This is a genomic window from Streptococcus sp. oral taxon 431, assembly GCF_001553685.1.
Taxonomy (GTDB): domain Bacteria; phylum Bacillota; class Bacilli; order Lactobacillales; family Streptococcaceae; genus Streptococcus.
This window is the reverse complement of the sequence record NZ_CP014264.1, coordinates 992,743-1,050,413: the sequence shown is the minus strand read 5'-3', so window position 1 is coordinate 1,050,413 and position 57,671 is coordinate 992,743. Positions and strand designations below refer to the sequence as shown.

Here is a 57,671-nt window from a genome sequence, read left to right as displayed (position 1 = left end):
AGATGAAGTAAAAGCTGACTGTAATTTATGTCTTCTTTTAACTCTTTTGACCAAAACTTCAGTTTCGATATCTTTAAAGACACAGGGATATCGGACTAGAAAATCAGACTTAGTTTACTGATTTCTGTCCCACCATCTATTTCCGTATCAAAACTGAGCAATTTTAGCATTTTTATGGCATACTAGTTTTATCAAAAAAAGCGAGGTATTCTCATGGAACAATTTTTAGAAAACATCAAAGATCTTGAAGTGACAACAGTTGCGCGTGCTCAAGAAGCGCTCGACAATCAAGAAACAGCAACTTTCTTTATCGGACGTAAAACTTGTCCTTACTGCCGTAAATTTGCTGGCACATTGGCTGGTGTAGTGGCTGAAACCAAAGCACACATCTACTTCATTAATAGTGAAGAGCCAAGCCAACTTGAAGCTTTACAAGACTTCCGCTCACGCTACGAAATCCCAACTGTACCAGGATTCGTTCATGTTAAAAATGGACAAATCAATGTCCGTTGCGATTCTTCAATGTCAGCTCAAGAAATCAAAGAATTTGCTGGGTTGTAAGATAGTCTATAAAAAAGAAGGCATAGGCCTTCTTTTTTTATATCTCAGTCAATGGTGTTGCGGTGTCTGGTGAAGTATCGTAAACTTGAAAGTCTACTCCTACTCCCAGATCTGCCTGAGCTAACTGATTGACCATGGTCATGTGGGCTAGCTCCTTGATATTATTTTCCTTAGACAAATGGCCTAGGTAAATCTTCTTGGTGCGATTACCTAGTGTGCGAATCATGGCGTCTGCGCCATCTTCATTTGAGAGATGTCCAAGATCAGACAGGATGCGTTGTTTGAGTCGCCATGCGTAGGATCCTGCTCGCAGGATTTCAACATCATGATTTGACTCGATCAGGTAGCCATCTGCATTCTCGACAATGCCAGCCATACGGTCACTAACATAGCCTGTATCCGTCAGCATGACAAAGCTCTTATCGTCCTTCATAAAACGATAAAACTGGGGAGCGACTGCATCATGACTCACACCGAAGCTCTCGATATCGATGTCGCCAAAGGATTTGGTTTTACCCATCTCGAAAATATGCTTTTGCGACGAGTCAACTTTACCGAGATACTTACTATTTTCCATAGCCTGCCAAGTTTTCTCATTGGCATAAAGATCCATGCCGTACTTACGAGCAAGGACGCCCACACCGTGGATATGATCTGAATGCTCATGGGTTATTAAGATAGCATCCAAATCCTCTGGTTTACGATTGATTTCACTCAAGAGGCTTGTAATTTTTTTGCCTGAGAGTCCCGCATCTACTAAAATTTTCTTTTTTGGTGTTTCCAAGTAAAAAGAATTTCCACTGGAACCCGATGCTAAAATACTGTATTTAAAACCGATATCACTCATTCTAGTCTTCTAGTTCATCCTCCCAAATCTCTTCTTTCACGGCATCTTTATCGTATGGAAGTACGATGGTAAAAGTAGAGCCCTTGCCATATTCACTCTTTGCCCAAATAAAGCCCTTATGTTGCTTGATGATTTCCTTAGCAATAGCCAATCCTAGTCCTGTTCCACCTTGGGCACGACTTCTTGCTCTGTCTACTCGATAGAAACGGTCAAAAATCTTCGGCAAATCTTGCTTTGGAATCCCTAGACCTTGGTCGGAGATAGACAAAATCATCTGATCATCTGTAGTTTTCATGCTTACAGTGATTTTTCCACCATCTGGTGAATATTTGATGGCGTTATTTAGAATATTATCAATCACCTGGATCATCTTATCCGTATCAATTTCAATCCAAACAGAGTTAATCGGATAATCTCTCACCAACTCGTACTTCTTCTCCTCATCCTGACTTCTCATCTTATCAAAACGATTGAGAATAAAAGTGATAAAGGCAGTAAAGTTAATCAACTCAACATCCAAGTGACTGGTCTCATTGTCAATCCGTGAGAGGTGCAAGAGGTCCGTCACCATCCGCATCATACGGTTGGTTTCGTCCAGAGAAACCTTGATAAAATCAGGGGCAACTGGTTCTGTTAGAGCTCCTTCGTCCAAGGCCTCAAGATAAGATTTAACACTTGTCAAAGGTGTACGCAACTCATGACTAACGTTCGAAACGAAAAGCCTTCTCTCACGTTCTTCCTTCTCTTGTTCAGTCGTATCATGTAGGACTGCTACTAAACCAGAGATAAAACCAGACTCTCTACGAATCAAGGCAAAACGCACGCGCAAGCTGATATACTCGCCATTCACATTTTGGGAATAAATCATCAATTCAGGACTTTGCGTAATGAGATCTCTCAGCTCATACTCTTCTTCAATTTTGAGTAACTCTAAGATATTTTGATTAAGAGCATCATCCCTTTCAACTCCAAGTTGTCTCTTAGCCATGTCATTAATCATGATAATCTGACCACGACGATTGGTCGCAAGTACTCCGTCTGTCATGTAGGACAAGATACTATGCAACCTTTTACTCTCTTGTTCCAGATTTTCCTGAGTCAAACGGATTACTTCTGACAAATCATTAAGATTGTTAGTGATATTAGTTATCTCTGAGCTACCTTGCATATCCAAAACCTGAGAATAATCACCAGCAATCAAATCCTTAACCTTCTGGTTTAATTGTCTAAGGCGAATATTATCACGACGGCTCTCAAGCAGAAGAAAAGTCACTAGCATAATAAAGCCAATTAGGATGAGGATAAAGATAAAGTCACTCGTCAAAATTGTTTGTTTAATTACTTCAATCATTATTTCTCATATAATATCCCACTCCACGACGAGTTAGGATGTATTCAGGTCTACTTGGTGTATCTTCAATCTTCTCGCGCAAGCGTCTAATGGTTACGTCTACTGTACGGACATCCCCAAAGTAGTCATAACCCCAAACAGTCTCAAGGAGGTGCTCACGGGTGATCACTTGACCAATATGAGAAGCTAAATGATGTAAGAGTTCGAATTCGCGGTGGGTTAGGTCTAACTCTTCACCATATTTCTTAGCGACATAAGCATCTGGGAGGATCTCCAAGTCACCGATTTGCAGACTTTGTAGTTTCGTTTCAGGCTCTTGGTTATCAGCAGAAGCTAGCTCTGTACGGCGAAGTAAGGCCTTAACACGGGCCTGTAGTTCACGATTTGAAAAGGGCTTAGTTACATAGTCATCCGCCCCAAGTTCAAGACCGATAACCTTATCAAACTCGCTGTCTTTAGCTGAAAGCATGATAATTGGAACACTACTTGTCTTACGAATAGTTTTTGCGACCTCAAGTCCATCAATCTCTGGAAGCATCAAATCCAAGATAATAATATCTGGTTGCTCAGCTTCAAATTGTTCAAGAGCTTCACGACCATTGAAAGCAGTTACAACTTCATAACCTTCCTTGGTCATATTAAATTTTATAATATCTGAGATGGGTTTTTCATCATCTACAATTAGTATTTTTTTCATTTAGTCACCTTTTTCCTTATCTCATTATACCAAAAAAATGTAAAGAAGACACGAAAGACCGATACTAGCAGCTTCTTTTCAAGTAGGCTTGCCAGATCTTTTGCTGAGGTTTGGCTAGGGGATAATTATTAAATTCTTCTGGACTTAACCAAAGGACTTCTCTATCAGCGTATTCCTGCGACTCAGCAACTCGCCCTGCAATTATCTGAATATGCCATTTTCGATGGCTAAAAATGTGCTTAACCTCTTCAAAACGTAGATCTTGCCAATCAACTTCAAAATCATAGTCCTGTTCAAAACTCTCCTGTGGAGATGGTCCCAGTTCTAGAATTGGCTCCTCTACTTGACTAAAAAGGTCCAGGTCCTGAGTCTGGTCTGAGAATTCATCAACTTCAATCAAGGGAAAATGCCAAAATCCAGCCAAGAGTTTTTCACTCTCATTCTTCTCTAATAGAAACTGCCCCTGACTATTTTGCACTACAAGAGCCTTTAGATAAATAGGGATTGGCTTTTTCTTTGGAGCCTTAATGGGATAGCGATCCATGGTCCCATGTTGGTAAGCAGCACTGAACTCTTTAACAGGACTCTCCTCCGGTCTTGGATTAACAGGAGCCTCAATATCTGAACCTAAATCCATCAAAGCCTGATTGAAATCACCTGGACGATCAGGATCTATTAGAACTTCCATCATCGCTTGAAATATTTTTCGATTGCTAGGATTTCCAATATCATGATTGACTTCAAACAAACGTGCCAAAACACGCATAACATTGCCATCTACTGCAGGCTGTGGAAGGTTAAAGGCAATACTAGAAATTGCACCAGCTGTATAAGGACCAATCCCTTTTAAACTCGAAATACCTGCATAAGTTGACGGAAACTTGCCTTCAAATTCACTCATAATCTGTTGAGCGGCTGTTTGCATATTGCGGACACGAGAATAATAGCCAAGTCCTTCCCAAGCTTTTAATAAGCGTTCCTCAGCTGCATTTGCTAAGCTTTCAACAGTTGGAAACCATTCTAAAAATCGTTCATAATAGGGAATGACGGTATCAACTCGAGTCTGCTGCAACATAATTTCAGATACCCAGATATGATAAGGATTCTTGCTTCGTCTCCAGGGTAAATCACGCTTGTTTTCGTCATACCAGGCTAATAATTTTTGACGGAAAGAGAAAATCTTGTCCTCTTCCCACATGGTCACACCATATTTCTCCAAATCTAACATATTTCTAGTATAGCATAACCTTTTAGGATACTCAAAAAATCAAGATAGGGCTTGTTAAAACACTCTCTTAAACTCTGTTAGATTAATAGCAATTTAACCTTTCCAAACCAGCTGATTCTATCATTTTCCCTTCTTTTTTGATATAATAAATTCAGAATGATTCTTCAAAGGAGGCATCTATGCGTTTTAATCAATTCAGTTACTATCCTGTAAGCCAGCAAGAAGCTTTACAGGAATTATCCAACCTTGGGTTCAAGCTTGATCAATCAAATTCTGATAAAGAACAGTTTGAAGCTTTTGTTAGAACTTATTTTTTCAATTACAAAAATACGGATTATCCCCTTTCAACTTTAGCGGTTGACAAAGAAACTGATCTACTCACTTTCTTCAATTCTGATCGTGAATTAACTTCAGAAATTTTCTATACTGTTGCCTTTCAGTTGCTTGGTTTCAACTACTTAATAGACTTTGAAGATGGTCTAGCTTTTCATAAAGAAACGGCATTCCCTATTGTATACGGAGTTTTGATTGACAATCTCTATCAACTCCTTAACACGCGCACTAAAAAGGGAAATACCTTGATTGATCAGCTAGTTAGTGATGGTCTTATCCCTGAGGACAATGATTACCACTACTTCAATGGAAAGAGTTTGGCTACTTTCTCAACTAACAATGTTATTCGTGAAGTTGTTTATGTAGAAACTCGTATTGATTCTGATAATGATGGTCTACCTGATTTAGTCAAGGTTAGCATCATCCGTCCGACTTACAATGGCAAAATTCCAGCAGTTATGACGGCAAGTCCTTACCATCAAGGAACCAATGATAAAGCAAGCGATAAAGCTCTTTACAAAATGGAAGCTGAGCTAGAAGTCAAGGAACCACATGAAATTTCTCTAGCAAATCCAACATTAGACTTGGTTGAGCCAGTTGGCCAAGCAGACCTCGTTTCAGAAGCTGAAGAAAAACTGACTCATATCAATAGCAGCTACACACTTAACGACTACTTCCTTCCAAGAGGATTTGCAAATATCTACGTATCTGGTCTTGGTACAAAGGATTCTCAAGGTCAGATGACTAATGGTGACTATCGACAAGTTGAAGCCTATAAAAATATCATTGATTGGCTCAATGGCCGTTGTCGCGCCTTTACAGACCATAGTCGTAAACGTCAAGTCAAGGCTGACTGGTCCAATGGTAAAGTCGCCACTACTGGTCTTTCTTATCTAGGAACAATGTCAAATGGTCTTGCTACTACAGGAGTTGATGGTTTAGAGGTCATCATTGCTGAAGCCGGTATTTCTTCTTGGTACAACTATTACCGAGAAAATGGTCTGGTAACAAGCCCTGGTGGCTATCCAGGAGAGGACTTCGATTCATTAGATGAATTAACTTATTCTCGTAATCTCTTAGCTGGTGACTATATTCGTGGAAACGAGGCTCATAAAGATTCTATAGAAGAACTGAAGAAAAATCTAGACCGTAAAACTGGGGATTATAACCAATTTTGGCATGACAGAAACTACCTTCTTAATGCTCACAAAGTTAAGGCTGATGTTGTCTTTACCCACGGTTCGCAAGACTGGAATGTAAAACCACTTCATGTCTATCAAATGTTCAATGCTCTTCCAAGCAATATTAAGAAACATCTCTTTTACCATAACGGCGCCCATGTTTATATGAACAATTGGCAATCTATTGATTTCCGTGAATCCATGAATGCTCTTTTGACGCAGAAATTATTGGACCAAGAAACTGACTACCAACTTCCAAGAGTCGTTTGGCAAGACAATACTGCTCCTCAAACCTGGCTGTCACTTGAAGATTTTGGAAATCAAACTGACCCTAAAACTTTCTCTTTAGGTACTGAAGAAGCTGTCATTGAAAATCATTACCAAGATTCTGACTTCGAACGATTTGGAAAGACTTACCAAACCTTTAACAATGAACTTTATCAAGGTAAGGTGAATCAGATTACCATTGATCTTCCAGTGACTGAAGATCTTCATATCAATGGTCGTGTTAAACTAAACCTTCGTCTCAAGTCAAGTACAAACAAAGGCTTACTTTCTGCTCAACTTCTCGAACTTGGTCAAAAGAAATACCTACAACCATATCCAGGAGTTTTGGCTGCTCGTACGATTGATAATGGTCGTTACCACATGCTGGAAAACCTTTGCGAACTACCATTTAGTCCAAATGCACAGCGTGTTATCACCAAAGGCTATCTCAATCTTCAAAATCGTCATGATTTATTGAAAATTGAAGAAGTTAAACCATATGAATGGTTGGAATTCCAATTTGAACTCCAACCAACTATTTACAAACTAAAAGAAGGAGATACAGTACGTCTCGTTCTTTACACAACAGACTTTGAGATTACTGTACGTGACAATACAGACTATCACTTGACTGTAGACCTTGCACAGTCAAGTCTTGAGATACCTTTTCAAAGGGAGGTAACTGTAGATGAACAAAGCCGAGCAAAGACACCAGCTCATCCGAGCCCTAATCACTAAACAAAAAATTCATACCCAAACTGAATTACAAGAACTACTGATTGAAAACGGAGTACAGGTCACACAAGCAACACTTTCAAGAGACATCAATCTGATGAATCTTTCTAAGATTCGTGAAGGTGAACACTCCTATTATTCAATCAACACTGGCTCTACATCCAAGTGGGAAAAACGGCTAGAAGTGTATATGGAGGAAGCCCTCTACATGATGCAACCTGTCCAACACCAGGTTGTCATCAAAACCTATCCAGGATTAGCACAGTCCTTCGGATCCATCTTGGATGCCCTAAACTTCCCTGAAATTGTAGCTACTATCTGTGGAAATGATGTCTGTTTGGTTATCTGCGAGGATAAGGAACAAGCTCAATCTTGCTTTGAGCGCCTCAAACAGTTTGCACCACCTCTATTTTTTGATCGCTAACAAAATCCCGTGATGACTATCATCACGGGTTTATTTTATGATTTGTTGTTTTCAGCTTGTTTTTTAGTTCTTGCTAGTCTCAAAGCACGATTTGGATTGAGGCGATTAAAGAGTTCTTCTAACTTTTTCTCATTCCAGACGTCTGCTGCAGAAACAAAATTTCCATCAGCATCTCGGAAAGATATCGGTTTATCTCCCATAGCTATCTCCTAGTCTACAAACTCAAACTCAAATTTGCCGATACGAACTAGATCTCCATCCTTGGCACCACGGGCACGGAGAGCTTCATCAACTCCCATACCACGCAACTGACGAGCAAACTTCATGACAGACTCATCACGATCAAAGTTAGTCATGTTAAAGAGTTTAATGAGTTTTTCACCTGAAAGTACCCAAGTTGCATCGTCATCACGACTAATTTCAAATGGTTTTTCTTCTTCGTCAAAGCCATAATAAACTTCTTCTTCCATTTCTGACTCATCATAAAGAAGGAATTCTGGCGTCTTATCAAGAAGCTCTGCTGTTGCATCTAGTAAAGGTGCAAGACCTTGCTTAGTCAAACCAGAGATTGGGAAGATGGCTGGAAGATCCTCGAACTCATCATAGTTAGCTGCCAATTTTTTCTTGAATTCTTCAAGGTTTTCTTGACTCTCTGGCATATCCATCTTATTAGCAACAATAATTTGCGGACGCTCCATCAGACGAAGGTTGTAAGATTCCAACTCTTTGTTAATAGCTAGATAATCTTCGTAAGGATCGCGACCTTCACTGGCTGACATATCAATGATGTGAAGGATAACGCGAGTACGCTCAATATGGCGAAGGAATTGAGTTCCCAAGCCCACACCTTGACTAGCGCCTTCGATCAAACCAGGGAGGTCTGCCACTGCAAAGGACTCACCTGACTGGGTACGGACCATACCAAGATTAGGAACGATTGTTGTAAAGTGGTAGGCACCAATTTTAGGTTTTGCAGAGGTAATCACACTGAGTAGAGTTGATTTACCAACTGAAGGGAAGCCAATCAAACCAACATCCGCAAGGATTTTAAGCTCTAACTGTAACTCACGCTCCTGACCAGGTTCTCCATTTTCAGAAATCTCTGGAGCAGGATTTTTTGGTGTCGCAAAACGGATATTTCCACGACCACCTCGACCACCGTGAGCAACGATAAACTCTTGACCGTGCTCAATCAAGTCAGTAATAACTTTTCCAGTTTCTGCATCACGAACAGTTGTTCCTTGCGGTACTCGAACAATCAAGTCTTCTGCACCGCGTCCGTGCATTCCTTTGGTCATCCCTTTTTCACCCGATTGGGCTTTAAAATGACGATTGTAACGGAAGTCCATCAGGGTACGTAAACCTTCATCTACAACGAAAACAACGTTACCACCACGGCCACCGTCACCACCCCATGGTCCTCCATTAGGGACATATTTTTCTCGGCGAAAAGCAACCATGCCATCGCCACCATTTCCAGCCTTGACCTTAATCTTGGCTGTATCTAAAAACATACTCATATTCTTTTCTCACTTTAAAAAGGGCTGGGAAATCCCAGTCACCAACTATTACTACTTGCTAGAAATTCTAGTTTCCTAGAATCTGCTAAATACACCAATGGCTGTAGCAAAAATACCTGCTAAGGTTACAAACAACATAATCAAGACGACGAATAGTGTCAATTTCTCAAAAAATGTTTTTTTACGTTTTCCATTATCACCAAATGCCATTATTTTCTCCTTTTCTATAATTCCCTATTTTTAATATTCTTCCGAGACTGGAGCAATTGCCCACAAGATCAAGTAAGCAATCAGTCCACTACCATAACAAAAAGCTAGAACTCCCCAGATTACACGTACGATTGTCGGATCAATATCAAAATAATTTGCTAAACCAGCGCATACTCCACCTATTTTTTGATCTCGACTACTTCTCATAAATTTCTTTTTCATTTCTTCATTTCCTTTCTTCGAAGATCTTAGTCATTCCAATAATCTCTCAAGTCATTCAACTGTTTCTTGGATGCTTTTAACATTCGTTTAGAACTTTTTACTGGAACTGAAACTGCCTGCTGTGGCAAGTAAAATACTGTCTTTAAAATCCGTTGTGTCATCGGTTCATCACGAGTTAATTCTTTTTCAAAATTGTTTGAGATGATAGCATCCAAATAAAACTCATGGACTCTCTTAGCAAAATTCTCAGCTGAAATTTCATACAATTTATCAGCCAAAAGTTTTTCATCCATCTTTGGAGTTGCAATTAAAGCTTCTAAAATAGCCCCTGCTAAATCTCTCTCTTCATAATAAAGAGTTCCAAACATCTTATCGCTAATCAAATTATCTAGATAAGGATTTCCATGAGCTATTACCGGAGTCTTACTTGCAAGACTTTCAAGATAGGTCAAGCCTTGCGTCTCACTAGTTGAAGCTGAAATGAAGAAATCAGCCGCCTTATAGTAAAGTGCTGTCTCGCTTGGAGCGATCATACCTGTAAAGATAACAGAATCCTGAATCTGCAAATCTTCTGCTTGCTCCTTGAGGTTTTCCAGATAAGGTCCATCTCCAGCAACGACTAATTTAACATTTTGCTCTTCTTTTAGAACATCTGGAAGTGCTACCAAAACAGCTTGAATGTTCTTTTCGTAAGACACCCGGGAAAGACTAAGAAGCATCTTTTCGTCTTTCTTAATACCTAGTTTATCTCGTAGATCACTGATGTGCTCTGGTCCAATTTCAGGACGTTCAAACTTGGCAAGCTCAATACCTGTAGGAATGACACGCTTTTCAACTTTGACCTTATAATCAGATAATAAATCACGCACAATCTCACTCGGACAAATCACACCATCCACATCATGAAGAAATCCCCTTACAAGATACTTGACCATGCTCGGACGAATCAACAAACCCTTAGCAATATAGTGAACATAATCCTCGTACTGGGTATGATAGGTATGAATGACTGGGATTTTCAATTCACGCGCTATCCAAATCCCTAATAAACCAAGAGAAAACTCAGTCTGCGTATGAATAATATCCAGCTTGTATTGCTTGGCAATCTCAAGAGCTTTTGTAAATCCACGATAGGCGAAACGTCGATCCTTAAAGGCAAAGAAAGGAACACTAGGGATACGGATAATCTGCCAGTCTTCATAACGATTAACATCCTTGTCTGTTGTTGTAAAGATAAAGACGGCATGTCCTTGCTTTTCAAGTTCTGTTTTTAAAGTTCGAATACTGGTCGCAACACCCGAGACCTGCGGGAAATAAGTATCTGTAAATAAACCAATTCGCATATACTACCTCATTTTTTTCCTAAAGCTGCTTGCTCCCGATAGAATTTTAGCCAGATTTCAAGAAGATGCTCTTCTGAATAATCTCTTGAAATGGCCTTAGCCTTTTCTTTCAACTCTTTCAACGCTTCTGGATGCTCTCGATATTCCAAGATAGCTTCTTTCATCTCTTCTACATCACTTGTTGGTCTGTAATTTCCTTCAAGAATGACCTTGTAAAGATCTAGATCACGAAGCATAATGGGTGCTTCACAACTCGCAGCTTCTAGAATAGTCATTGGAAAGAGCTCGTTATAGCTAGGAAGTAAGAACAAATCAGCTAAAGCATAGAGTTCTCTCATCCGTTCTGGATCAACAATCCCTGGGAAAATTAGATTGTCAGGAGGATTATCCATAATCTTTTTATAGCGTTCATAACCATCGGTTATTCCCCCAAAAGAGAAGCCACCAGCCCAAATAAAAGTGATATCCGGTAATTCCTCAGCTAGAGTGATAAAGTCATCTATTCCTTTACGCTTCTGAACCTGACCTGCACCAACGACTACAAACTGATTCTCATCAATTCCCATATCTTTACGAAGTTGTTCAACTTGCTCTATAGGAAGCGGATGCCATTTTTCTTTGTTGACAAAGTTAGGAATATAGGTCACTTTTTCACGTGGAATTCCAGCAGCCACCAAATCCTCAATGAAGGTAGGATTGACCACAACCAGATGCTCCATACGGTCATAAAAAGAAAATACATAGCGTTTGACAATCCCCTTTAAGAAGAATGGAATCTTCAAACTACCTTCCAAGGTATCTGGTAAGAAGTGAACATAGCCAATCTTACGACCAGAACGTTTTTTCTGAAAGGTCGAGAGATAATAAGGAAAATCAATCGTATGAAAATGAGTAACGTCCGCCTCAATCGGTAGATTTTCCGTTACGATCAGTTGGTCTTTCGCATCTCGTTTCAAAAGCTGCACCAGTTCACGGTAAGCACCAGACACACCTTGGCCAGCTACCTTTTCACTTGAACTTAGCATATTGATGCGTAATTTCTTTTTTTCCATAGTAACCATTATACCATTTTCTTCAAATAAAATCAGCAAATAAAAAGAGAGATAGCATAAAAGCTGGGAATTTCCTGGCGTCTACACTATTTCTCTTTTTATCATTTACTTACTTGATACCTAATGCAATGCGAGCATAGCGGCTCATTTTTTCAACCGTCCAAGCTGGATACCAAACTAATTTGACTTCAACATTAGTAACCTCTGGAACGTCCGTCATAGCATCATAGATTTGGTCGGTTAAAAGATCCGCCAAGGGACAACCCATGGTTGTTAAGGTCATATCAATTTCAGTCTCACCTGTATCGCCATCAAAACGAATCTCGTAGATCAAGCCTAGATTGACGATATCAATCCCCAACTCTGGGTCAATCACTTCTTCTAGTGCTGTCAAAATACGTGTTTTGATATTTTCAATCTGTTCTTCTGTGTAAGCCATCTTCACTCTCCCTTAACTTAATCTTCAATGAAATCACGAAGTGGTTTGCTTCGACTTGGCTGGCGAAGTTTTCTCAAAGCTTTGGCCTCAATCTGACGGATACGTTCACGCGTTACGTTAAAGACTTTACCAACATCCTCCAAGGTACGCATTTTCCCATCATCAAGACCAAAACGGAGACGCAAGACATTCTCTTCACGGTCAGTCAATGTGTCTAATACTTCATCCAACTGCTCACGCAAAACAATACGAGTTGTATAGTCCACTGGATTTTCAATCACTTCATCCTCGATAAAATCACCAAGGTGGCTGTCATCCTCTTCACCAATTGGTGTTTCAAGAGAAACCGGCTCTTGGGCAATCTTGAGGATTTCACGAACCTTGTCAGGTGTCATATCCATGCGTTCAGCGATTTGTTCAGGAGTTGGATCTTGTCCCAACTCTTGAAGAAGATTACGTTGTTCACGAACAAGCTTGTTAATTGTTTCCACCATGTGAACTGGGATACGGATGGTACGAGCTTGGTCAGCAATGGCACGAGTAATAGCCTGACGAATCCACCAAGTCGCATAAGTTGAGAATTTGAACCCTTTAGAGTAGTCAAATTTATCAACGGCCTTCATCAAGCCCATGTTTCCTTCTTGGATCAAGTCAAGGAACTGCATTCCACGCCCAACATAACGTTTAGCGATAGAAACAACCAGACGAAGGTTAGCTTCTGCAAGGCGTTGTTTCGCTTCGATATCACCTGCTTCAACAGCAAGGGCCAACTCTTTTTCCTCTTCATTTGTAAGCAGAGGCACAACCCCGATTTCTTTCAAATACATACGGACAGGGTCATTGACCTTAGCAGAGGTTGAACCAATCAAATCTTCATCAGTCAACTCTGGTTCTTCCTCAGTGCTCAAAACACGCGCACTTGGATTTCCTTCGTTGTCCGTAATTGAGATACCAGCATCTTGAATACGTTGCAAAAGATTCTCAATACCTTCCACATCTAAAGTGAAGGGAATTACGAGGGCGTTATTGATTTCATCATCGGTTGCTGTACCAGTTTTTTTATGATTGCGAATAAATTCCGCTACTTGGACGTCAAAGGTTGTTACTTCTTTTTGTTTTGTTGCCATTCTTACTCCATTCTTCTTTTTTGGGCAATTAAGCGTTCTAGCTCTTCTAATGCGGTGTCTGTATCACCGACATGGCTAGCTTCCTGAACTTTCTTTTTAATTTGCAGATTTTCCTGATTCAAAAGAGCTCTTTTTCTAGACTCTTCCACTTCGGCTAACTCGTGAGGGGACATCTCAGGTGGCAAATCTAAGGCTAGGACTTGATACCAAGCACTCTCCACTTCTCTGGTCTGATGAGCCAAATCCTCAGATGAGATACTTCCATTATCAATCAAGAGTCCATACAAGGTTTGAAACTCTGGAGTTTCAAAGATAAAATCCTCTCTTAAGCGATAGTCATTAAGCACCAAGGGATGTTCAATCATTCTGTAGAGAATATGGGCTTCCGCTCTCATCACTGCTGTCAGCTGCTTGGTAACAGACATAGTGACAGGACTCGGACTATAGGTCTCCTTGACCTTCTCCTTTCTCTGTCTGACACGACTTTCATTGACAATATGTTCTACTTGCTGATAGTCAAAAGATGGCAAGTGATCCGTCAAAATGTGAATGTAGGAATTCTGAGCTGTGATAGAGGGTTCCTTGGCGATTAAGGGAGCAATTTTCTCTATAAATTCAATCTGGGCTTGTAGATTTTCACTATTTTCAGGTCTGAAATGATGTATGTAAAACTCAACAGGACTAATGCGTGTATTGGTTAAGAGATAAGCCAAGTCTTGAGGAGAGTTTTTCTGCAAATATTCATCCGGATCCATTGCGTCAGGAATCTGGACGACTTGGACAGGTAAATCTTTAAGCTCATCCAAGGCTTTCGCTGTGGCAGCTTGCCCAGCCTTATCTCCGTCATAAGTGACAATAACCTTTTTAGTAAAACGTTTCAGATGCTCCACATGTTCACTCGTCAGAGCGGTTCCCATAGAAGCAACTGCATTTTCAATACCAGCACGATAAGCCGCAATGACATCCATAAACCCTTCCATCAGGTAGATTTCAGGAGCCTTGCCCGAGCCTTTTTTTACCCTCTCCAAATGATATAATTCGTAACTCTTGTTAAAAATTGCCGTCGCTCGACTATTTTTATACTTTCCAGTTTGAGAATCGGCCTCCTGCCATACACGACCAGAAAAGGCAATCACCTTTCCTTGATCATTTGAGAGTGGGAACATAATGCGATTATGAAAGGTATCAAAAAATTGATTACTCTCAGATAGGTAAAACAAACCTGAATCCAGCAAGTCATTTTCGCTATAATCATCAGCTAAACGTTGATAGAGATAAGAGCGTTCTGCTGGAGCCAAACCAATCATAAAATGCTTGAGAACATCATCTGTTAAGCCACGTTTATAGAGGTAGTTCCTAGCCTCCTCACCCATCTTAGTTGTCATGAGGATGGCATGATAAAACCGAGCAGCCTTGTCATGCATATCGTAGAGATTTTGATGGGGCGACCTAGGCTGTATAGAACTATGAACAGGCGCTGCCATCTGAATCCCAAGTCTCTCAGCTAATATCCTCACCGCATCCGCAAAGGTTACTTGTTGATACTCCTCGATGAACTTAAAGACGTCTCCAGAACGACCACAGCCAAAACAGTGGTAAAATTGCTTATCTTCAACCACGTTAAAGGAAGGGGTCTTTTCACCATGAAAAGGACAGAGCCCTAAAAAGTTCCGTCCAGATTTTTGTAAAGAAATCACTTCTCCTATGATTTCGACAATATTGGTATTGTTTTTGATCTCTTCGATGAGTCTCTTGTCAACCATAGACAATACCTCCATTTTATCACAGTTTACTCTAACTAGTATAGCTTATTTCTGAAAAAAAGTAAACCATTTCATACACTTTACATGAGACTATTTCATAAATTTCCAGCTGTCATGAAAAAGTGAATCTTTTGAGCAAATCATTCTAATATTTGAAAGAAAAATAGAAGAAATAAAATCCTATTTCACTTGATCTTCGAGGTTATTTTTCAATATTCTGCTAATATACTGACTATCTTTTCTACTGATGCAAGCCGTTGCAAAAGTCATTGGTGCTATATAAACTTCTCCTCTATATGATGGATCGGTCAAGACAGGCATAGAATAGTAGGCGTTCTTTTTATTTTTAAGATCAATATACCATTTACCTCCTAGGTGTTTGCGAAAGGTTTCGCCGATATAAACGGTCAAATAATCCAACATCTTGCGGTCTGCTATCAAAGCATGGTGGTCTTCGTAGTGAGCTAAGATCCAAGCCTCCAAATCATCTAAAGACTGCATGCTATAGTCTAAATGAAGGCCTTGTTCCTCAGCAAACTCCCTAGTAAAATAGTCCATCTTAAATCCAATCTGAAAAATCCATTCCTGAAAATCTTCTTGTGTGTATGCCATGTTTTTATCTCCTTACTCCTCTATCAAAGTTTAAGATTCTTAGATTGATTATATTATAAAGTAAAACTGGCAAAAAAGGAAATATAAATAAAGTTTAAATGCCACTAAAAAAACCTAGAAGTAGAAATCTTACTTCTAAGTCTTTAACGATTGATGTTTTAATAATTATCTACTCAAACAACTGATAGTAATCTGAAATCTTCATCTTAGCTTTTTCATCCTTATTCAAATCTTGGATGATTCGTCCTTCTTTCATAACAATGAGGCGATTTCCATACTTGAGAGCATCTTCCATATGGTGGGTAATCATCAGAGCAGTAAGATGGTCCTTACTGACAAAGTCATCTGTCAACTCCATCAAGGCTACACTTGTTTTAGGGTCAAGCGCTGCTGTATGTTCATCCAACAAAAGGAGTTCTGGACGCTTCAAGGTCGCCATCAAGAGACTCAAGGCTTGCCTTTGTCCACCTGATAAGAATTCAATCGGGGTGTCCAAGTGTTTCTCTAATCCATTTCCAACCTTCTCAATAGTTGCTTGAAATTCTTCCTTGTAAGCTGAGAGTCTTCTTGGAAAAAGACCACGTTTTTCTCCACGAAACTTTGCAATCAAGAGGTTTTCTGCAACGGTCATACGAGGGGCAGTTCCCATCTTGGGATCTTGGAAGACACGAGAGAGGTACTTGGCACGCTTTTCAGGGCTAAAATGAGTCACATCCTCCCCCATGATGCGAATACTCCCGCTAGTCAAGGGCAGAGTTCCTGCAATGCTATTAAAGAGGGTTGACTTGCCTGCACCATTTCCACCCAAAATTGTGATGAAGTCATGTTCATAGATATCAAGTGAAACATCGTTTAAAATAATCTTTTCCTCATCGAAGCCATTTGTCACAATTTTTGTGGCATTTCTTAATTCTACAATTGCTGTCATTTGCTTAACTTGACTCCTTTCAAATATTTATCCTTAAGAGTTGGAATGACTAGACATGTTGCTAGGATAAGGGCACTGTATAGACGGAGATAGCTAGTGTTAAAGCCGAGAGCAATGACTCCCCATACCAAGAATTGATAGCTGATGGAACCAACTACAATTGTAACCAAACGTTCTGCTAGGGTAAGACTCTTGAACAGAACTTCACCTATAATCAAACTTGCAAGACCAACAACGATAATACCGATACCACGAGAAACATCCGCGTAACCTTCTTGTTGGGCAATTAAGGCACCAGCAAGTGCGATTACACCATTTGACAAGACCAAGCCCATAAGCTCCATACGGCCTGTATTGATACCAAAACTACGAGCCATATCTGGATTATCCCCTGTAGCGATATAGGCCTGTCCAAGTTTCGTATCTAGGAAGAAAAGCATGAGAAGGATAACCAAAGTCACAAAGATTAAACCTGTCAGTAATTGATTAACCTCTGATGAAAATGGAAGAACATCTTGGATTTGCTTGGTGTTTAAAAGTCCAAGGTTAGCCCGTCCCATAATCATAAGCATGATAGAATGACAGGAAGTCATGACCAGAATTCCAGACAAGAGTGTTGGAATCTTTCCTTTAGTGTAAAGAAGACCAGTCGCTAAACCAGCAAGACAGCCTGCTCCAACAGCTACTAAGGTAGCAAGAAAAGGATTAACGCCTTGAGTAATCAGTGTTACTGCAACTGCTCCTCCTAGTGGGAAGGAGCCCTCAGTTGTCATATCTGGAAAGTTCAGGATTCGAAAGGTCATAAAAATTCCCAAGCCCAGGATAGCCCAGACTAATCCCTGTGAAATAATAGATATTAGCATATTTGTTTCGTTTCCTTTATTCTAAAAATTGGAGGAGATGTCTCCAACTCCTCCTACATTCTTATTCAATTACTTGACCAGCTTCTTTGAGAACTGATTCAGGAATTGTGATTCCAAGTTCTTGAGCGACTTTTTTGTTGATAACTGATTTACCAGTTGAGAAGACATTAACTGGTGTATCTGCAGGTTTTTCACCCTTCAAGACTTTGGCAATCATCTTACCGGTAGCAACACCAAGATCGTGTTGGTCCACAACGACTGATGCCAAACCACCTGCTTCTACCATGGCAGTCGCACTTGGGTAGATTGGTTTTTTAGCTGTTTGATTACTTGATACTACAGTTGAGAACGCAGATGCGATTGTGTTGTCAATTGGAACCCAGATTGCATCTACTTTACCAGTCATAACATTAACTGTTGAAGCAATTTCGTTAGTTGATGGAACTGCAAAAGTTTCGACTTTCAAACCAGCTTTTTCAGCGTAAGCTTTGAACTCTTCAACTTGTGATTTAGAGTTGTCTTCACTACTTGAGTAGAGAGCTCCGATTGTTTTAACATCCGGAGTTAAGGCTTTAATTAATTCAACCTGTTGTTGAGCAGGGTTGTGGTCAGAAACCCCTGTGATGTTTCCACCTGGTTTTTCCAAGTTCTGTACAAGGTTAGCTCCAACTGGATCTGTAATAGCTGCCATGATAACAGGAAGGTCTTTTGTTGCACTTGCTAGACCTTGAGCTGCAGGTGTCGCAATTCCGACAACAACATCATTTCCGTTTGCGACTAATTGCTTACTCATTGTAGCAACCTTACTTTGGTCACCTTCTGAGTTCATAAAATCAATTTTAACTTGGTCACCTTTATAGCCTTCTTCAGCAAGTCCATCTTGGATACCTTGGTATATCAAGTCAAGCGATGGGTGACTGACGAACTGTAGAACACCAACCTTAGCTGTTTTGTTAGCTGTCTCAGTTTTAGTTTCTTGTTTCGTTAAGTTAGAGTAGACCAAGCTTCCTCCAACTACAAGTGCTAATGCTACGATAATACCGAGTAGACGTTTGTTTTTCATAATTTTCTCCTTATTTCTTCTTAACTTATTATTTTTTTACTCAATCACTTATTCAAGCGACGCCATCGTTTGATTTCCATCATTTTTTCCTCCCCATAGAAAAAGTCCTCACACAAAAAACTTGTGTGAGGACGTCGATGCGCGGTGCCACCTCAATTATAGGAACTAGTCCTATCGCTCTTACTCGCTAAAACGAGTTGCACTGTAAGGTGTGCTCACCGAATTCTTATGATTTCAAATTCTTAATAACATTCAGCCCAATTTTCATCACTTCCACCTATCTGTTTTCACCAACCACAGACTCTCTAAAAAATTTCAATGATTACTTTCTGAATGGTTAAATTATATCATTTTACTAAAACTTGTCAAGGGTTTTCATAAAATATTTTTAAAAAAGTGTAAAATTAGAGAGAGAGTAAGTTAATCATATGCCTATGGGGATTGGCTTAACAATGTAACATTACAAAAATCTATATAATTTTGCAAATTATTTCAACCAAATATGAAACATATCTTCATCAACAATTTTTTCAAGAATGATAGTATTTTCATTTATATCATATGCAATTAATTTATTACCAGCTAAAACTAATAAAATATTATCATCGAGAAGCTTAATATCTTTTATGTAGTCTGTTTCAGCTGAAAATCCAAATCGAGATAGATTGACAAAGCTTGATTTATGACTAGTTACATCAAATAGACTGAAAGCAATTTTTCCTGAATCATTACTCTCATGCTCAATTGCTAACAAATTTTCTCCTAATTCAATAATGTTAACTGGACCAATTTCATCTAAATCAAAAAATTCCTTAAGTCCTGATTCCATATCATAGTGAAAAACTTTCCCCCAAAGTACTTTTTCCTTGGTCGAGTTAATTCGATATCCACCGGAAACTGAATAGAGTTGTTTACCCTTCACAATGCTATCGTCAAAAAAATAAGTCAAGTTAGGATCATCATAGAGAATTTCTTTATTTTCAAACTGTAATTTTTTGTTTTTTAGTGAAAAATGATGTAAGTAGGTTGGGTAATTATCATTACTGTTAACATCTACTCCCAAAAAGTAGATATTATCACCATCGTTTGAAAAATCTGTAGCAAAAACAGAATTTTTGAAAATATATTTATCTACTTCCTTTAAATTTGTATCAAAAACTGCAATAAAACTATCATATGTATTTGCTTCAGAAGTAAAATAGTAATCTGGATTTACGCCAGCTGTTGAAAAAGCATAATCGGTGGTCTTATTATAGTGAATTTTTCCAGTTTCAAAATCAACTGATATTATTCTACCTACTACACCTAAGGGTGGACCTTCTTCAGAAAATAGCAAATAACGATTGGAAATTTCTGCACGCTTAACAACTTGATTAATCTGGCCCTTTACTATATCTATTTTTTCATCAGAAACTTTCTCAAATGAATTATCTTTAAAATTATACCCCTCCACACTGTGGTATCCCAATAAATAAAAATCAACATTTGACTGTATAGAAAATTGTTTTGATGACGAAGCAGAATATCTTTGGATGAAAAATAACACTCCCAATAAAATAATAATGGCTACAACAATAACATGACCAACTTTTTGTTTCCTATTCATACTCATTTATTCCTATTCATAACTCTAGTCATCAGCCTAATAGTTATTAAACAACCTATCATAACTATTCTCCTAATCTAATTAGATTCATCTTCATACTTACAATTGTAAGCCTTTTCCTCTATATATAGAATAGCATTATATTTAGGTCTTGTAAACGAATTTAATGCTCTATTTCGTTTTATATATATTTAGTTGACTAAAAGAAAGCCAAAAAAATTTTTCGAACATCAATAATTTAAGCTAGGAGAATGGTCATTAGGAGATAGATAAAGTTCTAGTTATAAGGTGAAATAAAACTGTTTGCCTCTCTTGGCTGATCGAAAGAGTAGACATTAAATCATCCCTATGCCTCTTGGGAAAGGGGAACTAATGATAATCACAACTGGCTGATTCGTATAGGATTCCCTAAAAGAAAAAAGAAAACGACTCCTAAAGAAGTCGCCTTCATTGTTAATCGGATGAATAACTATCCTAAAATACACTTGGGCTACAAGTTACGTTGGAAATTGCTATTTGCTATCCAACTTGAACTTGAGACTTGGCCAATCCCTACGTTTTTGGAAAATCTTGCTTGTATCAACCTGAATTACGTAATCCTGTAGCAATTCCGTTGATAGTTGTATGGATTAATCTTTCTTCATCTGAAGATAACTCACCACGACGTTGACGCTTAATCAATTCTAACTGAATATAGTTAAGAATATTGAAATAAGGCATACGGTAGTTGAGACTGTCTTTCAAATAGGTATTTTCTGCCAAGAGCTCCTCATGGCCTTCAATAGCCAAGATAACATCCTTAGTCAACTGCCATTCATCTAAAATCGTATAGTAAATTGCTTGTACTTCTTCACTTTCACAAAGTTTAGCGTATTCAAAGGCAATGTTCATATTTGATTTTGACAAGACCATATCGACGTTGGATAGGAGTGATTGGAAGAATGGCCAGTTTTGATACATATCACGAAGATATTCAATATTTTTAGGATCTTGGTCGATAAATTCCTTGAAGCTTGAACCAACACCATACCAACCTGGGAACATGACACGACTTTGGGACCATGAGAATACCCAAGGAATAGCGCGCAGACCACCGATTTCAGTGATGGTTTTACGAGCGGCTGGTCGAGAACCAATATTGAAACTTGAGATCGCCTTGATTGGACTAGATTCAAAGAAATAATCATAGAAATGTTCATTTCCGAATACTAGTTCACGGTAAATATCATAGCTACGACCTACAACCTGATCCATAATTGCTTCATAGCGATTTGAGGTATTGGTGTCACTCTTCTTTTGAGTAATCATACGGTTGATTGCTGCTGAAACTAACATTTCAAGGTTATAGTAGGCTGCATCCTTGTTTCCGTATTTATTTCCAATCACTTCCCCTTGCTCGGTCAAACGGATACGATCCTTGATAGACTTAAGTGGCTGTGAGGCAATAGCGTCATAAGTAGGGCCACCACCACGACCGACTGTACCACCACGACCGTGGAAGAAGGTTACCTTAACACCAAACTCATCACCGATGGCTGTCAATTGTTGTTGTGCCTTATAGAGTGTCCAACAAGAGGAAAGATAACCACCATCCTTGTTACTATCAGAGTAGCCAAGCATGATTTCTTGGTAATTGTTTTTAGAAGCAACCCATTTCTTAGCAAGTGGTAAAGAGAAATACTTTCTCATAGTTTCTTCAGAATGATCCAAGTCTTCGATCGTTTCAAAGAGTGGTACAATCTGAACACGCGCTTTTTCAGCATCCACCAGACCGACTTCTTTGAGCATAATTGCCAATTCAAGCATATCTGATACGCTGGTTGCGTGGGAAATAATGGTTTGACGAATAACGTCTTCTCCCAAACGGTCTTTTAATTCACGAGCTGTTTGGAAAATAGCTAACTCTTTTTCGAGTAGTTCAGACTTCTCAGCATGGGTTGCGGACAAGATCCGAGGATCTTCTAATAGCTCATGTAAGAGCAAGTCACATTTTTCATCTTCTGATAGATCACTATAATGATCATTAATTCCGGCAGATGCTAACAATTCTGCAACACAGGCTTCATGGACACTAGAATCTTGACGCATGTCGATAGAAGCCAAGAAGAAACCAAAGACTTCTACAGCTTCTAAGAGCTCGGCGAACTCACCAGTAAGCAAGGCCTCTGCCTTATTTTCAAGCAATGAATCCTTAATAATAGCGAGGTCTTGTTTAAATTCTTCGACTGTTTCATAGTAAGGAGGACGATCCTCAGCCAATTCTTGAATTGCTCCTGAAAGGCGATTACCAATGTAATCTGTAATCACTCCTTGTTGATGCCCTTGAGTACCAAAAAGACGTTCAACAGGATGCCGTTCATCAGCTGACGAGCCAACCACAGACCATTCTTTTAAATTCAAGAGAGTTTGAATCAATTTTGACTGAATCAAGTGAAAGGCACGACGATAAGGTTCTTTTTCACGAAAGACAGATGTATCTCCAGAACGAGCTGCCATTTCTTCAACAGCTTGGCTTGTTTTTGACAAATTAGTCGATAGAGAGAAGGTGCGATAGAGACTTGAAATCTTGCTGATATAGTAGTTCAAGACTACTTCACTTTGAATGGTAGCGGAACGCATAAGCGTCTCAGCTGTCACGAATGGATTCCCATCACGGTCTCCACCAATCCACATTCCCATGGTGATAGGTTTTGCTTGTTTTAGGTCAATTCCCTGCTCTTTTGCAAGACGCTTATACTCTAACATTAGATTTGGTACAGCTTGTAGGAAAGAACTATTGTAATATTCCATCACGTTTGTGATTTCATTCGTTACTTTCAGTTTCTTCTCACGAATCATATCCGTCTGCATGATAATCTCAATGTAGCGACGAAGATCATTGTGCCATTTTTCTTTGTTAATAAGGCCCATTCTCACGTCACGATATTTACGTAAAAGGGTATGGATATGATTGGTCAAGTCCAACATACTCTTACGTTGTACCTGAGTAGGATGGGCTGTCAAAACAGGAACCACGTTCAGGTGCTCGAGAATCTCTCTAGCATTTTCTTTTTCAGCCACCATTTTGATCGTTGTTGACAATTTACCGAGATAATCTTGATCAACATTATTTAGGTGGTTAATCTCATAAGCCAAGTCTACGTCTTCGGAAATGTTAATTAAGAGTGGTAAGATAGAGAAATATCTAGAAATGTAGACCATCTCATCATTTGAAAGACCTGTTACTACTTTATCTAGCCCTTGATAGTCAAGTTTTGAAGAAAGTTCCTTCAAGTGCATGATCTTATCAAAGGTTTCGGCAGGAAGCATATTTTTCGTGATATCTTCCAGCATATCCGTCAAGATTTGAACTTCCTCTTGTACGACCGTTTTGTTACTATAATTTTCTAACTTTTGAAGAGACATTTTTTTCTCCTTGTTATCTATGTCTTAAAGCTGTGCGTCGTATTCGCTATAAAGTCGCGCACGCTTTTCACTGGCATCAATATTTAATACAAATGCTATGGCTACAGAAAGAACCAAGAGACTATTCCCCCCTTGCGAAAGGAAAGGGAAGGTTACTCCTGTTGAAGGAATCAAGCCTGATATACCTCCAATGTTAACAAATACCTGTATCAGGATCATGCCCCCAATACCTATTGCTACCATTGAGTTGAAAGGATCCCTTGCGCGAATTCCTACCAAAATGATTCGTAGAATTAAGAAGAATAGGAGAGCGAGAATAAGACTTGCTCCTACAAATCCAAACTCTTCGATGACAATCGAAAAGACAAAGTCTGTATGGGCTTCTGGTAGATAACCACGTTTTTCAATAGAATTTCCTAATCCCAGACCAAACCATCCTCCATTAACCATGGCATAGTAGGAATTGGCCAACTGGTGTCCAGCTCCAGCCAGGTCATTAAAGGGGTTGAAAAAAGCACTGAACCGCTTGGCAACATAACCAAATACAGGAATTTTAGAGAATTTCTCAACACCGATTATCCGAATGGCTGTTAAGGAAATCATAGAGACACCAGCTAGTAAGCTCAGAATAGTAGTGAACCATCGATAAGCTATTCCACTGATAGTATACATGAGCAAGGATACTAAAATCAAGATAGTAGCATTTCCTAGGTCTGGGAAAATCGCCAAACTACCAATCATAACCAGTAGAACAAAACGCCAATCATTAAATGCTCGAGGAATCCACTGATTAAGGGTTAAAACTTGGAAGTCGTAAACAGCTATCTCATCCTGTTGTTTTGAAAAACGCTGTGCTAGATACCAGACAATGATAATTTTTAAATACTCTGCTGGTTGAATCGTTATTGGACCAACCTTGATCCAGCCATAGGCCCCATTGACAGGAATCCCAATTAAACGAGCTAGAGCTAGCAGTATCAGCTCAACAAACATGACGATGAAGATTAATCGCTCATTTCGCAGAAATCCTAATTTCAATTTATAAATCAAGGCAATTAAAAACAAACTGGCTATCCAGAAAATTCCTTGATTTCGAACCAGTTGCAAGGTGCTTTTGCCCTCTTGGATAAGAGTTGCACTAGTTGTCGAATAAACTACTATCAATCCTAGAACGGATAACAGTAAATAAGGAATCAAAATGGAATAATTCAGCAGGTGCCTTTTACTTATTTTCATATGTCACCTATCTATCGGAAAAATTATCTTATTTTCCCATATTATTTCTAGTTTTATAAGCTATTATACCATTTTTTAGCCTAGAAAAAAACTCTTACAGTATAAACATTCGAATTTTACCCAAGACAGGGTCATGATTAAAAATTCTTGTGAGACATCTTTACTCAATCTACAAATAGTTGAAAGTTACTTGAATTCGTTAAACTTTAATGTTCTTATTTCAGAAAATCAAAAACTACCTCCCAGATAAAGGGGCTCTATAATATTTGTAGTGGGTAAATCCCCTATAGATATTATGGAGCCTATTTTGTGTAGAAAAAAAGTCCCATAAGATCTATAATGAAAAGCGACTAAACAACTCATTAGAAAGAATCATATGGAACAATTACATTTTATCACAAAACTGCTTGATATCAAAGACACAAATATCAAGATTCTAGATATCATCAATATGGATACACACAAGGAAATTGTCGCTAAACTGGACTATGACGCCCCGTCTTGCCCTGAGTGCGGATGTCAAATGAAGAAATATGATTTTCAAAAACCGTCGAAAATTCCTTACCTCGAAACGACTGGTATGCCTACTAGAATCCTCCTTAGAAAACGCCGTTTCAAGTGCTATCATTGCTCGAAAATGATAGTCGCTGAAACCTCTATCGTTAAGAAGAATCATCAAATTCCTCGTATTATCAACCAAAAGATTGCTCAAAAGTTGATTGAAAAGACTTCTATGACTGATATTGCACATCAGCTATCCATTTCAACTTCAACTGTCATTCGTAAACTCAATAACTTTCACTTTAAGCATGATTTTTCTCGTCTTCCAGAGATTATGTCTTGGGACGAGTATTCTTTTACCAAGGGAAAGATGAGTTTTATCGCACAAGATTTTGATCAGCTCAATATCATTACTGTTCTTGAGGGAAGAACACAAGCTATCATCCGCAATCACTTTCTTCGCTACGATAGAGCGATCCGATGTCGAGTGAAAATCATTACTATGGATATGTTTAGTCCGTACTATAACTTGGCTAAACAGCTTTTTCCATGTGCTAAAATCGTTCTAGATCGTTTTCACATTGTTCAACATCTTAGCCGAGCTATAAGTCGGGTTCGTGTCCAAATCATGAATCAATTTGAGCGAAAATCTCATGAATACAAGGCTATCAAGCGCTATTGGAAACTCATCCAACAAGATAGCCGTAAACTGAGTGATAAACGTTTTTATCGCCCTACTTTTCGCATGCACTTAACTAATAAAGAGATTCTAGACAAGCTTTTGAGCTATTCCGAAGAGTTGAAACACCACTATAATCTCTATCAGCTCTTGCTTTTTCACTTTCAGAATAAAGAGCTCGAGAAATTTTTCGGACTTATTGAAGACAATCTAAAAAAGGTTCATCCTCTTTTTCAGACTGTCTTTAAGACATTTCTCAAGGACAAAGAGAAAATTGTCAACGCCCTTCAATTGCCCTATTCCAACGCTAAATTGGAAGCGACTAATAATCTCATTAAACTCATCAAACGAAATGCTTTTGGTTTTAGGAACTTTAACAACTTTAAGAAACGAATTTTCATCGCTCTGAATATAAAAATGGAGAGGACAACGATTGTCCTCTCCAGATGTTAGCTTTTATTCAACCCACTACAGTTGACAAAGAGCCGATAAAGGAAGGTAGTTCATTGCTATCTTAGTTTGAGGCGCTACTACTGCTGTCAGAAGTTGTTTCGCCTTTGATATATTGTGTAAAGATATTTTGGAAGGCTTGATCTTTAACTTTAATATTGGCATCCTGTAATTCTTTACTAATGACACCTTGAACAAAGGTTGCATCATTTTGTTTTTGAGTCAAAATGATTGTTTTAAGTTTTTCTTTGTAGTCATCCAAGTTTGAAGATTTTTCTGACTTCTTAGTTAGTTTCACAATGTAGAAACTACTTGTATAAGCTTGAGTTCCTGGAGCAGTGATAACATCTGAAATTCCGTTAACATCAAGCGCAAAAGCAGCTTTTTTAACCACGTCTGGCAATTCTGTTGATGCAGAATCAAAGGTAATTTCTCCACCATTTTCTTTAGTCTTTTCATCTGTAGAATTGTCTTTTGCAAGTTGTGCAAAGTCAGCTCCAGATTCTTTTGCTTTGGCAAGAACTTCCTTAGCCTTATCTTCACTGTCAAATTTAATAATTTGAGCCGTTACTTCTGGAGTATACTCTTCAAATGCTTTTTTATAGTTTTCATCTGTTAATTCAGCTTCAGCGGCTTTCTTAACAGCATACTCAACTAATTTACTTGTACGAATTTGAGCTTTACGGCTTTCTGCAGTCATACCTGAACGGGCGAGAATCGTTTGATAGCTATCACCGTATTTCTTTTGTTCTTCTGCAACAGCATCCTCTACTTCTTTATCGCTAACTTCTGAACCATATTGTTTTTCAAAAACTTTTTGAATGGTCATATTCAGCAAGACTTGTTGTGCAGTCGCATTGTTTTTAACTTCTTCAAAGAATTGATGCTCAGTAATAACATCGCCCTTCATGCTAATCAAGTCAGTTCCTTCAGAACTGTTTGAACAAGCAGCCAAAGTGGCTACTGACAACAATGTGATGGCTCCTGCCATTAGTTTTTTCTTCATGTTTACTCCTTTTGTTCACTAAATAAAGGTTTACCTTACCTATTTTACCAAATTGTCTTAAAAATATCTGAAATCAATCAATATCAGGCAGTTCTACTTCTGCTTGATTTTTTCTCAGCATGAGAATTCCGTCTCCAAGAGGAACTAAAGTAGCGGTTAATCCTGAATTGTCCAAAGTCGCATCAAAGAGTCGTTGCAAGCCACGATAAATCGTTCTTTGTCCTCGACGGACTTCCATGATATCCCTAGCAATATCTCCTCCTTGGAAAATATCATCTAAGACAACCACTCCACCTACTTCTAGGTGTTTGAGGATTTCTGGTAGAAAGATGATGTATTTGGACTTAGCAGAATCCATAAACACAAAATCATAGGTCTCTGTCAACGTTGACAAGACATCTACCGCATCACCTTCTAAGAGAGTGATTTGTTTGCGTTGATCAAATTTTGCAAAATTTTCCTTGGCAAAACCAATCATCTCAGGATTTCGGTCAATAGTGGTGATTTTTGACTTGGGTGAATGCTCTGCCATCAAAAGTGCTGAAAATCCAATCGCCGTACCAATCTCTAAAATATTTTTTGGTTGAATGGTTTCCATAAGGAAACGAAAGTAGGCGACGGTTTCATGAGGAATGATGGGAATATTTTCCTTGCGAGCAAAGTTTTCTAGTTCTTTTAGGGAACCTGTCACCTGCTTTTGTCTGTGGCGCATGAACTCGACAATCTCATGCTTGACAACAGGACGTCGCATGTTATGATTGGCATTTTTACTATAAGACTTTACCATCTGCCTTATGCCAATCCTAATTTTTCAACAAGGGCTTCAAACTCATCCAAACGGCGTTCAAAGACTGCAAAGGCATCGTTGAGGTAATCTTCTTTTTCCATATCAACACCCGCTTTACGCATGATATTGAGTGGATAGTCTGACTTCCCTGCTTTGAGGTAGTCAATATAGCGATCACGATCCTCTTGGCTACCATGAACAATCTTTTCAGCCAAAGCTGAAGCTGCTGCAAAGCCTGTTGAATATTGATAGACATAGTAGTTATAGTAGAAATGAGGAATTCGAGCCCACTCATACTGGATTTGAGGATCGTCTTCCTTGCTCAAACCATAATATTCTTGGTTCAAGTCAGCATAGAGATTGTTTAGGAACTCACTTGTCAAGACTTCACCATTTTGGTCAGCTTGGTGAATAGCATGTTCAAATTCAGCAAATTGAGTTTGGCGGAAGACTGTTCCACGGAAACCATCTAGGAAGTTGTTGAGAATTGCAAAGCGTGTTGCATCGTCTTGAACTTCTTGCAATAATTTTTCTGTCAGGATGTTTTCATTAGTAGTTGAAGCAATTTCTGCCAAGAAGATTGAGTAATCTCCGTATACATAAGGCTGAGTTTCACGCGTATAGCTAGAATGCATACTATGACCTGTCTCATGTACAAGAGTGAAAAGATTATCCAGGTTATCTTGCCAGTTAAGGAGCATGAAGGCGTTGGTATCATAAGAACCGCCAGAATATGCACCTGAACGCTTGCCTTGATTTTCATACACATCAATCCAGCGTTCGCTGAAGGCACTTTTAACACGGTTCAAGTAATCCTCACCAAGAACTGCCAAAGCATCTTCTGCTTTCTTCAAGGCTTCTTCATAAGTGAAGCTGTATTCCACTGAAGACAATGGTGTATAGACATCGTACATTTTGAGGTCTGGAATACCAAGGATTTTTGAGCGAAGAGCCAGATAACGATGCAATAACGGCAAGTGTTTACGAACAGCAGATACTAAGTTGTCATAGACACTTTCTGGCACAAAGTTTGCCGCAAGAGCAGCTTCACGCGCACTCTTGTAGTTTCGAACCTTAGCACGATAGTTTTGCACTTTAACATTGGTCTGCAAGGTTTTAGCGTAAGTGTGCTGGTATTGCTCATAAGTAGCATAGAGGGCTTCATAAGCTCCACGACGAACCTCACGATTCTTAGACTCTACCAAGCGCATATAAACGCCGTGTGATAATTGAACTTCATTTCCATCTTCATCTTGAACATATGGAAAGACGATATCTGCATTATCTAAAATAGCAAAGGTTTCACTAGCAGCACCGAAGATTTCACCAGCACCTGCAAGCAGCTCTTCTTCACGTTGTGAAAGGACATGGTCCTTATTTTGCAAGAGTTTATCAAAGAAGTGTTTATAAGGCTGGAGTTTTGGTTCTTCTGCTAGAAAGTTTTGATACTGGTCTTCTGTGATTGCCATAAATTCAGGCTCATAGAAAGAGAAGACTTGATCAAGTTGACTATAAAGAGTCATGGCTTTTGCATAGTATTCTTGATATTTAGCAACTCGTGTATCCTGGTCGTTTTTCATATGTGCATAGACATAGAGTTTTTCAAGACGACGACTCAAGTCCAGATAACGCTCTGTAATATCAAGAAGGCTTTCTGCACTGTCCAAGAGATGACCCTCAAGACTAGCTGCTTGTTTTGTATCTTCTGTTAAAAGGGCGAGTTCTTCTTCCCATTTTTGGTCTGTTTCAAAGATCGTTGATAGATCCCATGTATCTTTTTCATTGATTTCATTTCGTTGTAATACCATAAGTTTCCTCCATCCTTTCTATTTTACCATATTTTTCGAGAAATAATGCTGATAAAAGGCAGGTGGATAGAGCTTTTGTTGCTGATTATGTGGATTCAGTTCATAATAAGCCTGAAAGTTGCGGTAATAATCATATAGATTTTGACTTATCTGACAAAAATGACCATGTTCTATCGGCCTTACTTGGGGATACCAGTCCTGAGTCTTCCAATTTAATAGGTTTTCTCCTCTCAAGTAAGCTTGAGCTTGTTGTTTCATCCAATAGGGGTTTTGATAATAGAGCTGTTTTTGAATGTAATGACAAATATCTATGTCTTGCTCAACTGAAAAAGTGATAAGAGTTTGTTTCTGATAAGGACTACGTAAAATTTCTAGGAGATTTCCTTTGCCATAAGAAAATTCCTTGACCTGATAATGGAGTTTCCCTTTCAAATCTTGGTGAAGGAGGTACTTAAGTCTTAAAACTTGTTTTTTATGGTCTAACTCCCAAATATGAAAGCCCATATTATTACTGAAGTAAAGAAAATCTCTCTGAAGTTTAGTTAGACGCTCTCTTAACCAGAGCTTTTTTCCTAGTAGCCAAAGAACTTGAATTCCCAAACTTCGATAACCATTGCTTCTGTTCCTCAAAAGGTCACATGAAATGGGACTGCATTGAATTTCTAGAGCTAGTTGTTTATTGATAAAGATATCTGCAATTTGCTTAAGTTCAGGAATCGGATATTCCATTTCTACTTCAGCATCTTTCTTAGCCCAATTAAAAAGTGCCACCTTATTCTCTAAATGTTCTGGTCCTTCGTTCTCATGATAAAAATCACAACTTTTTAAACTTTCATGAGCGAAATGTGCACGCACGTTTTTTCCTTTCCTCAAGCGAACACTCGTTCCACAAGCCGGACAATAATAAACTTGCTTCTTTACTTCATCCTCTAAAGCGCTGATTAAATCCCCATTTTCATCTCTAGCTAAAAACATATATCCCCCCTTTTCTACTTTATTCGAAAAGGATAAGAAAAAGGCTGAGAAAACCAGCCTTTCCATTATATTTTTAGAATAATCCTTTAATCCAGCTCATATTTTATGCTTTTTGATATGTTTTTGTAACATGGGAATCAGATTTGAAATTTGATCTTGTTTAATCACCAACACACCGTACTCTTGACAGCGATGGTTATATACGGGATTGATTTTTCCAGAGCAAACAATTAATTTCAAACAAGTTTCACCAGCAAAATGATTGGCATATACCTCTAGTTCATTAATAGCTTCTACAGACAAGTCTGTCATTTTACAAGATATAAAAATAATGGATTGACCTTTACGGAGGACAACATCAATTTCATTTTGTACATTATCAATTTCAGGAAAAATACCATTCCAGTCAATTTCTGCCCCTATCATACATTCATCAAAATACTCTGACTCTATCGCTAAAAGATAGAGATATAATTCTAAAATATGACCTTTAGTGCGACAGAGCAATTGTGCCTCAGAGCTAGAAAAAGTGTAACGAATATGTTCGGAACTTTCCTCATCAATATGAATCAAGTTAGCTTCTGTTAGTAGAGGAATCATTGATTCTGGATAAGAGTACCTTTTTCCGTTACTTTCCAAAACTTTTACTGTTTCAGCATGAAATTCAATTGTTTTAGCTAATGCAAAGAATTGAGTAATCTGATACCATTGCTCTGGGTTTAAAATTGCATAGTTGGCTAGTTTTTTGATGGTAATCATTTGTTTCGGACTATATTTAGGTTGTTTCGATTTGATGAGTTTACCACCCCGTAAGGCCATCAACTGTTCAATGGTCAGATCAGGAATTACCAACTCTTCCTTTTCCACCTTCCCCATCTTCCATTTGAATTGTTTTCCTTGCTCAATATCAATTGCAACAATCGGTAATTGCTTTTCCAAACCATACTGATAAAGGAAAATAGCTAATATCGAATCTCCTCCAAAAACATCTAAAGTCACTGAATCATAATTAGTCAAGAAAAGATTCAAATCATCCGTAATCTTATCTAGACTTATTTGCCGAAAATGCACTTGTTTTACATGGGAAACTTGATCCAGCAAAAAATGCTTCAAGGACAACCTTTCTTCTTCTGTAATTTTTTTCAAGGAGAGAAATAGAACCTCGTCACAATCACAAATAAAAGTCTGATAAACATTTTTCTCGATAGTGTGATGATCAAAAAGTTCGACTAAAAGACTTGGCATGTCGCTACCTCCCTATTAAAGACTTATTAGTAGTATGGAAAATTTAAAATTTCTTATTGTAAACTTCATAGAAATATGGGTTAAGAGATTGTCTTTAGCATTTTCTACACATCTAGTATAGCATAATTCAGTTGATTGGTCCTCAAGTCATTATATAAAAAAAACGAATAGAAATTGATAGCTTTTCTATTCGTTTTAAGATTTTATTTTATCTTTTTAGCCAACATTGTTGCAAAGCGTAGTTGGATTCGATTGCCATTTTCATCACGACGGTGCAAATGACCAGGATTTTCATTGTACTTGATCAATTCCCAGTCCTGGTAGTAATTTGCTAATTCCCCCTCTTTAAAGGTAAAGGGAAAATTAACTGAACATGGATAATCTTCCGTATCCATGGCACAAACAATCAAATTGTAGCCACCAATAGAGGTTTGTTCCTGCATGTTTCGGATAATAGCAGGAATACGTTCTGCTTGTAAAAACATGAGCACAACCGATGAAACGATAAAATCGTAAGTTTGGCCTATGCTAGCTGAATTGATATCGTAGAGACCTACAGGCATTTCTAAGTCTTCTTGCTCCACGATGCTTTGTAACATTTCAAGGGACAGCTCATTTTGGTCCACTGCTGTGACATCAAATCCATGTTGAGCGAGAAAGAGTGCATTTCTTCCTTGACCACAACCCAAATCTAGTGCCTTACACGGTTTTACCGTCTGCATAGCTTCTAAGACTTCCGAATGGACTGGATTAGTACTGTATTTCTTAGGGAAATAATCCTCAGGTTTACAATAAAATTCCAAGTACCATTCTACATCATCTGTAGCAGCTTCTACACGGTGCCAGGCTTGAGGCTGAGCCATGGGATTATTGGCACCCGCTTCAAAGAGGTGCTCAGCTATAATTTCTCCCTCTTCAGTTAATTCAATAAATTTAAGGGTTCCTTTTAATACAGTGATTTTGCCCCAGGTTCCAACCTTAGTATTGTGTTTTCTTTGAACAGCTTCTGGCATGGTGTCTTTATTCCAGACAGGCATGCGTTTGTAGGCAACTAGTTTTTCCATATTCTTCACTCTTTCTATCGGTGGTTAACAGCTTTCATAACACGCGCAATATCGCGATCTTGCTCGCGCCGTTTGATAGACTCACGTTTATCGTAATCGTGCTTCCCTTTAGCAAGTCCTAAAAGTAACTTGGCATAGCCATCTTTGATATAAACTTTAAGAGGAACCAAGGTCATCCCTGTCCCTTTGGTTTCTTGCTCTAATTTCTGGATTTGTTTTTTATGAAGGAGAAGTTTACGACGGCGTTCTGGCTCCTGGTTCCAGATATTGCCCTCTTCATAAGGAGCGATATGGACATTGCTCAGCCAAACTTCCCCATTCTTAACCTGGGCAAACCCATCTTTCAGATTGATGCGGGCTGCTCGAACACTCTTGATTTCAGTTCCTGTCAGGACCATTCCTGCTTCTAGCGTATCAACGATTGTATAGTCGTGGTGCGCCTTTTTATTTTGCGCGACGACCTTTCCCTCGCCCTTTGCCATGCTTAGCTCCTTTCTTTGCTACTTCCTTATAAAAAGGTTTCTTGCTCTTTTTCTTTTTATCTTTTGGAGAATGCTTGCGCTTATCACTTGAGCGACTAGCTTTTCTCTTGTCTTCTTTCTTATCTGAACGACGACTTCTATCCTTACGACCAGACTGTTTCAAACCTTTCTCAATGACATCAAATTCGCTTGGAATAAAGGAGAAATCAATCTCACCAGTCATCTTATCTGCTCTTTCGACACGAATACGGATCTGCTGTCCCACTCGGAAAGTAATTCCTGATTTCTCCCCACGAAGGGTTAAATCACGTTCATTGAAATGGTAGAACTCAGGTAGATTGGTAATGTGAATCAAGCCTTCAACTGTATTTGGCAATTCAACAAAAAGACCAAATTTAACAATACTTGAAACAACTGCATCGTACTCTTCACCAACATACTCTTCCATGTATTCAGCTTTTTTCATAGCTTCGACTTCACGCTCTGCCTCGATGGCACAGCGCTCACGGTTTGAAGATTGAGTCGCAATCTCTGGAATGACCTGTTCAAAATGCTCCGCCACTTCCTTAGAACGTCCATAGTCACGAATCATACGGTGAACAAGAAGGTCAGGATAACGGCGAATCGGACTAGTAAAGTGAGTGTAATAGTCCGCGGCTAGGCCATAGTGACCATGATTATGCTCAGAATAACGAGCTTGTTGCATCGAACGGAGAAGCATCATGGACAATACATCTGCATAAGGCTCTCCTTCAACAGCACGCATGATATCTTGGAGAGCTTCCTGGCTTATCTCACTGGCAGTACCATAAATACGTAATCCAAAACTTGAAGCGTAATCAATAAACTTCTGAACTTTTTCAGCTTTAGGTTCCTCATGAATACGATAGATAAAAGGTAAATCAAGCTTGCTAAAGTGTTCCGCAACTGTTTCATTGGCAATCAGCATAAAGGACTCAATCATACGTTCAGCAACACCACGCTGACGAAGAACAATATCAACTGGCTTCCCTTTTTTATCTACTAAAATCTTAGCTTCATTGGTATCAAAATTTAAAGCTCCACGTTTAATCCGCATACCTTCCAAGATTTCATGAAGCTTAGCCATAAGTTCGATGCTTGGGACAATTTTCTTGAACTCTTTCCTCTTCTCCTCATCACCTGCTAGGATGTCATTGACATCACTATAGGTCATACGGAAACTTGTTTTGATAACGGTCTGCGTAATCGTATAATTCACAACACGACCCTGCTTATTAATTTCCATAATCGCAGACTGAGTCAAGCGGTCTACTTGAGGATTAAGGGAACAGATACCATTTGAAAGGCGTTCTGGTAGCATTGGAACTACACGGTCTGTCACATATACAGAGGTCGCACGATTGAGAGCTTCCTTATCAAGGGCAGATCCCTCAGTTACGTAGTAAGAAACATCTGCGATGTGAACACCTAGTTCGATATTTCCATTTTTCAATGGTTTTATATGAACAGCGTCATCCAAATCTTTTGCATCCGCTCCATCAATGGTAAAGGTAATTTCATCTCTTAAGTCCAGACGATCTTCCAGATCCTTCTCTGATGGAGCATCTGGCACATTTTCTGCTTCTTTAAGAACAGCCTCTGGAAACTCAGATACAATGTCCATTGACTCCAAGACCTCGAGGACATCAATCCCTGCATCTGTAGAATGTCCAACAACATCTAGGACACTAGCGACAAAGAAATCGTGTTTCTTACTTGGGTACTTATCAATAAAGACCTTGAGAACTTCTGTACCTTCTAATTGAATAGCTGGCTTTTTAACGTAGATTGGTTGACTAATCTTTTGATTTTTTGAACGGATGTAACCTGCATACTTGGGTTTTTCCTCATCAAGAACGATTTGCCCAACAACTGTCGTTAGACTGTGCTCTAGGATGTCGATAATCTTTGCTTCTGCAGCAGTTCCTTTGTTACGGTCAGCAACTTTCTTAATGACAACTTCAACAGTATCGCCATCAATGGCATAGTTAACATCACTTTTCCCAACAAAAAGATCGTCTTCTTCGCCTTCAAGACTTACAAAACCGAACCCATTTTTATGCGCATGGAAAATTCCTTTCAGGGTAATCTCATGTTTTTTCTTCTGTTCTAGGGTTAAACTACCATCTTCTTCAAAGCGAATCTGGTGCTTACGTTCCATCAAGGAAAGAGTTTTGATTAACTCACGGAAGTCCTTTGAACCATCCTTTCCGAGAGCTTGAGCCAAGTCATTGACTGTGACTCGTCCCTTTTCTTGTATATATTCTTTTATTCTATCTTTCATGTTTTCTTTCTAGATTTTTTAAATTCCTTTTGCTGTAAAACCTTCTCAAACATCATTTAATACTCAATAAAAATCAAAGAGCAAACTAGAAAGCTAGGCGCAGGTTGCTCAAAACACCGTTTTGAGGTTGCAGATGAAAGCTGACGTGGTTTGAAGAGATTTCTGAAGAGTATAAAAATAAAAATAGGCAAAGACCTAGTCCCGCCCATTATTTTCTTATCTACTTGATAATACCGTCAATGCTAAGGCAATGGCTAGCCAGAAAAAGACTAAAATTCCTGTCAAACGTTGCATCACAGCTTCAAAACCGCGCGCTTTGCTACGCTCAAACAAATCACCTGCACTGGCATCAAATACATTGCTAGATTGGTTTTTAGTTGGTTGCATGAAAATTGCAATCACAATCACAACAGATAATACTAATAGAATGGTTAATAATAGGTTATACATATCAAACTCCTTAAAATCCCTATTATTCTACCATAATTTCTACTTAGATTCAAGATGTAGAGTCACTTTTCTTTCTTTTGGGCAATACTTTAAGACCTCAATCTTGTCTGGATGGGTTTTGGAGTTCTTACTGGTTAGATAATTGATGCTGCCACAAGAGGAGCATTTGAGATTGATTTTTACTCGCACTAGATTTCCTTCACTTTTAATAATGTTTTAAATTGGATAAGGTTAAATAAACAACTGATAGCTACACAAAGAGCTGTTGCATAAAATACTGAGTGATAGCCAAATTGTCCCGCTACTGCTGATCCTGCTAAGGGACCTATCACTCCTCCTAGATAAAAAAAGACTTGATTAAAGGCAAATACCCTTGAAATGCCAACTTTAGGGGTCATTTTGCTTAGAAGAGCATTGACACCAGGTATCAGAGCTCCCGTCCCCAGACCAAATAGAAAACGATAGAAGCCTAATTGGAATGGGCTAGTCGCATTTGCACATAATAGATATATGAAAACTGAATATACCTGAGCTACGACAAGTAGTCGATGATTGCCCACTTTATCACCTAATTTACCCATGATGCCTGCGCTCATCATACTTGAAAATCCCATGCTGGATACAATCAAACCAGAGACAAAGAGAAGATTCTCTTTCTGTCCCAAATCTCGTACATAGAGGGCAAGGATGGGACCAATAGATTGGGCAGCAAATTGAATCACAAAGCTAGTTAGAAATAGATTTATCAGGAGAAAAGGGTATTTAACAGAAGTAAAGAGCGCTTTTGTAGGCAGTGCTTTTTCTTTTGGCAATGGTTGAAAGTTTTCTTTGATAAAAAGAATGGTTAAGATAGCTGCCAAGAACAGGAAACTACCAACCAATAAAAAGACATTTCGAATTCCAAAAATTTCAGCAATGAAGCCGCCTACAAACGGACCGGTCAAAGTTCCAGCGACAACACCAGTTGATAAAGTCCCTAGAGCGTATCCCGACCTATCTTTGGGAACTTGACTTGCAATTAAAGCTGTCGCATTAGGTACAAATCCTGTAAAAACTCCATTAAGAAACCGTAAGAACAAGAGCCAGAAAACATTTGGAACAAAGGCCAGACCACCCATAGTGATGGTCATGGCTAGACCTGCTCGTATCATCATAGGTTTTCGACCATACTTGTCTGCCAATATTCCCCAAATTGGTGATACAAAGGCTGCAGAAATGGCTGAGACTGATATAGCTAAACCTGAATAAAAGGCAACTTGATCCCCTTTAACTCCTAACTGTTCCACAAAAATAGGCATGAAAGGAACAACAAGAGAAATGCTGGCTCCCGTTAAAAAGCAACCAAACCAAGCAATACGAAGATTATCCTTCCAACTAATCTCTTGCATGGGCATCGCCTCCTTCAAGTAAGGTCACTACTTGACTCAAAAGCTGCTCTCGACTGCCATTATTGTCTAATATATAAGTAGCAAATTTCTTCTTTTCTTCTAAGAGCCACTGTGAAGCTAAACGAGTTTTAGCTGACTCTTGGGATAACTGATCACGGTTCATTAATCGCTCCAATTGAACATCACGATTTACATAAACTAGCCAAGTTTCATCGAACCATGAAGCATAGTCCTGTTCAAAAAGCAATGGAATATCCATGAAAAATATGTCCTCAGTCTGAGCGAACTTGTCTCTCAAAGAGCCCAATTCTTCACGGATGATTTGTCCTTGAGTCTGTTTAGACCATTCTCTCTCCTCATAGTTAGAAAAGATAAGACTGGCAAGTAATGGACGATTCAGTTCCCCATCTTCTAGAAGGACTTTTTCACCGAAATGCTCTACTAAAATCTGATAAAGGCGACCACCAGGTTTTTGAAGTTGGTGAACAAGAGCATCCGCATCTACCACTTCAAACCCTTTTTGTCTTAGAAAATTTGTGACAGTGGACTTACCTGACGCAATACCACCAGTGATTCCGATTATTTTTCCCATCACTTTCTCCTTTGACATTTTGGACAAAAATGGGTTCCACGACCACCGAGTTGAATTTTTTCGATGATGGATCCACAACGAGAACATGCCTCTCCAGTCTTATCATAGACCTGATGAAAGTCCTGCATGGTCCCATCCTCGCCAAAAGCATTGGTATAGGTACGAATGGTTGAACCGCCTTTTTCAACCGCCTGCCCCAATACTTCAATGGTCTGTTCATGAATAGCTGTCGCTTCAGCTCTTGTCAAACTCTGAGAAGGACTAGCTGGATGAACCTTTGCCCTCCAGAGAACTTCATCCACGTAGATATTCCCCAATCCAGCAACCAAAGTCTGGTCGAGAAGATGCGATTTGATCGGTTTTTTAGATTTCTTCAAGAAACCTCTAAAAATCTCTAAGTCAAAATCCTGTTCAGTAGGTTCTGGTCCAAGCTTTTTAGATACAAAGTAAGCATCTAAGAGTTCAGGAGCAAGTAACTCCATAGTTCCAAACTTACGGACATCCTCATAGACTAAAGTACCACCATCTTCAAAGTGGATAAAAACATGGGCATGCTTGCGTTCAGGGACTTGGTCTGGGTAATAAAAATACTTGCCTTCCATTTGCAGATGCGAAATCAAGACCTTATCTGTTAGATAAAAAAGTAAATATTTCCCACGGCGCCCCATCGATTGAAGCTCTTGACCATGTAATTCTTTCTGAAACTGATCCAAATCTGTCTTAATCATCTTAGGATAACGAATATCAAGACTAGCAATCTTCTTCCCTAAAATCAGTTTTTCAAGACCTCGTCGAACCGTTTCGACTTCAGGTAATTCAGGCATAACTCCTCCTTCTCTAAAAACAAGAAGCAGGCTAGTGCCCACCTCTTCTTAATATTCTTTTTCGTTGTAACCAAAATCAGCAAGATCTAATTTCTTATCGCGCCAATTTTTCTTGACTTTGACCCATGTTTCTAGGAAGACCTTGTCCCCTAGCATGAGTTCGATATCTTTACGAGCCATGGTACCAATTTTCTTGAGCATAGCACCACCTTTACCAATGATAATCCCTTTTTGGCTATCACGCTCAACCATAATAGTTGCTCGGATATGAACTTTATCGGTTTCCTCATCTCGTTTCATAGAATCAACCACTACTGCAACTGAGTGTGGGATTTCTTCACGAGTTAGGTGCAAGACCTTTTCACGAATCATCTCAGAAACCAAGAATCGTTCTGGATGGTCAGTAATTTGATCCGCAGGGAAATATTGGAAACCTTCCTCAAGATTTTCACTTAGAATATCGACTAGACGAGAAACATTATTTCCCTGAAGGGCTGAAATAGGAACAATTTCCTTGAAATCCATCTGATTACGGAAATCATCAATTTGAGCCAAGAGTTGATCTGGGTGAACCTTGTCAATCTTATTGACCACCAAAATTACAGGAACCTTAGCAGCCTTGAGTCGTTCGATAATCATATCGTCGCCCTTCCCACGTGGTTCATCAGCAGGAACCATAAAAAGAACAGTATCTACTTCACGAAGAGTGCTGTAGGCTGATTCCACCATGAAATCTCCGAGTGCTGTCTTAGGCTTGTGAATTCCAGGAGTATCGATAAAGACGATTTGTTCCTTATCAGTGGTGTAAATCCCCATGATTTTATTGCGCGTTGTCTGCGCCTTGTCACTCATGATAGCAATCTTTTGCCCCATGACGTGATTCAAAAAAGTTGACTTCCCAACATTGGGACGTCCTAAAATGGCTACAAAGCCTGATTTAAATGTCATAATTTCCTCTTACTGTTTAAAATAATAAGTCCCAAATCCGCGGGAGAAAGATAAGCGCACCTGTCAAAGCGGCAAAAAGTGAGACTACAAGCACGGCACCAGCTGCCATGTCCTTAGCTTTCTTTGCCAACATAGAAAAGTGATAGTGACTAGCCAAATCTACTACATTTTCAATAGCTGAATTAATAATCTCAAAAGCTACTACCATGAAAATGCTCAAAAGCAGAAATAACCATTCGATTCGTGACACCTGAAAAACAAAACCTGCAAGGACAACTATTAGAGCTGTCACTGCATGCTTTCTCATATTACGTTCTTCCTTAATCGCAGTAAAAATCCCTGTAATGGCAAATTCTAAACTGGATATTAGGTCACGATTTTTCCATTTTCGTTTATTGTCTTGTGAGTCCATAGGCTGTCAAAATTTCTTCTTGTAAACCGAACATCTCCGCTTCTTCCTCGGGAGTGTAGTGATCATAGCCGTTAATGTGTAAAAAGCCGTGCACTGCCAAGAAGCCCATTTCACGCTCAAAACTATGACCGTACTCCTCAGCTTGCTCATGAGCCTTATCAATGGAAATGAAAAGCTCACCGATATAAGCATCAAATTCTGACATCATATCTGCCAAGTCGGGATCATTTTCCAGATCTTCCTCATCAAAGGCAATCTCTAACTCCGGCTTATATTCAAGACTGATGACATCTGTTGGACGATCGGTATCACGAAACTCTAGATTGAGTTCATGGCTTCGTTCGTTGGTCACAAATGTGACCGCCATTTCCTTGTCTTCTTTTCCAATTTTTTTTGCAGCAAATTCTAAAATTTCCTGTGTTTGTTCTAGTATTTCTTTTGAAACTTGTCCAGTTTCATCTACCATTTCAATATACATGTGCTTCTCGATTCTCTTTAATTGGCTTTATTATATCACATTTCTATGATTTTATTCTACCTTTTTGATATAATACTATGGAATACATTCACGAGGAGAGAACCATGTCATTTGATGGATTTTTTTTACACCACATGGTTGAGGAATTGCGATCTGAACTACTAAATGGTCGCATCCAAAAGATTAATCAACCCTTTGAACAAGAACTGGTCTTGCAAATCCGTAGCAATCGTAAAAGTCATCGTTTGCTCCTTTCTGCGCATCCAGTTTTTGGGCGCATCCAGTTAACAGAGTCAACCTTTGAGAATCCTGCTCAGCCATCTACTTTTATTATGGTATTAAGAAAGTACCTTCAAGGAGCAGTTATTGAGTCAATCGAGCAGATCGAAAATGATCGTATCGTGGAAATCACGGTTTCCAATAAAAACGAGATTGGGGACCATATCCAGGCCACACTCATCATCGAGATTATGGGCAAACACAGTAATATTCTACTTGTAGATAAGTCTAGTCACAAAATCCTTGAAGTTATCAAGCATATCGGTTTCTCTCAAAATAGCTACCGTACCTTATTACCTGGCGCTACTTATATTGCTCCTCCAAGTACAGAGGCTCTCAATCCTTTTACCATCAAGGATGAAAAATTGTTTGAAATCCTACAAACTCAAGAATTGACAGCTAAAAACCTTCAAAACCTCTTTCAAGGTTTGGGAAGAGATACAGCAACCGAGTTAGAAAAACAACTGCTTAATGATAAACTAGCCACTTTCCGGAACTTCTTTGGACAAGAAACCAAACCTTGCTTAACAGATAAATCCTTTTCTTGTGTGCCTTTTTCAACTAAAATTGAGGGACATTTTTCAAGCTTATCTCAACTTCTTGATGTCTATTACAAGGATAAAGCCGAACGTGACCGTGTGAAACAACAGGCTAGCGAACTCATTCGACGTGTTGAAAACGAACTACAAAAAAATCGGCAAAAACTAAAGAAACAAGAAAAAGAACTTCTGGCTACCGAAAACGCAGAAGAATTTCGGCAAAAAGGTGAGTTACTAACCACTTTCCTTCATCAAGTTCCCAATGACCAAGATCAGGTCATTTTGGAAAACTACTACACCAACCAGCCTATCACGATTGCACTTGATAAGGCACTAACGCCAAACCAAAATGCTCAACGCTACTTCAAACGCTATCAGAAATTAAAAGAGGCTGTTAAATACTTGACTGACCTGATTGAAGAAACTAAGGCAACCATTCTCTATCTGGAAAGTGTAGAGACAGTTCTCAATCAAGCCGGACTCGATGAAATTGCTGAAATTCGTGAAGAATTGATCCAAACAGGATTTATCCGCAGAAGACAAAGGGAAAAAATCCAGAAACGACAGAAACCTGAGCAGTATCTAGCTAGTGATGGAAAAACAATCATCTATGTGGGGCGCAATAACTTACAAAACGAGGAATTGACCTTTAAAATGGCCCGTAAAGAAGAACTCTGGTTTCACGCTAAGGATATTCCTGGAAGTCACGTTGTTATTTCAGGCAATCTCAATCCTACTGATGAGGTTAAAACAGACGCTGCAGAACTTGCAGCCTACTTCTCTAAGGGACGTCTCTCCAACCTCGTTCAGGTGGATATGATTGAAGTTAAAAAACTCAACAAACCAACTGGTGGAAAACCTGGTTTTGTCACCTATACTGGGCAAAAGACCCTCCGTGTTACACCCGACCCTGAAAAAATTCAGTCCATGAAAATCAAATAAGTCTTGTATACTGGTGGACTGTTACTGCTATAGACTCAATTAAAAATGGGAGGTGCGTTCAATGCTACGGCATATTAAATCTATTTTAACCATTATATTCGGAGCTGCCATTTATGCCTTCGGACTCACGTATTTTGTTGTGCCCCACCACTTATTCGAGGGTGGAGCAACGGGAATCACCTTGATTACCTATTATCTCTTTAACATCCCTATCTCCGTGATGAACCTCATCATCAATATCCCATTATTCATTTTAGCCTGGAAAATATTTGGTGCAAAGACCCTATACAGCAGCCTGCTTGGTACTATTTCCTTATCCATTTGGCTAGCAATCTTTGAAAAGATTCCTCTCAGCTTTAATCTTGAGGGAGATCTAGTTATCGTTGCCTTGGTTGCGGGTGTTCTTTTGGGACTTGGTCTAGGCGTTATCTTCAATGCTGGTGGTACGACTGGTGGAACAGATATCGTGGCTCGAATCCTAAACAAGTACACCAATATCTCCGTTGGAAAATTACTCTTTGCACTAGACTTTCTTATCCTAATGCTTATTTTAATTATCTTCCAAGACCTTCGTCTCGTAACCTATACACTTTTATTTGACTTCATTGTCTCTAGAGTTATTGACTTGATTGGTGAAGGCGGATATGCTGGCAAAGGTTTTATGATTATCACTCAAAAGCCTATGGAAGTGGCAGATAAAATCAATGAAGAGTTAGGTCGAGGTGTCACCTTCATATCAGGGCAAGGTTACTACAGTCAAAAAGATTTAAAAATTATCTACTGTATCGTAGCAAGAAATGAAATGATTAAGATGAAAGAACTGATTCATACGATCGATCCTAGAGCCTTTATTACCATCACTGAAGCTCACGAAATTCTAGGAGAAGGCTTCACCTTTGTAAAAGAAGAAAATTCCTAACACATAGACAACAAAAATAGTAACTTCGAATTTGAAGTTACTATTTTTTGATGATAAAAACGGAAGAAACAAATCTTCCGTTTTACAAATTATTATTTTTCAGCTGTAAGTGCAGCCATTGTGATGTAGTTGTATGGTTTGTTGAAGTGTGGCAAGAAGAATAGGTCTGTCAATGCCAATTTTTCAATTGTAACATGTTCTTGGATAGCCAATGAGAACATGTGAATTCCCATGCTGATTGCTGAATCACGAGATACCATTTGAGCACCAAGGATTTCACGGCTGTCTTTATCAAAGACAATCTTGATTGCTACTTCATAGTTGTCATGTTTCATAAATTCTGGTTTTTGAAGATCGTTGAAGCCTGTTTCAACAGCATTGTAGCCTGCAGCTTTAGCTTTTTCAAGAGTCAAACCAGTTGAAACCATGTGAAGACCGTAGATTGAGATACCATTTGATCCTTGAACACCGATTCCTTCAAGTTCATGTCCACAAGCATTGTAAGCACCTACGATACCAGTACGTACAGCATTTGATGCAAGAGCGATGTAGCTAGTGTCTTTACGAGCGTTGTCATAAACAGTCGCACAGTCACCCACAGCGAATACTCCTGGAAGTGATGTTTCTTGTTTCTTGTCTACAAGGAAGGCACCGTTGCGGAAAAGTTCAATCTTGCCATCAGCAAGAGCTGTGTTAGGACGGAAACCAACTGCAAGAACAACCATGTCAACATCGAATGTTTCTTTGTCAGTGATCAAGCGTTCAACTTTACCGTCACCTTCGATAGCTTTAACAGTTTGTCCAAGTGCCAGGCGGATGTTGTGGTCTTCCAAGTTTTTAGCCATCAATTGAGTGAAGTCTTTGTCGTAGTATCCGTTTAAGACTGTGTCTACGATGTCAACAAGGACAACTTCTTTTCCAAGACGTTCGAATGCTTCAGCAAGCTCAACACCGATGTATCCACCACCGACAACAGCGATACGCTCAAGGTGTTTGCTCTTGTCAGCAAGTTTATTGATAACTTCTTCTGCGTTTTGGTACAATTTAACGAATTGTACATTTTCAAGAGTTGTTTTGAATTCGCGGTTACCTTTAACAATTTCAACACCTTCGATTGGTGGTAAAATTGGAGTTGAACCAGTCGCAAAGATCAATTTTTCGTATGATTCTTTGTGTTCTTTTCCATCAACTTCAGCAGTAACAACTTTATTATCATAGTCAATTGAAAGAACTGGTGAGTTCATATAAACTTTAGCACCTTTTGCTTCCAATTTTTCTTTATCTGAGTAGAAGAGACCTTCTGGACCATCGATTTGCTCACCAATCCAAAGAGCCATTCCACATCCTAGGAACGAAATGTTTGAGTTTTGGTCAAAGACAACGATTTCATTTTCACTTCCAAAATTGTCCAACATAGTGTTGATACAAGCAGTTCCAGCGTGGTTAGCACCCACGACTACAATTTTACTCATAAGATAATTCCTACCTTTAATTTTTTATTTACCTTTCTAGTATATCATTATCTGTGAGCGTTTACAAGTTTTTTGACTAGTTTACTGTTTTTTTGAAATTTTTTTGAAATATATATCAATTTATTTTCAATCTTTTCAAAGTTTTTTGCACATTTTTTATTTATTCAAGCATATTTCTTGACTTTTTGTAAAAAATAATTTGTGAAAACGCTGACTTTATGATATTCTATTTATATGGAAATGAAATATAAATCTTCAGATTGCTTTCATATCTGGATTTACAACTATTTCCAATTGATTTGAAGGGAGTTGATTTTTTGCCTCTCAGTTCATTATCTGAACGGTTAATGGGAACTACGATTACTATTTCCTTGGTACATGAACAAGCGGATAATCTTCTCCGTCAAGCTTTTGATTTGCTCAAGGAACTTGAATTTCGATTTAATGCGAATAGTACCGAATCGGAATTGATGGAAATTAACTATCAGGCGGGAATTGCCCCAGTTAAGGTCCATCCTGATTTGTTTGAACTGATTTCTTTAGGATTAGAACACAGTCTAGCTCCTGGAAGTCATCTCAACATTAGTATTGGTCCCTTGGTACAAACCTGGCGTATCGGTTTTGCCGATGCCAAAGTTGCTAGTCCTGAAGAAATTTCTTCGGTTTTACCATTGATAGATCCCCGTTTTATCAAGCTTGATTCAATTGATTCTACTGTTTTTTTAGAAAAAAAAGGGATGAAAATTGACTTAGGTTGTTTAGCAAAGGGCTATAGCGCAGATAAGGTTGCTACTTTCTTAAAAGAAAATGGTGTCACTTCTGCTCTTATCAATCTTGGAGGAAACATCCTCACAATTGGAAACAACCAATCAAAAGATGATCGACCGTGGCAAATCGGTATTCAAGATCCTAATCACCCACGCGGTAATCACCTGATGACCTTGTCTATTACTGGTAAGTCAGTTGTTACATCTGGAATTTATGAACGGCATCTTAAAATTGATGGAAAGGATTATCATCACATTTTCGATAGTGAAACTGGCTATCCTATTGAAACGGATTTGGCTAGTTTAACGATTATATCTGACCGCTCAGTTGATGGTGAGATATGGACCACACGATTGTTTGGTGAGCGCAGCGCTTCTATCATGTGGCAAATCGAAAATATCGATGGAATCGAAGCCATCCTTATTGATAAAGATGGACATATCGCTTGTTCATCCGGTATCCAAAGATAATTAATAAATAATGCAAAAAGAGAAAGGAAAGCTCATGCTAAAACTTATTGCTATTGTAGGAACTAACTCTAAACGTTCCACAAACCGCCAACTGCTTAAATATATGCAAAAACACTTTGCTGATAAAGCAGAAATCGAATTGGTAGAAATTAAAGACCTACCAGTCTTCAACAAACCTGCAGATAAACTTATTCCTGCAGAAGCCTTAGAAATTGTTGCAAAAATCGAAGCAGCTGATGGTGTAATTATCGGCACTCCTGAATATGATCACTCAATTCCTGCTGTTCTTATGAGCGCTCTTGCTTGGATTTCTTATGGAGTATTTCCACTTCTTAACAAACCAGTGATGATCACAGGTGCTTCATACGGTACACTCGGTTCTTCACGTGCTCAATTGCAACTCCGTCAAATCCTAAATGCGCCTGAAATTAAAGCAAATGTTCTCCCAGATGAGTTCTTGCTCTCTCATTCTCTTCAAGCATTCGATAAGAATGGTGACTTGGTAGATCTTGATGTTATCAAGAAATTGGATGCCATCTTTGATGACTTCCGTATCTTTGTCAAGATTACAGAAAAATTGCGTAATGCACAAGAACTTCTTCGTAAAGATGCAGAAGAATTTGACTGGGAAAATTTGTAAGATAGGAGATCGAAAGAATGAAATTTGTTGGACTTGTTGGATCAAACTACGACCAATCATATAACCGCAAACTCTTGGAATTCATCCGTCGTAATTTCAAACTGAAATTTGAATTAGAAGTTCTTGAAATCGATGAAGTTCCAATGTTTAACCAAGACGAAAAATGGGACGAAAGTTTCCAATTGCGCCTTCTTTACAATAAAATTACTCGTGCTGATGGTGTGATTATTGCTACTCCTGAGCACAACCATACAATTTCTGCTTCACTCAAGTCAGTTCTTGAATGGCTTTCATATGAAGTACATCCATTTGAAAACAAACCAGTGATGATCGTGGGTGCTTCTTACTACGACCAAGGAACTTCTCGTGCGCAAGTTCACCTTCGTAAGATTCTTGATGCTCCAGGTGTAAATGCCTATACTCTTCCAGGTAATGAATTCCTTCTTGGAAAAGCTAAAGAAGCTTTTGATGCTGATGGAAACATCATCAACGAAGGAACTGTTAAATTCCTTGAAACTTGCTTAGATAACTTTGTCAAATACGTAGGAGTCGTTTCTAAATTGAAAAAACCAAAACCAATTGAACCAGAAGACTTGGATTGTGGAAAACCAATCGCTACAACTATTACAGAAGTTGATCCTGACGATCCAAACTGGGTAGAAAAAGTCGCTGAAATTACAGGTGCTGTTTCAGGTGATACATATGTTAAACTTGACCATGGTATCTTGACTGTTAACCAAATTGATATGTTCTTGAAAGCTATGCCTTTTGAATTGACATATGCTGACGATAACAACCAATTCCTCTACTACAACAACGCTCACCAAGATCCTGATACAATGTTTGCAAAACGTGTACCATCTCAATCTGGTAGCCGTATGTCAACCGTTCACGGTTCACTTCCACCAGCACGTATGAAAAATGTTGAGTGGGTTATTGGAACTCTTAGAAACGGTAACCAAGAATACGTACGTACCATTGTTCCAGGTTCACCTGCTGGTGTTATCAATACTCACAACTACCAAGCAATGTACTATCCTGATGGTTCATATGCTGGTATCAATGAAATTGTCTTTAACTTCCAACCATGGCTTGACTGGTACTTGAAAGAAACAGGTCAACGCTTGGTAGGAGGAAGCGGTCCGTTTGCTTCTGCTGGAGGTCACGGAGATGCCGATGCTACTTCTGGTGCTTCTGACTCAGCTGACGGAGGCCATGGAGATGCAGACGCTACTTCTGGTGCAAGTAACTAATACTCAATGAAAATCAAAGAGCAAACTAGGAAGCTAGCCGCAGGCTGTACTTGAGTACGGCAAGGTGAAGCTGACGTGGTTTGAATTTGATTTTCGATGAGTATAAAATTTAATACTAAAGGAACCTCTTTAGGTTCCTTTTTTTAAAACAAATACTCGGTTAGCATACGCTAACCGAGTATTTAATTTATTCAACTTATGAATTTGGATCGTCAAGACTACGGCCATGCAAACCTTTTTCACGTTGTACCTGACGAAGTTTTTCAGGAGTCACATCATTTCCATCTTCATCTACGATTTTGATTCCTTCAATGTGATGACGAACTGAACGACGATAGCCTTCGATATATTCCTCACGAAGTTTAGCTTGTTCTACTTTTTCTTCTGCAGTCAAGCCTTCTGTTTTTTTCTTTTTCGCAAGCTCATTAATACGAGCGATTTTTTCTGGTGTCATATTTGGATCTCCAATCTACTTTTTAATTTCTATTTTGTATTAAGAAGATTAAAAGCAGCGACTGTTTTCGCTTTATTCACAAGTTCAGTTAGAATAGCTAGACGATTATTCTTAACATCAACATCCTCTGCCATAACCATAGTATTGTCAAAGAAAGCATCAATAACAGGACTAAGGGCAAATAGTTGCGTCAATTTATCGTTAGCTGAACCTTTCAATTCAAGACTTTCGACAGCTTGAACTAGTTCTTTTTCTTGTTCATTTTCAAAGAGGCTAGTATCAACTTTGACGGAGCCTTCTGCTTTTTCCGCTAGGTTAAAGGCACGAGATAATGATTCAACTGATGATTTGTAGTTTTCAGTTTTTGCAGCTTCAGTTAAGGCTTCTGCTGCTTCAATCATATCTGCAACAACAAAGTTTGAACTTGCAAGAACAGCTTCCTTAATATCTTTTGCAGTAGAACCCATCATCTTATCAACACGAGCTTTGATGAAGTTAAGCACTTCTTCTTGATTATCGTAAGTTAGGCTATCAAATGATAAGGCATAAAGGCTAGCAATCAATTCGTCCATTGGAATATTCCATCCAAAGTCTTCCAAGATACGGACAATCCCTTGTGTTGCACGACGAAGAGCATAAGGGTCATTTGAACCAGATGGAATCAAGCCAACAGAGAAGAAGGACAAAAGAGTATCCAATTTATCGGCTAGTGCAAGTATTGCTCCAACTTTAGATTCAGGAAGAGCACCGTCTGCTGAATCAGGAAGATAATGCTCACGAATAGCTTGCGCCACTGCAGCATTTTCACCTGCAAGAAGAGCATATTTCTCACCCATGATCCCTTGAAGCTCATCAAATTCACCAACCATACCAGTCAAGAGGTCAAACTTATAAATAGCTACAGCACGAGCAAGGTCAATAGTTTCATCAACTGATAGACCAGCTTTTTCAGCTAGCAGGATAGCAATTTGTCCTGTACGAATCATGTGTTCACGTAATGAACCAATCTTTTCATGGAAGGTTACGTGTGATAATTTAGCTACAAGATCTTCAATCTTCAATTTTTGGTCTTCACGCCAGAAAAATTCACCATCTTCAAGACGCGCAACTAAGACTTTCTCATTTCCTCGGATGACATTATCCAAATACTCTGCATTTCCGTTACGAACAGAAATAAAGTTTGGTTTTAGATTTCCATCAAGGTCACGAACTACAAAGTAGCGTTGATGAGTCTCCATTGAAGTGACCAAAACCTCTTCTGGAACCTCTAGGTACTTAGGATCAAAATTCCCCATGAAAGCAGTTGGGTATTCAACCAAATTCAGAACTTCATTCAAGAGTCCTTCATCAATTTGTACCAGAACACCTTCTTCAGCTTCAATAGTCTTAATCTGCTCACGAATCATATTTTCGCGTTCAGTGCTATCAGCAATAACATAAACTTTGCGCAGGTCTTCTTCATAGCTATCAGCATGCTGAATTTCTACTTCGTGACCAAGGAAACGATGTCCACGGCTAACTCTTCCTGAATGAATATCTAAGAAATCCATATCGAGTGCCACATCATTCAAAAGAACTGTCAACGTATGGACTGGACGGATATATTCAAAGGTATTGTTTGCCCAGTGCATACTTACTGGGAAGCTTAAACTAGCCAAAACTTCTGGAATTCCAGCCAAAACTTCCTCAGCTGGTTTTCCAGCTTCATGCTTAGTTACGTAGACATATTCTTCACCTTTGATTTCACGAAATTCTATATCATCTACAGTCAAGCCTTTACCACGGACAAAGCCTTGCGCTGCTTTAGAGAAATTTCCTTCTGCATCCAAGGCAATTTTTTTAGAAGGTCCTTTAAAATCTTCAGTCAAATCCGTTTGTTGGTCTGCTAAACCAAGTACGCGAACAGCCAAACGACGTGGAGTTGAGAAGGTTTGAATTCCTTCGTATGAAAGACGGTTATTATCCAAGAAGGCTGCCATTTTTTCGCCTAGTTGTTTTTCACTTGGTGTGACAACGTAGGCAGGTAACTCTTCGAGTCCTAGTTCTACTAATAAGTTTTTTGTCATGTTTTTTCTCCGAAAAATATCTTTTTTTCCAGTTCGCCTTATGTGATTGGCACGCAAGCAACCGACTTCGTCGTTTCATTGCTAAAATTGGAGCCTAAAGTCTCCAATTTTGCCTGGTATCGTTAGTTTCTCTAACGATACCTTTATCACTGCGGCAACTGTTTTTGTAGGATTGCTCTATCAGACAATCCCATCTAATACGCTCTCTTTATTCTTCCTCTTCTGCTAGGAGTTTGGCGCGTGTTGCCTCGTCGAGAAGTGGGTAGCCAAGTTTCTTACGTTCGGCGACGAAAGTTTTAGCTACAACACGGGCCAAGTTTCGAATACGGGCAATGTAACCGGCACGTTCTGTAACAGATACGGCTCCACGAGCATCAAGCAAGTTGAAGGTATGTGAACATTTCAAAACATAGTCGTAGGCTGGGTGCACAAGACCTAGTTCTAATGCACGTCCAGCTTCTTTTTCAAATTTTTCAAAGTTTTCAAGAAGCATGTCTTGGTCTGAAACTTCAAAGCTGTATTTTGAATGCTCGTATTCAGGTTGAAGGAAGATTTCTCCGTATTTAACACCTGGAGCCCACTCGATATCGTAAACTGAGTCTACCTCTTGAATGTAAGAAGCTAAACGTTCCAAACCATAAGTAACCTCAGCTGTAACAGGACCAGTTGCCAAGCCACCGACTTGTTGGAAGTAAGTGAATTGAGTAATTTCCATACCGTCAAGCCAAACTTCCCATCCAAGACCAGCTGAACCAGTTGATGGGTTTTCCCAGTTATCTTCAACGAAACGAATATCGTGTTCCAAAGGATTGATTCCCAATTTCTCCAAAGACTCAAGGTAAAGCTCCTGAATATTTGCTGGAGAAGGTTTCATAACCACTTGGAATTGATGGTGTTGGTAAAGACGGTTTGGATTTTCCCCGTAACGACCGTCTGCTGGACGACGTGATGGCTCTACATAAGCTGCATTCCATGGCTCAGGACCAATAGCACGAAGGAAAGTGTAAGGACTCATGGTTCCCGCACCTTTTTCGTTATCATAAGCCTGCATGAGCATACAACCCTGGTCATTCCAGTATTGTTGCAAAGTAAGGATGATTTCCTGGAAAGTCAATTTTTTAGACATTGTTTACTCCTTTAATTTATATTATCTTCTTAGATTTATTTATCAAGCAACCAAGAAAAGGCTGGGTCCTGAAAAATATGACGTTTAGGAACAGTTTGTAAATTCTGATCGCATTCATCTATTGTACCTAATTTCAAAGCACAGACTTCTGGTATATTTTCTTGAACAGTAAAAATTTGACTATGACAGTTCTGGCAGTAATAACGCTGTTTTCCTGGAGAAGAACTATAGGAAACAAGCTTTTCTTTTCCATGCAATACTAGCTTTTCACTGCTAACTTTAGCATTAACTGTATAGGCAGACGCAGTTGCTTTCCGACAAAATGAGCAATGACAAAAAACTAATTCCGATAATTCCTCATCTAGAGTGTAGGTCACTGCTTTACATAAACAAGATCCTTTAAGCATTATGCTCCTTTCTACTTAGGCATTAGACGAATTCAAAAAGAACCGAATTTCAACACCCAAGCCTTGCGACTAGGGGCGTCAGAAACGCGGTTCCACCCTAATTTATTACTTCATTATTTTTTAAAATTTACCAAAAGCGCCACACTCATCTCTCAACCACCTGACTCTCACTATCTCAGGCTCGCTTGGGATTTACTGATAAGATATTCTTTCTTGTCGTCTATTATATCAAAAAGGAATAAAAAAGTAAAATTATTTTATCACTAGTCCTATATATTTCTTAGCCAAAATTTAACAGCCCCAATTTGTGCCCCTTTTTGAACAAAAAGAAAAACCGCTACTCCTAAGAATAACGGTTTAATCATGTTTTTAAGCTACAAATGTAGTTGCTCTATTATTTAAGAGTAACAATTTGCAAATCCTATTTTCTCCCAGTATTAGTGGGTTAATTCCTCAATTTTCAACTCTGGCAGGAATTTGGTAGGTAAATTGATAATCCAAGATTATCTAAACTGTTTGTAATCTCTTCTGAAATTGTTGAATCACCTGAATAATACCAATGACTATATGTATTCAACGTAGTTGACTTATCAGCGTGTCCTAATCGATATGAAACATATAAAGTATCCTTATGTAACACATTTATAAGATAAGATGCATGACTATGTCTTAATCCTTTCCCCGTAATTTCTGGTACACCAGTAATCTTAGCATGCCTTTTTATTATCCTAGAAATTGTAGACTTACACAAGGGGGCACCAAAACGTGATATTACATAATCTTTTTCATCATTCTTGATTTGAACTTCTCGCCATTTTCTAAGTATTGTAATCGTAAAATCATCTAAATCAATTTTACGATTCCCTGCTACTGTCTTTGTTTGTTGTTTAGCATACCATACACCGTTTTTGTCTTTCTCAATTGTCGAATGAACATGAATCCATTTACGTTCAAAATCAATATCTTCCCATTTAAGAGCAATACCCTCACTAACTCTTAAACCAGTCATAAAATATAACCAGATCGTCATGTAATTATGGAGTCCCTCATACTCACTAATATCAAAAGAGTTTATTACCTTCTTAAATTCATCAAATGTCCAAAATTTTGTATCAGGGTGTTTTCCTCTAGGATTATCTAATCCTTTAAAAGGAACTCTATCAATATAACCCAATCTTTCTGCATAGCCCAGACATGCTTTAAATCTAGACCACATATTTTTAGCATAGTTACTAGAATACTTGTCTATAATAGCTAAGCGAAATCTTTCACAGTCAATAGTACTAATATCTGATAATTTTTTACTACCAAATTGCTTAATAAATAATTGATGATGTGGTAAAGCGGTCTGATAAGTTACAAATTGAACTTTTTGTTGATAATATTTTAAATAAATCTCTTCCATAAACTCTCTAAAAGTTAGAAAACTATTATTAGTAGTAGAGTTCACAAATTCATGTTTTAAACGAAGTATCTCTTCATATGCTTCCTTAAAAGAATTAAACGGTAGTCCTTGTTGATTTTTCCTTCCTTTCTTTTGGATTCTTTTCCCAGTTATTGGATCAACTCCTAATTCAATTTGAAAATAAATTTTTCCTTTTGAATCTTTGTATACACCTTTATATTTCTTTGTCTTTGATATAACCATTTTTCTCACCTTCTATATCTGAAAAAGAAATACCAATTAAATTTTCTACAATATTTTTAGGAGCAATGCCTAACCTTTTATTATCGAAAGGTGAACATCCTAATTGTACCGCATTCTTATCATTTTTTCTAGCTTCTTCAAACTTTTTTACAGCAATCTTTTTTGCTTGTCTAATAATATTTCTTGATGTGTGCTCTGGAAAACCAATCGCAACTAAATCTTTATAGTTTACTGTTTCCATGATTTTACTACTTCCTTTCTTAGATTTTTTCACATCCATGGCATGACTGATGAAGTCATCATAAGAATTTCACTTGCTGCTCTTTTACGGTGGCAGTCTGAACGGTCAGAAGTATCATTGTATATCATTCGTATCATGGCATATAAAGTATCGCTCTATTTTATTGATGGTTTAAAAATCGCTCTTATATCAATTTGTCAGCCAGTTTAGTACTAACATTTGTACTATTTTTAATTTTTTTGTGTAACATCTCTGAAAGTAAACGATATTCGTCATTTGTTATTAATTTTAGACTTAAAAGTCTATTTAACATACTACAAAATAAACAATAATCAATTATTGCCTCCATAAAATTTCTCCTAGTTAAAATCAAACTATAGTTTTACGACATTGGCAGGTGTGCTGACGCACAACATAGAAATCTCATCTCTCCTCTATTAACGATTGAGAAGCAACAACGTTTAGAAGTATCATTGTCCCTAGAATGTGTCTTGGCATAGAGTGTCGGTCTATTGTCTCATCAAGATTTATCGCTCGCTTACGGTCTTGGCGTCTTGTGAGATTGCTCGGCAAACTAGGAAAGTCCCACCGTGGTCTATTCAATTTTCAATGAACAATAGGCATTTTTGTCTCTTACTCTTTAAGTGAAAAATATGCCTTACTGTTCAAAAAATTTTCTAAGTTTTTTCAAAATCTTGTCTCTCAGGTAGGCCAGACTACTTGGAGGAATATGTTTTTTCTCTGCTAACGCTCTAATGGATAGCTCTTTAAAATATAAATCCGAAATTAGGGCATACTCTTCATCATTTAACTTTGACAAAGCTAATTCAAGAAGTTTCAACAGCTCCCTAGTCTCAACAATTTTCTCAATATCTATGGACTTGTCTGCTAGTTTATCAAGGATGTCATATTCATAATCTCCAAAACTTGAAAACGGCAATACATTATATTTTGCATCTAAACGTTTCAAATAATTCTCACGATTTGTTAACTGCCAATAAGCCTTATAGACTTCCTCTGATACTTCAACTTTCTTACCATTTACTAAAATGTAATAATCTTTTTCCATCTTGTTGCTCCGAATAAAATGACTTCAATAGCCTTCACTGTATTAGTGAATTTTTATAGGGAGTGAACAAAGTAAGTAAGGTAAAAAGTTTCACATATTTGATTTATTAAAAATATTCGAACCTAAAAGACCTTGCCAGTCTGTATGTATCTGACAAGGTCTGTTTCGGTCTCTTTAAATCTATATAAATTTTTCTAAAAAACTGGGAGTTTCAATTTCTTGACTGAATTTGTTAACTATATCTCTAGTAAATAAACCGAGAAACTCCAGACTCTCATTCGGATTTATTTCAAACAATGAATAATCAGCTTTTTCAAGGTACTCATGAAGTTCTTGATAATTTTTTATATAACTATATCCCTGAGGTGCAGAAAAATTAGGAGACATCTTTTTAGCTTCCTCTAGTAGAACTGGGCTATCTAAAAGCGATAATGAATGAATAGCGGAAAAATACTTGGCTCCTTCTCGATAATGATTGTTTAAATTCAAACAATAGTCATTATTTAAATCAGAATCATTTAAGAACGACTTAATCTCATTTCGTTTCCCCATAACCATTTTTCCTACAATCATTTTAGCAGGTGCAGATAAATAAAGGTAAGCAACCGTTTGTTGTTCAGGAATTCTTGAACGATATTCAAAATGTTTCTTTTGGGTTAATAAGGCTCTAAAGAACTCCGGTTTAAAACTCAGAATAATTTTCTTCAATTAAAACTCCTCCTTCATTACCTCTAGCAAATAATTTACAGTGTAATCTCTAAAGAAATACTTTGGATCACTTGCCCAAGGTGAAAAGACATTCCATAACTTTTTAATCGCATCATCTCCTAGCTCATCTTTAATCAGTGAGATATTAACAATATACTCATCATACATACCACGATATGCTGAATCTCCTCCAACATATTTACGTTTTGAAAGTTTTGAACCTGAACGATCTAAAATTTGTGGTGTATATATAAGTGTCGGAATCTGGTTATACCCCATTTCCTTCAATCCTTCATAATAGACACGCAGAGGCCATACGCCACCCCAATCAGAGCCTTCAAATACAATACTCAGTGTATTATTTTTGGCATCATTCTCAATGATAGAGATCCCTTTCATAAGATTTCTCATTGGTACATTGGGATTGACTTCCACTTCATTTGTTTCATCAAATGTCAATTCACAGAAACCATGTTCTGGACATTCTGTGCTAAATTCTAACTTATCCTTATAAACTGTGATTTTAGTATCTTTAGTATTTGTGCTGTACAAACCACACTGGGGACACGCTAGTCTAGTACGAAGTTTATTTTCTTTTGGTGTAATAATTTTGGCAATCCTATCATGATTATTATACATATCAATCAGCGCCCGACGTGCATGACGTTCCTTTTGAAACTCATTGAATGTTCTGATTTTATAATCAACACCAGAGAGTTCACTTAATTCTGACAACAATTCTTCAAAAAACACACGATAGAATTCATAATCACTTAACTTACTATCCTTACTATACGTATGGTTTAAGGGCTTGAAATATACACTTTCCTCATGAACTACTTTTTCTCCTTTAGCATGTTCTAAGAGATCCAATGTTACTTCAACTTCTACCCTATATTTTTTTCTTAAAATATCTGCATATGCAAATCCAAATATAAAGTTAATTAAAGTACCAAAATGAGGGTAACTATTTGGTTGCGCACACAAAAGTATATTGACCTTATTAACTCCATCCATCTTTAAGTCAACAATCTGTGTAGTATCATTTAAAATATAGTTCATTCCTAAAAGTGGAAAATACGTAGCATCCATCATTATCCCCTTATTCTGTTTCAAATTTAAATTCATTTAGTATTTTATCTTTTAAAGAAAGGACATCATCAATATTTTCTGCAGTATATACAGATTGAAATACTTTAGTGGCACAGTGTTTCCCAAGCCCTAAAGAGTCCCCGGCTTTAATATATACATCAGCTGATTTTA

56 protein-coding genes, 1 pseudogene and 1 other annotated feature (1 of these 58 running past the window's edge) are annotated in these 57,671 nt (G+C 38.4%); of the genes and pseudogenes, 10 read left to right on the top strand and 47 right to left on the bottom strand.

The genetic code is table 11. From position 1 onward, the window contains the following. Positions 1-213 precede the first annotated feature (213 nt). Complete coding sequence (locus AXE83_RS04955) at positions 214-561, top strand: PedC/BrcD family bacteriocin maturation disulfide isomerase (protein WP_060955649.1); 348 nt, start codon at positions 214-216, stop codon at positions 559-561. Between the two features lie 37 nt (positions 562-598). Here AXE83_RS04955 and AXE83_RS04950 read toward each other — a convergent pair whose 3' ends face one another. The 4 genes from AXE83_RS04950 to mutY all read right to left on the bottom strand — a co-directional run bounded on the left by AXE83_RS04950 (position 599) and on the right by mutY (position 4,684). Then, positions 599-1,408: an MBL fold metallo-hydrolase gene (locus AXE83_RS04950; protein WP_060955648.1), complete on the bottom strand. Its 810-nt coding sequence runs from the start codon at positions 1,406-1,408 to the stop codon at positions 599-601. Position 1,409: 1 nt separating this feature from the next. After that, the gene (gene vicK / locus AXE83_RS04945) at positions 1,410-2,759 is read right to left on the bottom strand and encodes a cell wall metabolism sensor histidine kinase VicK (RefSeq protein ID WP_060955647.1); all 1,350 of its coding nucleotides are present in this window, start codon (positions 2,757-2,759) and stop codon (positions 1,410-1,412) included. After that, positions 2,752-3,456 (bottom strand): response regulator YycF, encoded by a 705-nt coding sequence (gene yycF / locus AXE83_RS04940; protein WP_060955646.1) that lies wholly within the window; start codon positions 3,454-3,456, stop codon positions 2,752-2,754. The genes vicK and yycF overlap by 8 nt, the downstream gene beginning before the upstream one ends. Before the next feature lie 64 nt (positions 3,457-3,520). Beyond that, positions 3,521-4,684 (bottom strand): A/G-specific adenine glycosylase, encoded by a 1,164-nt coding sequence (gene mutY, locus AXE83_RS04935; protein ID WP_060955645.1) that lies wholly within the window; start codon positions 4,682-4,684, stop codon positions 3,521-3,523. A 179-nt stretch (positions 4,685-4,863) separates the two neighbouring features. Between mutY and AXE83_RS04930 the strand changes: the two genes are divergently transcribed. Further along, the gene (locus AXE83_RS04930) at positions 4,864-7,203 is read left to right on the top strand and encodes a Xaa-Pro dipeptidyl-peptidase (RefSeq protein WP_060955644.1); all 2,340 of its coding nucleotides are present in this window, start codon (positions 4,864-4,866) and stop codon (positions 7,201-7,203) included. Continuing rightward, the gene (locus AXE83_RS04925) at positions 7,154-7,624 is read left to right on the top strand and encodes an arginine repressor (protein ID WP_001030117.1); all 471 of its coding nucleotides are present in this window, start codon (positions 7,154-7,156) and stop codon (positions 7,622-7,624) included. Before AXE83_RS04930 ends, AXE83_RS04925 begins: the two co-directional genes overlap by 50 nt. 35 nt (positions 7,625-7,659) lie before the next feature. Here AXE83_RS04925 and AXE83_RS10975 read toward each other — a convergent pair whose 3' ends face one another. The 14 genes from AXE83_RS10975 to AXE83_RS04855 all read right to left on the bottom strand — a co-directional run bounded on the left by AXE83_RS10975 (position 7,660) and on the right by AXE83_RS04855 (position 20,372). Beyond that, positions 7,660-7,824, bottom strand: a complete 165-nt coding sequence (locus AXE83_RS10975) for a hypothetical protein (protein ID WP_049502767.1) — start codon at positions 7,822-7,824, stop codon at positions 7,660-7,662. A 9-nt stretch (positions 7,825-7,833) separates the two neighbouring features. Next, the gene (gene obgE / locus AXE83_RS04915; protein WP_060955643.1) at positions 7,834-9,144 is read right to left on the bottom strand and encodes a GTPase ObgE; all 1,311 of its coding nucleotides are present in this window, start codon (positions 9,142-9,144) and stop codon (positions 7,834-7,836) included. Positions 9,145-9,219: 75 nt separating this feature from the next. Continuing rightward, positions 9,220-9,354: a DUF4044 domain-containing protein gene (locus AXE83_RS04910; protein ID WP_049548929.1), complete on the bottom strand. Its 135-nt coding sequence runs from the start codon at positions 9,352-9,354 to the stop codon at positions 9,220-9,222. Between the two features lie 30 nt (positions 9,355-9,384). Further along, a complete protein-coding gene (locus AXE83_RS04905; RefSeq protein ID WP_075229473.1) occupies positions 9,385-9,576 on the bottom strand; it encodes a PspC domain-containing protein in 192 nt (63 codons plus the stop codon). Positions 9,577-9,602: 26 nt separating this feature from the next. Then, positions 9,603-10,919, bottom strand: coding sequence for a glycosyltransferase family 4 protein (locus AXE83_RS04900; protein WP_060955642.1), 1,317 nt, complete (start codon positions 10,917-10,919; stop codon positions 9,603-9,605). 8 nt (positions 10,920-10,927) lie between these two features. Next, positions 10,928-11,971: a glycosyltransferase family 4 protein gene (locus AXE83_RS04895; RefSeq protein ID WP_060956371.1), complete on the bottom strand. Its 1,044-nt coding sequence runs from the start codon at positions 11,969-11,971 to the stop codon at positions 10,928-10,930. A 109-nt stretch (positions 11,972-12,080) separates the two neighbouring features. Then, positions 12,081-12,410 carry a metal-sulfur cluster assembly factor gene (locus tag AXE83_RS04890; RefSeq protein ID WP_000331926.1) on the bottom strand — a complete coding sequence of 110 codons (330 nt, stop codon included), beginning with the start codon at positions 12,408-12,410 and terminating at the stop codon, positions 12,081-12,083. 17 nt (positions 12,411-12,427) lie between these two features. Beyond that, entirely contained in the window at positions 12,428-13,537 is a 1,110-nt protein-coding gene (rpoD, locus tag AXE83_RS04885; protein ID WP_000201894.1) for an RNA polymerase sigma factor RpoD, read from the bottom strand. 2 nt (positions 13,538-13,539) lie between these two features. Next, positions 13,540-15,300, bottom strand: a complete 1,761-nt coding sequence (gene dnaG, locus AXE83_RS04880) for a DNA primase (RefSeq protein WP_060955641.1) — start codon at positions 15,298-15,300, stop codon at positions 13,540-13,542. Positions 15,301-15,480: 180 nt separating this feature from the next. Beyond that, positions 15,481-15,912, bottom strand: a complete 432-nt coding sequence (locus AXE83_RS04875) for a hypothetical protein (protein WP_060955640.1) — start codon at positions 15,910-15,912, stop codon at positions 15,481-15,483. Between the two features lie 169 nt (positions 15,913-16,081). After that, a complete protein-coding gene (locus tag AXE83_RS04870) occupies positions 16,082-16,840 on the bottom strand; it encodes an ABC transporter ATP-binding protein (RefSeq protein WP_049530442.1) in 759 nt (252 codons plus the stop codon). Then, positions 16,837-17,703: an ABC transporter permease gene (locus tag AXE83_RS04865; protein WP_060955639.1), complete on the bottom strand. Its 867-nt coding sequence runs from the start codon at positions 17,701-17,703 to the stop codon at positions 16,837-16,839. The genes AXE83_RS04870 and AXE83_RS04865 overlap by 4 nt, the downstream gene beginning before the upstream one ends. 61 nt (positions 17,704-17,764) lie before the next feature. Further along, positions 17,765-18,766: a tryptophan ABC transporter substrate-binding protein gene (gene trpX, locus AXE83_RS04860; RefSeq protein WP_060955638.1), complete on the bottom strand. Its 1,002-nt coding sequence runs from the start codon at positions 18,764-18,766 to the stop codon at positions 17,765-17,767. A 124-nt stretch (positions 18,767-18,890) separates the two neighbouring features. Further along, positions 18,891-19,107, bottom strand: a binding site (T-box leader). 146 nt (positions 19,108-19,253) lie between these two features. Continuing rightward, positions 19,254-20,372 carry a hypothetical protein gene (locus AXE83_RS04855; RefSeq protein ID WP_060955637.1) on the bottom strand — a complete coding sequence of 373 codons (1,119 nt, stop codon included), beginning with the start codon at positions 20,370-20,372 and terminating at the stop codon, positions 19,254-19,256. 341 nt (positions 20,373-20,713) lie between these two features. On the opposite strand from AXE83_RS04855, the pseudogene AXE83_RS11420 reads away from it, so the two are divergent. Continuing rightward, positions 20,714-20,977, top strand: a pseudogene (locus tag AXE83_RS11420) (hypothetical protein); the annotation flags it as partial. On the opposite strand, the gene ppc reads toward AXE83_RS11420, so the two are convergent. Together ppc and ftsW are read right to left on the bottom strand one after the other, a co-directional pair. After that, complete coding sequence (gene ppc, locus AXE83_RS04845) at positions 20,952-23,777, bottom strand: phosphoenolpyruvate carboxylase (RefSeq protein ID WP_060955636.1); 2,826 nt, start codon at positions 23,775-23,777, stop codon at positions 20,952-20,954. The pseudogene AXE83_RS11420 and the gene ppc sit on opposite strands and share 26 nt — an antisense overlap. A 24-nt stretch (positions 23,778-23,801) precedes the next feature. After that, the gene (ftsW, locus tag AXE83_RS04840; RefSeq protein WP_060955635.1) at positions 23,802-25,013 is read right to left on the bottom strand and encodes a cell division peptidoglycan polymerase FtsW; all 1,212 of its coding nucleotides are present in this window, start codon (positions 25,011-25,013) and stop codon (positions 23,802-23,804) included. A gap of 376 nt (positions 25,014-25,389) precedes the next feature. Between ftsW and AXE83_RS04835 the strand changes: the two genes are divergently transcribed. Beyond that, positions 25,390-26,646 carry an ISL3 family transposase gene (locus tag AXE83_RS04835; protein WP_060955506.1) on the top strand — a complete coding sequence of 419 codons (1,257 nt, stop codon included), beginning with the start codon at positions 25,390-25,392 and terminating at the stop codon, positions 26,644-26,646. Between the two features lie 61 nt (positions 26,647-26,707). On the opposite strand, the gene prsA is transcribed toward AXE83_RS04835, so the two are convergent. The 16 genes from prsA to ybeY form a co-directional block, all read right to left on the bottom strand. Beyond that, entirely contained in the window at positions 26,708-27,649 is a 942-nt protein-coding gene (gene prsA, locus AXE83_RS04830) for a peptidylprolyl isomerase PrsA (RefSeq protein WP_060955634.1), read from the bottom strand. Positions 27,650-27,722: 73 nt separating this feature from the next. Then, positions 27,723-28,436 carry an O-methyltransferase gene (locus AXE83_RS04825; protein ID WP_083500989.1) on the bottom strand — a complete coding sequence of 238 codons (714 nt, stop codon included), beginning with the start codon at positions 28,434-28,436 and terminating at the stop codon, positions 27,723-27,725. Positions 28,437-28,441: 5 nt separating this feature from the next. Further along, positions 28,442-30,244 (bottom strand): oligoendopeptidase F, encoded by a 1,803-nt coding sequence (gene pepF / locus AXE83_RS04820; protein ID WP_060955633.1) that lies wholly within the window; start codon positions 30,242-30,244, stop codon positions 28,442-28,444. Between the two features lie 18 nt (positions 30,245-30,262). After that, positions 30,263-31,219 (bottom strand): competence protein CoiA, encoded by a 957-nt coding sequence (locus AXE83_RS04815; RefSeq protein ID WP_060955632.1) that lies wholly within the window; start codon positions 31,217-31,219, stop codon positions 30,263-30,265. Between the two features lie 96 nt (positions 31,220-31,315). Beyond that, positions 31,316-32,464 (bottom strand): DUF1887 family protein, encoded by a 1,149-nt coding sequence (locus AXE83_RS04810; RefSeq protein ID WP_060955631.1) that lies wholly within the window; start codon positions 32,462-32,464, stop codon positions 31,316-31,318. A 203-nt stretch (positions 32,465-32,667) separates the two neighbouring features. After that, the gene (gene tehB / locus AXE83_RS04805; protein WP_060955630.1) at positions 32,668-33,528 is read right to left on the bottom strand and encodes an SAM-dependent methyltransferase TehB; all 861 of its coding nucleotides are present in this window, start codon (positions 33,526-33,528) and stop codon (positions 32,668-32,670) included. Between the two features lie 14 nt (positions 33,529-33,542). Next, positions 33,543-34,010, bottom strand: a complete 468-nt coding sequence (gene smpB, locus AXE83_RS04800) for an SsrA-binding protein SmpB (RefSeq protein WP_001051741.1) — start codon at positions 34,008-34,010, stop codon at positions 33,543-33,545. Further along, complete coding sequence (rnr, locus tag AXE83_RS04795; RefSeq protein WP_049525825.1) at positions 33,973-36,315, bottom strand: ribonuclease R; 2,343 nt, start codon at positions 36,313-36,315, stop codon at positions 33,973-33,975. The genes smpB and rnr overlap by 38 nt, the downstream gene beginning before the upstream one ends. Positions 36,316-36,531: 216 nt before the next feature. Further along, entirely contained in the window at positions 36,532-36,765 is a 234-nt protein-coding gene (gene secG / locus AXE83_RS04790; RefSeq protein ID WP_000282514.1) for a preprotein translocase subunit SecG, read from the bottom strand. Between the two features lie 39 nt (positions 36,766-36,804). After that, entirely contained in the window at positions 36,805-36,954 is a 150-nt protein-coding gene (gene rpmG / locus AXE83_RS04785; RefSeq protein ID WP_001809104.1) for a 50S ribosomal protein L33, read from the bottom strand. Continuing rightward, positions 36,954-38,153, bottom strand: coding sequence for a multidrug efflux MFS transporter (locus AXE83_RS04780; protein ID WP_049525823.1), 1,200 nt, complete (start codon positions 38,151-38,153; stop codon positions 36,954-36,956). Before AXE83_RS04780 ends, rpmG begins: the two co-directional genes overlap by 1 nt. Then, positions 38,140-38,745 carry a dephospho-CoA kinase gene (coaE, locus tag AXE83_RS04775; protein WP_049525822.1) on the bottom strand — a complete coding sequence of 202 codons (606 nt, stop codon included), beginning with the start codon at positions 38,743-38,745 and terminating at the stop codon, positions 38,140-38,142. Before coaE ends, AXE83_RS04780 begins: the two co-directional genes overlap by 14 nt. After that, positions 38,745-39,569, bottom strand: coding sequence for a DNA-formamidopyrimidine glycosylase (mutM, locus tag AXE83_RS04770; protein ID WP_060955629.1), 825 nt, complete (start codon positions 39,567-39,569; stop codon positions 38,745-38,747). The genes coaE and mutM overlap by 1 nt, the downstream gene beginning before the upstream one ends. A 48-nt stretch (positions 39,570-39,617) precedes the next feature. Next, positions 39,618-40,517, bottom strand: coding sequence for a GTPase Era (era, locus tag AXE83_RS04765; RefSeq protein WP_060955628.1), 900 nt, complete (start codon positions 40,515-40,517; stop codon positions 39,618-39,620). Between the two features lie 16 nt (positions 40,518-40,533). Continuing rightward, positions 40,534-40,929: a diacylglycerol kinase family protein gene (locus AXE83_RS04760; RefSeq protein WP_000378151.1), complete on the bottom strand. Its 396-nt coding sequence runs from the start codon at positions 40,927-40,929 to the stop codon at positions 40,534-40,536. Further along, positions 40,910-41,407 carry an rRNA maturation RNase YbeY gene (gene ybeY, locus AXE83_RS04755; RefSeq protein ID WP_000275150.1) on the bottom strand — a complete coding sequence of 166 codons (498 nt, stop codon included), beginning with the start codon at positions 41,405-41,407 and terminating at the stop codon, positions 40,910-40,912. Before ybeY ends, AXE83_RS04760 begins: the two co-directional genes overlap by 20 nt. 104 nt (positions 41,408-41,511) lie before the next feature. Between ybeY and AXE83_RS04750 the strand changes: the two genes are divergently transcribed. Further along, complete coding sequence (locus AXE83_RS04750; RefSeq protein ID WP_060955627.1) at positions 41,512-43,167, top strand: Rqc2 family fibronectin-binding protein; 1,656 nt, start codon at positions 41,512-41,514, stop codon at positions 43,165-43,167. A 61-nt stretch (positions 43,168-43,228) separates the two neighbouring features. Next, the gene (locus AXE83_RS04745; protein WP_060955626.1) at positions 43,229-44,086 is read left to right on the top strand and encodes a YitT family protein; all 858 of its coding nucleotides are present in this window, start codon (positions 43,229-43,231) and stop codon (positions 44,084-44,086) included. A 92-nt stretch (positions 44,087-44,178) separates the two neighbouring features. Here the strand turns inward: AXE83_RS04745 and nox are convergent, their stop codons facing one another. Next, positions 44,179-45,558, bottom strand: a complete 1,380-nt coding sequence (nox, locus tag AXE83_RS04740) for a H2O-forming NADH oxidase (RefSeq protein ID WP_060955625.1) — start codon at positions 45,556-45,558, stop codon at positions 44,179-44,181. A 317-nt stretch (positions 45,559-45,875) separates the two neighbouring features. Between nox and AXE83_RS04735 the strand changes: the two genes are divergently transcribed. From AXE83_RS04735 to AXE83_RS04725, 3 genes are read left to right on the top strand one after another with little or no spacing between them, the layout of a single operon-like run. Continuing rightward, positions 45,876-46,796, top strand: a complete 921-nt coding sequence (locus AXE83_RS04735) for an FAD:protein FMN transferase (RefSeq protein WP_060955624.1) — start codon at positions 45,876-45,878, stop codon at positions 46,794-46,796. 34 nt (positions 46,797-46,830) lie between these two features. Then, a complete protein-coding gene (locus AXE83_RS04730; RefSeq protein ID WP_060955623.1) occupies positions 46,831-47,436 on the top strand; it encodes an NADPH-dependent FMN reductase in 606 nt (201 codons plus the stop codon). Positions 47,437-47,453: 17 nt separating this feature from the next. Beyond that, positions 47,454-48,689: an NAD(P)H-dependent oxidoreductase gene (locus tag AXE83_RS04725; protein ID WP_060955622.1), complete on the top strand. Its 1,236-nt coding sequence runs from the start codon at positions 47,454-47,456 to the stop codon at positions 48,687-48,689. Between the two features lie 196 nt (positions 48,690-48,885). On the opposite strand, the gene AXE83_RS04720 is transcribed toward AXE83_RS04725, so the two are convergent. The 10 genes from AXE83_RS04720 to AXE83_RS04675 form a co-directional block, all read right to left on the bottom strand. Continuing rightward, a complete protein-coding gene (locus AXE83_RS04720) occupies positions 48,886-49,143 on the bottom strand; it encodes a DUF896 family protein (protein WP_000187071.1) in 258 nt (85 codons plus the stop codon). 29 nt (positions 49,144-49,172) lie between these two features. Continuing rightward, on the bottom strand, positions 49,173-51,209 hold the full coding sequence (gene glyS, locus AXE83_RS04715; protein ID WP_060955621.1) for a glycine--tRNA ligase subunit beta: 2,037 nt from the start codon (positions 51,207-51,209) through the stop codon (positions 49,173-49,175). Between the two features lie 208 nt (positions 51,210-51,417). Beyond that, positions 51,418-52,335 (bottom strand): glycine--tRNA ligase subunit alpha, encoded by a 918-nt coding sequence (gene glyQ / locus AXE83_RS04710; protein ID WP_060955620.1) that lies wholly within the window; start codon positions 52,333-52,335, stop codon positions 51,418-51,420. A 35-nt stretch (positions 52,336-52,370) separates the two neighbouring features. Beyond that, complete coding sequence (locus AXE83_RS04705; protein WP_000912012.1) at positions 52,371-52,742, bottom strand: GFA family protein; 372 nt, start codon at positions 52,740-52,742, stop codon at positions 52,371-52,373. A gap of 460 nt (positions 52,743-53,202) precedes the next feature. After that, on the bottom strand, positions 53,203-54,390 hold the full coding sequence (locus AXE83_RS04700) for a tyrosine-type recombinase/integrase (RefSeq protein WP_049525899.1): 1,188 nt from the start codon (positions 54,388-54,390) through the stop codon (positions 53,203-53,205). Then, positions 54,362-54,631, bottom strand: coding sequence for a DUF3173 family protein (locus AXE83_RS04695; protein ID WP_000450956.1), 270 nt, complete (start codon positions 54,629-54,631; stop codon positions 54,362-54,364). The genes AXE83_RS04700 and AXE83_RS04695 overlap by 29 nt, the downstream gene beginning before the upstream one ends. A 658-nt stretch (positions 54,632-55,289) precedes the next feature. Then, entirely contained in the window at positions 55,290-55,700 is a 411-nt protein-coding gene (locus AXE83_RS04690) for a hypothetical protein (protein ID WP_060955619.1), read from the bottom strand. A 180-nt stretch (positions 55,701-55,880) separates the two neighbouring features. Beyond that, positions 55,881-56,408 (bottom strand): hypothetical protein, encoded by a 528-nt coding sequence (locus tag AXE83_RS04685; protein WP_022524910.1) that lies wholly within the window; start codon positions 56,406-56,408, stop codon positions 55,881-55,883. After that, positions 56,409-57,536, bottom strand: a complete 1,128-nt coding sequence (locus AXE83_RS04680) for a hypothetical protein (RefSeq protein ID WP_150114526.1) — start codon at positions 57,534-57,536, stop codon at positions 56,409-56,411. Further along, positions 57,511-57,671, bottom strand: partial view of an ATP-grasp domain-containing protein gene (locus AXE83_RS04675; RefSeq protein ID WP_060955617.1) — the end only. 1,069 nt of this gene lie beyond the right edge of the window; only the last 161 of its 1,230 coding nucleotides appear in the window; the start codon falls outside the window, past its right edge — the gene reads right to left on this strand; it ends in the stop codon at positions 57,511-57,513. Before AXE83_RS04675 ends, AXE83_RS04680 begins: the two co-directional genes overlap by 26 nt.

What these genes read in the sequence shown, in the direction of transcription:
- AXE83_RS10975 (WP_049502767.1), bottom strand. Translation starts at nt 7,824, where the DNA reads ATGGGAGATAAACCGATATCTTTCCGAGATGCTGATGGAAATTTTGTT.
- secG (WP_000282514.1), bottom strand. Translation starts at nt 36,765, where the DNA reads ATGTATAACCTATTATTAACCATTCTATTAGTATTATCTGTTGTGATT.
- AXE83_RS04950 (WP_060955648.1), bottom strand. Translation starts at nt 1,408, where the DNA reads ATGAGTGATATCGGTTTTAAATACAGTATTTTAGCATCGGGTTCCAGT.
- yycF (WP_060955646.1), bottom strand. Translation starts at nt 3,456, where the DNA reads ATGAAAAAAATACTAATTGTAGATGATGAAAAACCCATCTCAGATATT.
- vicK (WP_060955647.1), bottom strand. Translation starts at nt 2,759, where the DNA reads ATGATTGAAGTAATTAAACAAACAATTTTGACGAGTGACTTTATCTTT.
- prsA (WP_060955634.1), bottom strand. Translation starts at nt 27,649, where the DNA reads ATGAAGAAAAAACTAATGGCAGGAGCCATCACATTGTTGTCAGTAGCC.
- tehB (WP_060955630.1), bottom strand. Translation starts at nt 33,528, where the DNA reads ATGGAAAAACTAGTTGCCTACAAACGCATGCCTGTCTGGAATAAAGAC.
- AXE83_RS04905 (WP_075229473.1), bottom strand. Translation starts at nt 9,576, where the DNA reads ATGAAAAAGAAATTTATGAGAAGTAGTCGAGATCAAAAAATAGGTGGA.
- rpoD (WP_000201894.1), bottom strand. Translation starts at nt 13,537, where the DNA reads ATGGCAACAAAACAAAAAGAAGTAACAACCTTTGACGTCCAAGTAGCG.
- AXE83_RS04780 (WP_049525823.1), bottom strand. Translation starts at nt 38,153, where the DNA reads ATGCAAGAGATTAGTTGGAAGGATAATCTTCGTATTGCTTGGTTTGGT.
- AXE83_RS04760 (WP_000378151.1), bottom strand. Translation starts at nt 40,929, where the DNA reads ATGGACTCACAAGACAATAAACGAAAATGGAAAAATCGTGACCTAATA.
- AXE83_RS04900 (WP_060955642.1), bottom strand. Translation starts at nt 10,919, where the DNA reads ATGCGAATTGGTTTATTTACAGATACTTATTTCCCGCAGGTCTCGGGT.
- AXE83_RS04745 (WP_060955626.1), top strand. Translation starts at nt 43,229, where the DNA reads ATGCTACGGCATATTAAATCTATTTTAACCATTATATTCGGAGCTGCC.
- AXE83_RS04815 (WP_060955632.1), bottom strand. Translation starts at nt 31,219, where the DNA reads ATGTTTTTAGCTAGAGATGAAAATGGGGATTTAATCAGCGCTTTAGAG.
- smpB (WP_001051741.1), bottom strand. Translation starts at nt 34,010, where the DNA reads ATGGCAAAGGGCGAGGGAAAGGTCGTCGCGCAAAATAAAAAGGCGCAC.
- glyS (WP_060955621.1), bottom strand. Translation starts at nt 51,209, where the DNA reads ATGACAAAAAACTTATTAGTAGAACTAGGACTCGAAGAGTTACCTGCC.
- AXE83_RS04895 (WP_060956371.1), bottom strand. Translation starts at nt 11,971, where the DNA reads ATGGAAAAAAAGAAATTACGCATCAATATGCTAAGTTCAAGTGAAAAG.
- AXE83_RS04810 (WP_060955631.1), bottom strand. Translation starts at nt 32,464, where the DNA reads ATGCCAAGTCTTTTAGTCGAACTTTTTGATCATCACACTATCGAGAAA.
- ybeY (WP_000275150.1), bottom strand. Translation starts at nt 41,407, where the DNA reads ATGTATATTGAAATGGTAGATGAAACTGGACAAGTTTCAAAAGAAATA.
- AXE83_RS04700 (WP_049525899.1), bottom strand. Translation starts at nt 54,390, where the DNA reads ATGGTTATATCAAAGACAAAGAAATATAAAGGTGTATACAAAGATTCA.
- mutM (WP_060955629.1), bottom strand. Translation starts at nt 39,569, where the DNA reads ATGCCTGAATTACCTGAAGTCGAAACGGTTCGACGAGGTCTTGAAAAA.
- AXE83_RS04680 (WP_150114526.1), bottom strand. Translation starts at nt 57,536, where the DNA reads ATGAATTTAAATTTGAAACAGAATAAGGGGATAATGATGGATGCTACG.
- trpX (WP_060955638.1), bottom strand. Translation starts at nt 18,766, where the DNA reads ATGAAAAACAAACGTCTACTCGGTATTATCGTAGCATTAGCACTTGTA.
- pepF (WP_060955633.1), bottom strand. Translation starts at nt 30,244, where the DNA reads ATGGTATTACAACGAAATGAAATCAATGAAAAAGATACATGGGATCTA.
- obgE (WP_060955643.1), bottom strand. Translation starts at nt 9,144, where the DNA reads ATGAGTATGTTTTTAGATACAGCCAAGATTAAGGTCAAGGCTGGAAAT.
- AXE83_RS04865 (WP_060955639.1), bottom strand. Translation starts at nt 17,703, where the DNA reads ATGCTAATATCTATTATTTCACAGGGATTAGTCTGGGCTATCCTGGGC.
- glyQ (WP_060955620.1), bottom strand. Translation starts at nt 52,335, where the DNA reads ATGTCTAAAAAATTGACTTTCCAGGAAATCATCCTTACTTTGCAACAA.
- AXE83_RS04870 (WP_049530442.1), bottom strand. Translation starts at nt 16,840, where the DNA reads ATGACAGCAATTGTAGAATTAAGAAATGCCACAAAAATTGTGACAAAT.
- AXE83_RS04695 (WP_000450956.1), bottom strand. Translation starts at nt 54,631, where the DNA reads ATGGAAACAGTAAACTATAAAGATTTAGTTGCGATTGGTTTTCCAGAG.
- mutY (WP_060955645.1), bottom strand. Translation starts at nt 4,684, where the DNA reads ATGTTAGATTTGGAGAAATATGGTGTGACCATGTGGGAAGAGGACAAG.
- dnaG (WP_060955641.1), bottom strand. Translation starts at nt 15,300, where the DNA reads ATGGTTGACAAGAGACTCATCGAAGAGATCAAAAACAATACCAATATT.
- AXE83_RS04825 (WP_083500989.1), bottom strand. Translation starts at nt 28,436, where the DNA reads ATGGTAAAGTCTTATAGTAAAAATGCCAATCATAACATGCGACGTCCT.
- AXE83_RS04855 (WP_060955637.1), bottom strand. Translation starts at nt 20,372, where the DNA reads ATGAATAGGAAACAAAAAGTTGGTCATGTTATTGTTGTAGCCATTATT.
- AXE83_RS04875 (WP_060955640.1), bottom strand. Translation starts at nt 15,912, where the DNA reads ATGGCATACACACAAGAAGATTTTCAGGAATGGATTTTTCAGATTGGA.
- ftsW (WP_060955635.1), bottom strand. Translation starts at nt 25,013, where the DNA reads ATGAAAATAAGTAAAAGGCACCTGCTGAATTATTCCATTTTGATTCCT.
- AXE83_RS04720 (WP_000187071.1), bottom strand. Translation starts at nt 49,143, where the DNA reads ATGACACCAGAAAAAATCGCTCGTATTAATGAGCTTGCGAAAAAGAAA.
- era (WP_060955628.1), bottom strand. Translation starts at nt 40,517, where the DNA reads ATGACATTTAAATCAGGCTTTGTAGCCATTTTAGGACGTCCCAATGTT.
- ppc (WP_060955636.1), bottom strand. Translation starts at nt 23,777, where the DNA reads ATGTCTCTTCAAAAGTTAGAAAATTATAGTAACAAAACGGTCGTACAA.
- AXE83_RS04910 (WP_049548929.1), bottom strand. Translation starts at nt 9,354, where the DNA reads ATGGCATTTGGTGATAATGGAAAACGTAAAAAAACATTTTTTGAGAAA.
- AXE83_RS04690 (WP_060955619.1), bottom strand. Translation starts at nt 55,700, where the DNA reads ATGGAAAAAGATTATTACATTTTAGTAAATGGTAAGAAAGTTGAAGTA.
- AXE83_RS04925 (WP_001030117.1), top strand. Translation starts at nt 7,154, where the DNA reads ATGAACAAAGCCGAGCAAAGACACCAGCTCATCCGAGCCCTAATCACT.
- AXE83_RS04930 (WP_060955644.1), top strand. Translation starts at nt 4,864, where the DNA reads ATGCGTTTTAATCAATTCAGTTACTATCCTGTAAGCCAGCAAGAAGCT.
- AXE83_RS04835 (WP_060955506.1), top strand. Translation starts at nt 25,390, where the DNA reads ATGGAACAATTACATTTTATCACAAAACTGCTTGATATCAAAGACACA.
- nox (WP_060955625.1), bottom strand. Translation starts at nt 45,558, where the DNA reads ATGAGTAAAATTGTAGTCGTGGGTGCTAACCACGCTGGAACTGCTTGT.
- AXE83_RS04730 (WP_060955623.1), top strand. Translation starts at nt 46,831, where the DNA reads ATGCTAAAACTTATTGCTATTGTAGGAACTAACTCTAAACGTTCCACA.
- rnr (WP_049525825.1), bottom strand. Translation starts at nt 36,315, where the DNA reads ATGAAAGATAGAATAAAAGAATATATACAAGAAAAGGGACGAGTCACA.
- AXE83_RS04750 (WP_060955627.1), top strand. Translation starts at nt 41,512, where the DNA reads ATGTCATTTGATGGATTTTTTTTACACCACATGGTTGAGGAATTGCGA.
- AXE83_RS04705 (WP_000912012.1), bottom strand. Translation starts at nt 52,742, where the DNA reads ATGCTTAAAGGATCTTGTTTATGTAAAGCAGTGACCTACACTCTAGAT.
- AXE83_RS04725 (WP_060955622.1), top strand. Translation starts at nt 47,454, where the DNA reads ATGAAATTTGTTGGACTTGTTGGATCAAACTACGACCAATCATATAAC.
- coaE (WP_049525822.1), bottom strand. Translation starts at nt 38,745, where the DNA reads ATGGGAAAAATAATCGGAATCACTGGTGGTATTGCGTCAGGTAAGTCC.
- AXE83_RS04955 (WP_060955649.1), top strand. Translation starts at nt 214, where the DNA reads ATGGAACAATTTTTAGAAAACATCAAAGATCTTGAAGTGACAACAGTT.
- AXE83_RS04890 (WP_000331926.1), bottom strand. Translation starts at nt 12,410, where the DNA reads ATGGCTTACACAGAAGAACAGATTGAAAATATCAAAACACGTATTTTG.